Genomic DNA, 57,671 nt, shown 5'->3' with positions numbered 1-57,671 from the left:
AAATGGATTTTGTCTTTTTCTTTTTTGGAATTGTAAAATTAGGATGATTCAATTCCAATTCGTTTTGTTGCAAATAAAAAATTGCTGCAACTACGTGCTTACAAATAGGTCCCATATCATAAGGACAATCGCAATTATGGGCTACAATAGTATTGTTGCTAACCTCTAACTGAACGGTATATTCTTCTGTTCCTGAAACAATGGCTTCATATTCTCCGGTTGAAATTTCTGAAAAATCTGTTATTGCTCCTCCTTTAAAGTATGTCAATCCTCTTTTTAGGATTTTTTCATCAATAACTTGCTCAAATTCGTTTAATGGTATTTGCATATAAAAATGATTTTTATTAATACTTAGAAACGGGTTCTTTTTCTAAGTCGAAAATCATTGTCGATATATCTACCTGAAACCATTGTTTAAACATTTTGTAATTGCGTTTTTGAGGCCATTCCTTTTTATTGGTATGCCAAGCTTCTAATTCAAGCATAAATAATTTATCGAATTTCTTTTTAAGCCAACCTTCTACGTCTTCAATATCCTCACTAATTAAATACATATTTGTTTCTTTCATATCGTCTATTTCATCTGGATACAAATTAGAACACCAATCAAAAAAAGGTTGCAATGGTTTTAAAATAATCGCACTACGATTGATAAGGTTTTCTTCAAAATCTTCCTCCGAAAATTCTTCGTCCATAGTATTAAACATAGTAGAAAGGTAAGCATCTTCAGGTTGGGTGATTACTGATAAAACGTGATCCCTACTCGTTTCTTTCAATTCATAATCCACAATAAAATTGGAATATTCTTTGAATTTTTCAATTTTATAATCAATCATTCTACTTAACAGGTCAACATTGATGTCTTTTTCTCTTATAGAATTGATTGACGCATCACTTTCCCCCTCTGGCAACAAGGCTTTCATATTACCTAAATTCCAGGCATTTATGGCAAACTCCAAAATATCTTCCATATATTCTGAATCCTGAAATTCATTTGCAAATGGTTCTATAAATTGCTCTAATAACTGAGCATATTTTATTCCTTGGTTTTGGATTATGGTTTTGTTTTCAAATAAATTAATGATTTTATTTTTCATTTTTTTTCTGTTTAAAAAGCATTAAACTTATCGCTCATAGCGAGTTTTAGATTCCATTTTTTGGTGGTGTCTAAGGCACGTTCTAGTACAATTAATTTTTTGTCTGTATGGGTTTTAAAATGTTCTACGGTTTCGTCTGCAATAATTACATCCAAACAGATTAGCGTTTCTTTATCGCCCTGCCTGTCCGGCCGGCAGGCATCTGATGCTAAGTATATTTCATTTTTCTCAAATTCTTTTTGCTTTGTTAAGGTATGATTGAGTTTAAAACCGTTTTTGATGAGTATTTCGGTTGTTAATTCGTACAGATATTTGAACGAACACCGTCAATACAGGCATGGTCAAACGTGTTTTTGTCATTACCTTCAAAAACATTTACAACAGATTTGATTGCGGTTTCTTGATATTCTAATAGTTCTAATTTTAATTCCATCAATTTCCGCTTTTATTTTTGCTTATGCCTGTCTGTCCTTTTGATAGGTACTTCATTTTTTGCTCAGCTACCTTTAGTGCTTTGCTCCCAAGTTTTTCATCTTTTATTTCGTACAGCATTTTTTCGCTCAGGTATTGAATAATTAGATTGTCTTTGTCTAAATCCAATATTTCGGCAAGTTTTAGGATTTGTTCTTTTGTTGCTTTTCGTTCGCTTCTTTCTATTTTGCTGAGTATGGCTGTATCAATATAACGTGTCGCAAGAGCAACCCTTTTTCTTCTCTTTTTTCTCTAATAATTTCGCCTGTTGATTTGTTAGTTTTCATTTCTGAAATATCAATTGAGTAATTACACTTGACAGTTAATGTCAAATATATCCAGTGTTTTGGATATTCAATGATTTTTCTTTTCAAACTTATTAACAGGCTGCGAGCGGTGGGAAAAAATAACTCTTTTGGTTTTTTATGGATGGGGCGGGGCTAACCTTTCTACTTTGCTCAGGACAGGCTCTTTTAACATTAGTAAGCTGCAAGCCCGTCTACCGTGAGGTGAGGAGTGAAGGAAGCAGGACTACAATCCCGATAGCTTGGGACGCTACTGACGGACAGAATTAAACGAAGCGAATCTATGAACACAAACAAAATATCAAATCCGTTAATAAACAGAATATGAGGTATTTATGTATGGGTAAGCAGCCACATCAATGTAAAGCCCAAAAGAATACCAAAAGTGCATATATGTAGATGCGGCAGGGATCGAGAGAAACCACGCCTCTGGCGTGGCAGGAAAGATGCCATTACCTGGAGAGGTCTCTATAACTACGAGTCGGTAAAATAGAGAGGTCAGCACCTGCCCGACTGCGTCATTCAGGCGTGGATGTCATAGTAACCAAAAGAAACGTTAATAGTAAGTAAAACAGCTTGGCAAGCACTTAAACGCAAGCTCAAGTTCGCTACCAAGAAAACGCTGCCATTATCATTAGCGGAACGACTACAACGCTTAAAACTCATCTATAAAGGGTGGTTGAATAATCTTCGTTTAGGAAATATACAGACCAAACTTAAAAAGATGGATGAATGGCTACGAAACCGACTTCGCTACTGTATATGGCATGACTGGAAGAAACCAGAGCGCAAACGCAGGAACCTCATTAGATTGGGAATAAAACAGGGACAAGCCTTTGCTTGGAGTAGGACAAGAATGGGAGGATGGGCAGTAGCCCAAAGCCCTATTCTCGGGACTACCATTACCAAAAAATGTCTAAGAAAAAGAGGTTATGAAAGTTTGCTAGCGTATTACCTCCGTGTGAAGTTCTGAAATGACGAACCGCAGTCCGTTCCTAACTAGGGGCGGACCCGTCTACTCGATTGACGAATCCGGTTGATTTGCCGTCTATGGATAAAACGTTGAGTTAAGGGTAGGATATTTGGAAGTTGTGCTGTGATTGATTTGGTCAAGTGTGTAAATACGTAGGCGCAACTTGTTGCGTCTATACATGTGTTACCTACCATTTGACCAAAATAAATGAAATTATCGAAGTGTTATAGAAATACATTAATAATATTACAGTTTCAGAACTTTCATTCAAAATCAATGTTCTGTACAAATAGAATATAAAAAAGAAAGAAAATAGAATCGGTTATTGAAAATATATTATTAATTTCTAATTCGGGGAATGGGAGAAAATCCCTCGCCTTTAGGCGAAGACTTTAGTTTTGTTATTTTTGTGTTATGCACAAGTACAGAAAAACGTCTCATACCGTTTACGACATCAAATATCATTTGGTGTGGATAACGAAATATCGTAAAAAGATATTGACAGGAGAATTGGCAAGACGAGTCCGCGAGCTTATACGAGAGGTTTGCAAGGCTAATGATGTAGAAATTATAAAAGGACATGTTTCGGTGGATCATGTACATTTATTCGTGTCAGTTCCTCCACATATATCCGTAAGTAAATTGATGCAATATATAAAAGGGAAGAGTTCGTGAAAGGTCATGTCAGAGTTCAAAACAATATCAAAGATGTATTGGGGCAGGTATTTTTGGGCTTGAGGCTATTTTGTAGTGAGTTCAGGAGCGATAACCGATGAAATGATACTGGAATATATCGAGAAACAGGATATGGAGAATGAAGAAGGAGATTTTAAAATTACGAGTGAGTAGCTTTAGCCGCCTTGTAGGCGGAATCAAATCTACCAGCTTGAAGCTGGTAGTAGTTTAATTGAAAATGCATTTAAACATGGAGTTTCGGCAAGTAAGAAAAGTACCATTGAAATAAACATGACTACTAATGCAAAAACAGTTTTGTTTACTATTGAAAACGATAACTTTCCTAAAAAGACAGACGATAAAAGCGGTTCAGGAATCGGGCTTCCTAATATTGAAAAACGTTTGGAGTTATTATATCCCAATAAAAACAGTTTTAAAACGGTTGTAAAGGACAATCGGTTTGTGGCGCAATTAGAAATTGAAACCAGCTAGAAAATGAGCACTATAAAAATTACTTGTATTATTGTAGATGATGAGCCTATGGCGCTTAATTTAGTGGAAAGTTATGTTGAAAAAACGCCATTTCTTATTTTATAGAAAAAATGCAGTAGTGCTATTGAGGCGATGGAATTTATAAAGACAGAGCCTGTAGATTTACTCTTTTTAGACATACAGATGCCAGATTTAACCGGTATCGAATTTTCAAAAATGTTACCCAAAGAAACGCGTGTCATCTTCACGACAGCATTCGACCACTATGCTATAGATGGTTTTAAAGTAGAAGCCTTAGATTACTTATTAAAACCATTTGACTATGCCGAATTTTTGACGGCATCAAATAAAGCCCGCACGTGGTTTGAGATGGTAAAAGAAAAAAAGGAAACCGTCACTTCAGAACAAAAGGAATTTCTTTTTATAAAATCTGAATACAAGCAATTGCGGATTAAATTGGCAGATGTGCTCTATTTTGAAGGACTTAAAGACTATATAAAAATATGGTTAAAGGACAATCCAAAACCTATTCTAACCCTCATGAGCCTAAAATCTTTAGAAGAAGAACTTCCTCAAACAGCATTTATGCGTGTGCACCGTTTTTTTATTGTATCGCTTAAAAATATTGAAGTTATAGAGCGGAGTCAAATCATTATAAATAAACAACGCATTACGGTGTCAGAGCAGTACAAGCCAAAATTCTTGGAGTTTGTGAATTCTAATTCGCTTGACGAAGTGAAAAATATAGAATAATAAAATTTTTCTTTGTTAGCTTATTCATTAATCGTAATATTGAAATGAAGCAATGATTGCCTCGTGATTATTAATTTAGACTATGTATACAGATATGGAAAAGGAAATTGCTTTTTTTTTACAAAAGTCTTTGGACATCAGGCCAGAGTAGTTAGCTTACAACGATTGTTTGAAATTAAGTATAGTCATTTAATTCTGAACATCTTCCAAACCCCATTTGTCCAAACTTCTTAAAATAGGCTCAAGGGATTCCCTCTGGCACTTAATCCGTATTCCACTTTAGGAGGGACTACAGGAAAAACTTTTCTGGAAATAAGCCCATCTTTTTCTAACTCTCTGACAGTTTGGGTAAACATTTTATTTGAAATTCCCCGAATTTTCTTTTGTAATATTCCAGAACGCAAATCGTCTTCCAATAAATGAAATAAAATCAATGGTTTCCATTTTGTACCAATTAAATTCATGGTATAATTTAAAGGACAGCTATTTTCTTTATTCAAAATTATCGTTTTATAGTGTTGTTATACAGTGATTTACTGGTTTAGGTAACTATGGCACTTTTTGGTGAGTTATTGCCAATTAGGTAAATATAGAATAAATTTGTAATCTAAATAATAAGTTATGACAACAAATAAAAATTATCCCAAGTCCTTATTGATAATTGAAACGTTAAAAAGTGTTAATGTTTTGCCTATGTTGTACCTGCAATAAAAAAGGCAGTCACAAATTAATGTAACTGCCTGATTATCAAGTAGCGAGAAGGGGGTACGATCCCCTGACCTCCGGGTTATGAATCCGACGCTCTAACCAACTGAGCTACCTCGCCATAAAATTAAACTGTCAGGTAAAGTCAGAATTGAATCCGACGCTCCCCGCCCGAACGTACCTTTTCGGTGCGGGCTGGTAACCAACTGAGCCTGCCCGAATGAATTCGTTCAGGCGGGCTACCTCGCCATAAATTAAACTGTCAGGGAAAGTCAGAACTGAATCCGACGCTCCCCGCCCGAACGTACCTCCCGCCAGAATGACTTGTCGGGCTGGTGTCGGTACGGGCAGGTAACCAACTGAGCCTGCCCGAATAAATTCGTTCAGGCGGGCTACCTCGCCATAATTTGAGGCTGCAAAGATAAAAACAAATTCAATGTTCGCAAACATTAAGACAATTAAAAATCAGATAAAATAATTTTGCGTCATTTTGTTTTTATACTAAACAATTAATTATATATTGAGCGGGCTAACAAAAAACATCTATGGAAGAAAAAATTAAATTTGAATTGGAATTTCCCATTCATTCATCCCCCCAACTTTTATATCAATATATATCGACACCGTCAGGCTTATCCGAGTGGTTTGCTGACAATGTCAACTCGCGTGGAGAACTGTTTACCTTTATTTGGAATGACAGTGAGGAAAAGGCAAAATTATTGAGTAAAAAGAGTGGTGAGCGTGTAAAGTTCAGATGGCTCACTGATGACGAAGATAGTCAATCTTATTATTTTGAAATTAGAATACAAGTGGATGAAATCACAAAGGATGTTTCCCTTATTGTAACTGATTTTATTGATGAGGACGAAGTGGAAGAAGCAAAAATGCTTTGGGAAAATCAAATCTCCGATTTAAAACAGGTTTTAGGATCTGCTTAGGAAGACTCTTTTTTAATTGGTATATTTGTCTCGATTTTGTTAAAACTTCGAGACTTTTTTTATGGTTAATTTCAACGGCACACTCTACGATGCTTCATCCAATTTATTATCAATAGAAAATAGAGGCTACGCCTATGGCGATGCACTTTTTGAAACCCTTAAAGTGGTGCATGGAAAGGTGTTGTTCTGGGAGGATCATTATTTTAGGCTAATGGCGTCTATGCGCATCATGCGAATGGAAATCCCTATGAATTTTACCATGGAGTTTTTAGAGAATGAGATTTTGAAAACTATTGAGGCCAATCAACTCTCTAAAGCTAGCGCTAGGGTGCGTATTAATGTGCATCGCGTTGAGGGAGGCAAATACAGCCCTGTCTCTAATGATATTGAATACAACATAGTGTCAGAGCGTTTGGATGCCGATTTTTACAGCTTAAATGAGGCTTCGTACACTGTTGAACTCTTCAAGGATTTTTATGTGGCGCCAGGACTGCTGTCCACTTTAAAATCCAACAATAAAAGTATTAATGTATTGGGAAGCATCTTTGCAAAAGAAAATGATTTTGATAATTGTTTACTCCTAAATACTGAAAAAACGGTGGTGGAGGCACTTAACGGAAATCTGTTTTTGGTTAAGGATAGAGTGATTAAAACGCCGCCGTTATCTGAAGGTTGTATGAAAGGGATTATGAGAAAACAACTTATGGAACTTGTAGAAAAATTGGAAGGGTACACCTTAGAGGAAGCTGCAATTTCTCCGTTTGAACTTCAAAAAGCGGACGAGTTATTCATCACTAATGTCATTACGGGCATACAACCTATTACTAAATATAGGAAAAAGGAATTTACTACTGAGGTCTCAAAATTGTTGCTGGACAAGCTCAATACTAAAATAAGACTCTCTTAATTGTAACTTGGGTTTTCCGGTGCGTTGGACCAGATGCTATAGTCGCCGCCCAGTTCCAGCATTTTTTCTTTCCAGAAACTGTCATCTTTTTTTTCAATGATGGACTTTTTATAGATGTTTTCAGTAACAATCCACGAATTTGTTTCAAGCTCCTCTTCCAACTGAAAAGGTTCCCATCCTGAATATCCCAAAAAGAACCGAATGTCAGAGGCTTCAATTTTACCTTGATTGATGAGCGATAAAACCATGTCAAAATCTCCTCCCCAATAAATTCCTAATGAAATTTCGATACTTTCAGGTATCAGATCAGGAACTTTATGTATAAAATACAAGTTATCCTGTTCAACTGGGCCACCATTATACACTTTAAAGGCTACCAGCGTATCAGGAACCAGATCTTTCAAGGTGTATTCCAACGGTTTGTTCAATATAAATCCGATGGAACCTTCATTGGTATGGTCAGCTAATAAGACAACAGAACGATTAAAGGAAGTGTCGCCGATTATAGAAGGTTCGGCTATTAATAGATGTCCTTTTTTTGGTTTTATGGTAATCATAAATCATGATTTGAAAATAAATCTAAAACATATTTTCTAAAAATGCAATAAATTTGTTAAAAAAAACCAAAAAAAAGTCCACTCAAAAGAGCAGACTTTTCCCTATATCTGGTAACTTGTTAGTTTACAGCACCGCTCAAATCAGAACCAGCTTTAAACTTTACTACGTTTTTAGCTTTGATATTTATAGTTTTACCTGTTTGTGGGTTTCTTCCTTCTCTTGCTGATCTTTTAGAAACTGACCAAGATCCAAATCCTACTAAAGATACTCTATCACCTTTTTGTAAAGAACCTTCGATATCAGTTAATAAAGAATCCAATGCTTTTTTTGCTGCTGCTTTTGTAATTCCAGCGTTTTCAGCCATTCCATTGATTAAATCTGTTTTGTTCATAAAATTATAATTTTAATTATTAAATAATAGTTCGGTTAAACATTATGTCAAATCCTTCTACAAAATTATACGGATTATTCATTCACGCAAGTAATAGCAAGGGAAATCCAAATTAATGTTAATAACTTTAGTCAATTGTTAATAAAGTAGAGTAGGATTAACATGATTTTTACAATATCAGTGTACACAAGGGTTTACAGCATTTTGTCTCCTTCATTAAAACTATAACCGTTCAGAAGCGACTTTATTTCCATTTTTTTCTTTCCTGGCAATTGTATTTCTTTAATTAAGAGATAGCCATCTTTAGTAGCGACTTTTAAGTTGTTTTTGGTTGCAATAAGTGTTCCTACAGATTCTGATGGCTCTATTTTTTCTTTCTCAACTTCAAAGATCTTTACCATTAAGATGTCTGAATCTGTTTTAAGATGGCTCCACGCAGCTGGAAATGGATTGAGGCCTCTAATCTTGTTATAAATCTGATCTAAATTTTGGCTCCAATCAATTTGACAGTTGTCTTTATTGAGTTTGTAAGCCGTTTTAGGTTGTTCCACTTTTGGCTGGATGGTGGTTTTAACCTCGCCATTTTCAATAAGCTTCAAGGTTTCAATAACTAATTCACTTCCTATATTTTGAAGAGTATCGTGGAGTGTGCCTACGGTTTCATCGTCTTTAATGGCAACTTCTTTTTGTAAGATGATGGCACCGGTATCAATTCTATCGTCAATAAAAAAGGTGGTGACTCCTGTTTTTTCTTCACCATTAATAACCGCCCAATGAATAGGGGCAGCACCTCTATAATCAGGGAGAAGGGAGGCGTGTAAGTTAAAAGTGCCGTATTTTGGCATTTTCCACACGGCTTCAGGCAACATTCTAAAGGCTACCACAATGTGTACGTTGGCTTCTAACGATTTTAATTCTGTTAAAAACCCCTCATCTTTCAAATTAGTGGGCTGCAAGAGTCTTAAATCTTGAGACAGTGCATATTTTTTAACATCAGATTGGTGTAGTTTCTGGCCACGTCCCGCCGGTTTATCTGGCGCGGTAATGACCCCTACAATATCGTAATTGTATTCTACCAATAGTTTTAAGGTACCCACGGCAAACTCTGGGGTACCCATAAATACAATCCTTAAAGCGTTCTTTTTCATGTGTGTTTTATTTTATACGAATTGTTACTGGTGACCTCTAGAATATGATTTGAGAGCATCAATTTGAGGGTTTCTAAGATGTCTTTTTCTGAATATTCCAATTGCTCAACCAATGCTCTTGACGTGAGTGGTTGTGCTTCTAAAAGCAAAATAATTTTGTAGGATATGTTTTTTGATTTCGCGGGCTTCGTTTTTGTTGCTTTTGAAAGGCAGACGGTACAGATGCCACAGGGCGTGCTCTTTTTCTCCCCAAAATAATCCAAGAGTTGAATGCTTTTGCAAATGTCGTCATCAGAAATATAGTCAACTACGGCATCAATTTGACTCTCTTTTAAACCTTGTTGCTGCTCAATAATATTGGCAATTCTGTTAATTGTTTTGTCGTCTTCACGGGGTTGTAAGAAGGTCAATTCAGAATCAGTGTTGGAATGATGAAAATCAACAACCCCATCCCGTTCCAATTGCTGGAGTACACTTATTATTTTATCTTCAGGGAGCATCGCTTTTTCAGAGACTAAGGGGAGATTGATCTTCATGTTCTGATCAAAAATTCCGCCATAGGTCCTTAAAATAGCCTTTATAATAGGTTCAAAAGCCTTGTGGGTATTTAAATATCCAAATAAGGCCTGACTGCTGATTAAAAATTGAAGCTTGGTTTGGTAGTTAAACTGCTGCGATAAGCTGATGATGCTATTTCTATCTAATATTTGGACGGCATTGTAAGCGGTACTGGTTGGGAAACCGTAAGTCTTGCAAAACACATTAAAGTTAAACTGGTGCTGGGTTAAAAAGCCTTCGCCGTAAGAAATTTGAAAATAATTACATAATTTACGGTACACTTTCTTAATAAACTCTACTGAAGGCAAAGTGCTCAAAAATTGATGTTTTAATTGCTGCTCGTCCGTTGAGTTTTTTAAAATCACCGCAAAAGCTTTCTCTTCATTCCGTCCTGCGCGACCTGCCTCCTGATAGTAACTTTCCAAACTTTCTGGTAAATTTACGTGGATGACGGTCTTTACATCAGGCTTGTCAATGCCCATTCCGAAAGCTGTGGTGGCTACCATCACCGTTTTTTGGTTGTTGGTCCACTGCTCTAAATGATCAGTCTTTTCTTTGTTGCTAATGCCGCCATGATAATAGGTGGCTGAAATGCCCTTCGATTCTAAAAAGGAATGGAGTTCTAGCGTCGCCCGTCGGGTTCTGGTATAAATAATGGAGGGGCCGGGATATTTGTTTAAAATCTGACCAATTTTATAATGCTTGTCCTGCGTGTCTAAAACCATATACGCAATATTTGGTCTTTTAAACGAGGCCTGAAACACCTTTGGCGCCATAAAATCGAGTTCCGTCATGATTTCCTGCACCACTTTAGGCTTGGCTGTTGCTGTAAGCGCGATGACGTTGACAGAAGGATGCAATTGGCGTAAAATAGCAATGTTTTTATAGGCTGGCCGGAAATCATTACCCCACTGACTTATGCAGTGTGCTTCATCTACAGCAATCAGGTTAACTGGCATTTGCTGAATTCTGTCCTGAACCAAGGTTTGTTGTAAACGTTCAGGAGACAGGTATAGAAATTTATAATTGCCATAAATGCAGTTATCCAAAAGGGTGTCTAGCGTTTTATATGGAATACCGCTGGTAATGGCCATGGCTTTAATGCCCTTTGCCTTAAGCTGATCTACTTGATCTTTCATGAGGGCAATCAGGGGCGAAACGACAATACAAATGCCGTCTTTAATTAAGGCAGGTACCTGAAAGCAGATTGATTTGCCACCCCCAGTGGGTAGCAAGACAAATGTATCCTCATTGTTCATAACGGCATCAATGATCTCCTCTTGCAAGGGTCTGAAAGACGTATGATTCCAATAGCGTTCTAAAATAGTGATCGGGTGTGACATCACTATAAATTTAAGGATTCTATAATGAAATCAGTGCGTTTTGCTACAGTATCAAAAGGGATGTCTATTAAATTATAATTGAATTTTTTATAGGTTTTGAGAAGTTGCTCGTGGATGCGTTCAGCCTGTTCAAATGTTTCGTATCGGACACTGTCACATTTAAATATTTCTTTCCATGGCGCTAATATAAAAACCGCCTCATAGGTGTTGTTTTGGCAGACGTCGACAAAATCTTCCGGGTATGCACTGCCAAAGTAATCCATGTATGCCAAAACATCAGGTAAGCCCCGATCTAGAAAAACAGTGCTATTTGATTGATTATTCGCCTCCACAAACTGTTTGGCTCTGCCTTCTAAAAGCATCTGACTGAAGAGTAGTGGCTGGGTTAAAAATAGCTGGTCTACCCCACTTTTCCTGGCCTCAAGAGTAACTTGTCTCGAGATTTCATCAAAACAGATATGTCCTCTTTCTTTTAATTCGTCTATAATTGATGATTTTCCAGTTCCTGGGCCACCCGTAATAACAATCTTCTTAGTGTTCAATTTGGCAAGGTTTTGGTAACAAAAATCGTAATTTTAATAGGAATTAAAAAATGTAAAGTAAAATGTATCTTTACAGCTGAATTTGAATCATTATGAACACAGATAAAAATCAAGACGAATTTTACGATAAATTAAGGTCACAACTTTATGAAACGTCGAGTTGGCCTTCAGAATATCTTTATAAATTTATAGTTAAAACCGATGGGCAAAAAATAGAAAAAATAGAATCTATTTTTAACAATATGGGCGCCGTCATTAAAACAAATCCTTCAAAAAACGGCAATTATACCAGCGTGTCCATTAACGTGCAATTACCAACTCCTGAAGTTGTGATTGAAAAATATAAAGAAGTAGCCTCTAAGGTGGAGGGCGTCATCACGTTATAATAATGATGGTGACGTTTTTTACGTTGCCATTAGAGTAGTCTTCTGATTCGGTTAGATTGAATTTTTTTCTTTTATAGGTGGTAAACTTCCAGTAAATTCACGAACATTGCTGTGGTTTAGAGCTGAAACCATTTTATCTTTTAACGAAACTTTTAAACCACAATTAAAGTTTCTTTATTTTTTTTCGTATTTTGCAGGCTTGCACAACGTACTCCGCTGCAAAACAATTAATACTACACCATTTATATTTTGATAGACAATTTAGAATACAATACTGAGCGTGAACATTTGATCATTCCTGAATATGGAAGGCATCTACAAAAAATGATCAATTATGCCAAAGAGCGTCCGACATTAGAAGAACGCAATGAAGTTGCAAAAGCCATTATTTCTGTAATGGGCAATTTACAACCTCATTTAAGAGATGTACCTGACTTTCAGCACAAACTTTGGGATCAGCTATTTATTATGGCCGATTTTGATTTGGATGTAAATTCACCATACCCAAAACCGTTGAAAGAAGAGTTACAGGCACATCCTGAGCCGTTAGAATATCCACAGAATTTTCCGAAGTACCGTTTTTATGGCAATAATATCAAAACAATGATTGATGTTGCCAATACTTGGGAAGAAGGAGATTTAAAGGAAGCTTTGATTTATACCATTGCCAATCACATGAAAAAATGTTTCCTGAACTGGAACAAGGACACTGTTGAAGACGATGTTATTTTTAATCATTTGTATGAATTGTCAGGAGGTACAATCAATTTAAAGGAAGAAGATGAAGACTTGTCTGACGCTTCTACTTTAATGAGAAACAAGAAAAAGTACACCACTACAAGTAACAAGAAAGTACACAGTAAAAAAAGCAATACCAACCGCAACAGAAAACGCTACTAACCATACATGGCAACATTTATAATTGAAGGAGGTCATCAATTAAAAGGAAGTATCCAACCTCAAGGTGCAAAAAATGAAGCATTACAAATTTTATGTGCTGTTTTATTAACACCAGAAACTGTCACCATCCATAACATCCCAGACATTATTGATGTCAATAAACTGATTTCGCTTTTAGAAAAATTAGGGGTCAAGATCCATAAAATTGGTTCGGGCTCTTATACGTTTAAGGCAGATGAAGTGAATATGAAGTATCTCGAATCGCCTGAATTCAAAGAAGACGGCAAAGGATTACGAGGTTCCATCATGATTGTGGGGCCACTTTTGGCCCGTTTTGGTAAAGGGTATATCCCAAAACCAGGAGGTGATAAAATTGGACGTCGCAGATTGGATACGCACTTTGAAGGCTTTATCAATTTGGGTGCAAAATTTCGTTACAACCGTGAAGATCATTTTTATGGTGTAGAAGCGGATCGTTTAAAAGGGGCTTATATGCTTTTAGATGAGGCATCAGTAACCGGAACTGCCAATATAGTGATGGCTGCTGTGTTAGCAGAAGGCACCACCACTATTTATAACGCTGCCTGTGAGCCGTATTTACAGCAATTGTGTAAAATGCTCAATAGGATGGGCGCAAAAATAAGTGGGGTAGGATCGAATATGCTGCGTATTGAAGGAGTGGATTCCTTAGGAGGTACAGATCATAAAATGTTGCCCGATATGATTGAGATTGGAAGCTGGATCGGATTGGCAGCCATGACCAAAAGTGAATTGACCATTAAAAATGTCAGTTGGGACGATTTGGGACAAATTCCAGATGTTTTCAGAAAATTAGGCATTACCATTGAACGCAAAGGCGAGGATATTTACATTCCGGCACATAAAGAGGGTTACGAAATACAGAGTTATATTGATGGATCAATTTTAACGGTTGCTGATGCTCCTTGGCCAGGTTTTACGCCAGATTTGTTAAGTATAGTCTTGGTCATCGCCACGCAGGCCAGAGGTGCTGTGTTAGTGCACCAGAAAATGTTTGAGAGCCGATTGTTCTTTGTGGATAAGTTGATCGATATGGGCGCGAAAATCATTCTTTGCGATCCGCACCGTGCTACCGTCATTGGACATGATTTCAAATCGAGTTTAAAAGCTACAACAATGACGTCACCAGATATTAGAGCTGGGGTGTCCTTATTAATTGCCGCCTTGTCTGCAAAAGGATCCTCAACCATTCATAATATTGAACAGATTGATCGTGGGTATGAACGCATTGATGAGCGTTTAAGAGCGATTGGCGCGAAGATTACACGTGTGAATTGATATAGTCATAAAATACTATAGATAAAGAATGCCTCAACTCAACGAGGCATTTTTTATTTGAAATACTTTTTACTGATAGCCTTGTTAGTATTCCTGCCATTGTTGGTGTTTGCATGCCGTTGTTGGTGTTTTCCACCAACAACACAGAGACGTAAGCCAATGTCGTTGTCATGCCCTTGTTGGTGCTTTCCACCAACAACCCAACGTAATGAGCTGCAATAGTTATAATCATAATAAGGGTTTTCCTGCCATTGTTGGTGTTTTCCACCAACAATGTATTTAATGAGATCAGAAGATTTCCATGCCGTCGTTGGTGTTTTCCACCAACAACACAAAGACATAAGCCAATGCCGTTGTTGATGTTTTTATAAGCCGTTGTGGTTTTTTATATGCCATTCATGCCCTTGTTGGTGTTTTCCTCCAACAATTCAAAGACGCAAGTAACCGTAGTAATAACAATGAGGACTTAACTTAAAGCACGTTTATAAGTTTCCAAGCAGCGTTCCCGTGCTTCTTTATGGTCAACCATTGGTTCAGGATAACTCAACTCCTGAAACTCAGGTACCCATTTCTTGATGTATTTTAAATCTTTATCGAACTTCTCAATTTGGGTAGTGGGATTGAAAATGCGGAAATAAGGCGCAGCATCAACCCCACAGCCTGCAACCCATTGCCAATTGCCAACGTTGCTCGACATCTCATAATCGTGCAGTTTTTCGGCAAAATAGGCTTCACCCCAACGCCAATCAATGAGCAAATGTTTACACAAAAAACTACCCACGAGCATGCGGATGCGATTGTGCATAAATCCTGTGGCATTCAGTTGGCGCATCCCGGCATCCACTAGCGGATACCCCGTGTTGCCATCGCACCATTTTTTAAACTCAGCCTCGTTATTACGCCATTCAATTCGGTCATATTTGGGTTTAAAACTCTCCTCTACGGTATGCGGAAAATGCCATAAGATTTGCATAAAAAATTCACGCCAAATCAATTCTTGCCAAAATATCTCATTGTTTTCGGCCATTGCTTTCTTGATCATTTTACGAATACTGACGGTTCCAAAGCGTAAATGCGGACCCAAACGTGAGGTGCTATCTTGAGCCGGATAGTTTCTGGTTTTTTCGTACTCTTGAATGAGTGTTGGTGTCACGTCGTAGTCTGCAATCTTCTGGGATGACTTTTTAAAACCGAGATCAGACAAACTTAGATTGGGTAAGTGGGTATTTTTAAAAAGATTATTTAAATATGAGTTTGTATAAAAAATCTCCAAATCAATAGTGTTGAATTTTTCTTTCCAAACTTTCATATAAGGTGTATACACCATATACGGCGCGCCGTCTTTCTTGACAACTTCGTCTTTTTCAAAAATGACCTGATCTTTGTACGTCTTAAATTCAACGCCATGTCCTGAAAGATATTTCACTAGCTCCGAATCGCGTTTTTTTGCATAGGGTTCATAATCATGGTTTATGTACACGGCGGTAATGTTATAATCTTTCAACAGCTGTTTGTAGATATCCAATGGTTTGCCATGAAACAAGGCCAAACTACTTCCGTGCTTGTTTTGAAGCGTCTCGCGCATGGATTGGAGTGTGTCGTAAATAAAAGTAACCCTTGCATCATCTTCAGGAAGTTCGTCCAAGATTTCAGTATCAAAAATAAAAATTGGTAACACTGGGTGCTCCGATTTTAAGGCTTCGTAGAACCCGACATTGTCATCCAATCTTAAATCGCGACGAAACCAGAAAATTGTTATTGGTTTTTTCATTTTTATAATGCATTCTTCGTTTTGTAGACCCCAAATAATTCTTCTAACTTTTTGGTGCGGTAATTGAAAATCTCTTCCAATTTCGGCTTTACCAAAATAGGATGCACCATCTTTCCTAAAATTCCGAAGGGTAATTTATAATCGATAATATCTTCCATTTCTACGCCGCCATCAATGGCTTTAATAAAATGCTTGTGGTGCCATAAGGCATAAGGGCCAAAGCGTTGCTCATCTACAAAATATTCATTTTTGACACTGTGCGTGATTTCTGTAACCCATTTGGTTTTGATGCCCAATACAGGTGTGACGATGTATTGAATAATCTGACCAGCAAACATAGGTCTATCAGCCCCTGAAAGGATGTTGAAGCCCATATAATCCGGGGTAATAGTTTTTAAGTTTTTAGGATCGGATAAAAAATCCCAGGCGGTTTCAATACTAATGGGCAGCTTTTGTGTTTGATGAAGCGTGTAAATTTTCATTAAAAAGTGTTCATTCCTTAGTGAAAAGGGGTGGAATTTAATTATTGATTAAGATATAAAGGTTAAGAGATGTTGCAATAAAAATCCAAACCACATAGGGGAGGATGAGTAGGTTTTTAATTTTCATTACCCTGAAATAAGTGACTAGAAACACAGTAATTATAAAGGTCAATGCTATAATTATGAGTAACCCGACAGCGACAAGGTGCTGGTTGAAAAACACAAAATTCCAAGAGACATTGAGTATAAATTGAATAAAAAATAGGGTGATGACTTTGTTAGTGGGCTGCTTAAGATAGAGCAGTGCCATATAGAAGGAAAAACACAGCATAATGGTCATCCAAGCTGCTCCGAAAACCCAGTTTGGTGGTGTCCAAGGTGCTTGGTTCATTGACGTATACCACGCACTTGTTGGGGCATCTCCCATTAATAAGACACCAAGAGCTAAGGCGCTGAAATTAATAATAAAAAAAAGGAGGAATGGCTTTAAAAATTTCATGAATGCGAATTAGTTCAGATGTTTTATAATTTTGGAACTCCATGGTTCCGTAAGCGAATAAAAATAATCAATAAGCTGTCCTTCTTGATCAATCAGGTATTTCTGGAAGTTCCATTTCACTGAGGATCCTTTGATGCCGTTTTCTTCCTTTTGGGTCAACCATTGATACAGTGGATGCTGCTGCTTACCTTTTACATCAACCTTTTCCGTCATCAAAAATGTGACGCCGTAATTCAGCTCACAAAACGAGTGTATGTCATCAGCCTCTCCAGGTTCTTGATCTCCAAATTGATTACAAGGCACGCCGATAACCACTAATTGATCTTTATAGCGTTCATGTAAGGTTTGTAAATCTTTGTACTGCGGAGTGAAGCCACATTTAGAAGCCACATTCACTATCAAAATGTGTTTTCCTTTAAAAGTATTGAAATCAATGGGTTTGCCATTTAGGTTATTGATTTGTAAATCGTAAAATGATGCCAAATTAATTAGTTTTTAATCTTAGTGAGTTTTTCAGATCACGAACACTATTACTAGTATGCGATGATACATCGCAATAAATTTCGTAAAAAATCATATTATAAAAGGTGGTGAAGTAGCATAGCTACCCAAAGCAGCAGCCATCTTCACCACCGAACTATTTATATGGGCCAATTACAGCCTATGTTGACGTTATTGCACAAGTATATTGTGGGCATCTCAAATTAGAAATCTCCAAAAATTACAATTTACGCAACTAACGGCCTCCCGTTTAACCGTTTTTCAACTTTACGTTTTATAGCGGTCAAGCGCTTCATGATGTCCATAATCTGTTCATCTTTTTTACGTTTATAAATTTCGTTCAAGCCTAAAATTAATGTTTTAGCTTGTCTAGAAATCTCGATACGATCACTTGTTGAAAGTGATTTCATTTTACGTTGCTCAAATTCAAGTGCTTCATTAATAATATCCATAATCTTAATCTTTTAAATAATTTTGCAATTCGGCAATTTTTTCCGGTGTGCCAAATTTTCCACCGTAATATGAGGTAACTGTGGTTGAAGATTCATCTTTAATACCACGTGAAGCCACGCATAAATGTTTTGCGTCAATAATAACAGCAACATCTTCTGTTCCTAAAATATATTTCAATTCTTCTGCAATTTGATTGGTCAAACGCTCCTGAACTTGGGGACGCTGTGCATAATATCGAACAATTCGGTTCAACTTTGATAGACCAATTACTGTTCCTGAAGAAATATAAGCCACATGTGCTTTTCCAAAAATGGGTACGAAATGATGTTCACAATTGGAGTAAAGGGTGATGTTTTTCTCAACCAACATCTGGTTGTATTGGTATTTATTATCAAATAAGGTGATTTTGGGTTTGTTGGCCGGATTCAGACCTGAAAAAATCTCATCAACATACATCTTGGCGAGACGTTTTGGCGTACCTTTTAAGGAGTCGTCTGTGAGATCCAATCCTATCACATCCATAATTTCTTCAAACAATCCCGCAATACGATGCTTCTTTTCTTCATCTGAAAGTTTGAAGGCATCAGGTTTTAATGGGGTTTCTAAGCCTGTATATAAATGGTCGTCGCCTATATCTTCTAAGCTAAACCCATTTAATTTATGATCGATTTTGGGTGATGGTAATTCTTTTTCGGTAATCATTTATGGTCTTTTATAAGTGCTGTCTTTGAAAATTTAATTAACAAAGCAAAGCAACGTTTACATTTTAAAAGTAGCTGAGTGCACATACTATCACTCAGTAACCACTTCATGTTTTATTTTCGATTGTTATGGAAGCATGTTGTATTGCGTTGCATGCTTTACTTTTTCATCCAAAAGCTTATCGAAAAAAGCTTTATTTTCTTTAAAGGTTGTGTTCTGTTTAAAATGACTAAACTTTCCCTGCGCGTGAATGCTGCTACCATTAGTCTTATAAATAACCAATTGGTAATACGGAATCACCCAAGTAAAGTTTTTCAACCCTTTATTTATTCTAATTAATACCCCAAGCGGACGCAATTCCAAATTGGCATAATTAACATCATCAACCGTGTTGAGATACTGTTGCATATTTGGGCTAACAGCCTCAACCATCATGCGTTTAGAACCAATCCCTTTCATTTTAATGGACTGCACCAATCCAAAAGGTTTCCCAACTAAATTATTGATGAGTTTGGTGTGGTCTTTATTGGTATGGGTGGTATCCAAAATCATTTGACTAATATAGGAGATTTAAATCACTGTTTAAGTTTGTGGGTTAAAGATTAAACAATTTTTAACATTTGAAATGCTGTGTTTTAAAACCATTTGGTTTAGTAGGACAATAGAACCAATACTTACAGAATTTAGTAGTTATTTTAACTTCACGCCTTTTTTTCAGTATTAGGATCTAGAGATTTGACAAAACTAAAAATCATCTTCTAAGATAGAAGTCTCTAATTCGTCTAAGTGCCTACAACTTGATTGTCATTCACTTCAACTAGTTTATTGATCATACCTTTAAAGATAAACCCATGAAACGGCAATACACTGTACCAATATAAACGTCCCGCCAAACCGCGAGGTCTGAAGGTGGCGGTTTGTTTTAGCAGTCCATCTTCAATTTTGAATTCCAACCATGCTTCACCCGGAAGTTTCATTTCAGCATACAACAAAAGTTTTCGTTCCTCCCGATCACTGAAAATGACCCGCCAGAAATCTAAGGCATCTCCAGCATCTAATTTTGATACATGTGTTCTACCACGTCTCAGTCCAATCCCTCCGAACAACAAGTCCAGATAGCCTCTAATTTTCCACAAATAGGTGCCATAGTACCAACCTGTTGAACCGCCAATAGACCAAATTCTGTTAATAGTTTGGTCCATATCCACAATTTTACGCTCCTTATAATCGGTAAAACAGCCATAGGTTGGTACGTTGATATATTTATGAAGACTCTTTTGGAGACGACCACTGCTGACCATGGAATCTTTCCAACTGGACACAATACTGTTTTGTTCAATTTTTTCAAACGCTAATTCTACCGCTTCGGGATAGGTGATGGGCTGCACATCAAGAATGCTGTTGATGTCACTTTTATTGCCAATAATTTCAATTCCCATACTGTCTACCAAGGACGTGGCAAGTTTATAGGAGGTAGATGTTACAAAATAGAGCCAATAGGAGGACAGTTTTGGTGTCATTAAGGGTACAGTGAGGATGTGGCGCTTCAATTCTCTAATCTCCGCAAACTTTAACAACATTTCTTTGTAGGTCAGAATTTCAGGACCAAAAATGTCGAAAGATTTATTGTATAATTCTTCCCGTCCTTTTGCCTTGGATAGGAATGCCAAGACATCTCTAACCGCGAGAGGTTGCGTTTTAGTGTTCAGCCATTTTGGAGCAATCATCACCGGTAATTTTTCGACCAAATCTCTAATGATTTCAAAAGAGGAGCTCCCTGAACCTACAATGATGCCTGCCTTAAAAATGGTCAGTGCATAGCCTTCTGAAGACAATAAATCTTCAACATTTTTACGCGATTGTAAATGTTTAGAGAGATTTCTATCATTGGTAATGCCGCTTAGATAAATAACTTGCCTGACTTGTGTGGTAGAGAAATACTCTTCAAAATTTTCAGCACAGGTGGCTTCCAATTTCTCGAAATCTTTAGAGGTATTGGACATGGAATGTATTAAGTAATATGCCACATCAATATCTTTCGGGATGTTTTGAAGGGTTTCCGGTTTTAAAAAATCGGCTTCAACAATGGTGATGTTTGCATCCTCACGGTAGGTTTTATCTACTCGCAATTTATCACGTACCGCACATACCACTTCATGGCCTTCATTGATAAGTATAGGAATGATGCGCTTGCCGATATAGCCAGTAGACCCAGTAACGAGAATGTTCATATGAAATTTTATAATGTTGGTTTGGGCCGTCAGATGCAATTGAGACCAGAATGAGCTATTTAAAGGTAGTGAAATTATTGATATTGATGTCCTTTGCTTTTAGATCGAACATTAAATTATACAAACCAAAAAAGGTACGGTTCATATAAATAAAATGTTTGGACCCTCTATTGCCGTTCATTTTTCTAAGCTCGGTGTTTTTAGAATAGCGCTGGCCGAGTTCTGTTATTTTACCGAAAAACTCTCCATCGGAAAAATTGAATGTCTCGGTGTGGAACGGTTGGGTAAACAAGCTCAGCAATTCGTGAAACATTTCTGTGAAAAATGCTACCTCTTCTTTAGAATCGTCTTCGCGTAAAATCTCTAATTGATACAGTTTTTCTACAAAAAATACCTTGTTGGAGATATGTTCTGGTTTTGCCAATTCAAAATACGGCGCATAAAAATCGTCCGGAATAGTTTTCATACATCCAAAATCCAAAGCTATTAATTGGTGTTCCTTAGATACCAAAAAGTTTCCGGGATGTGGATCAGCATGTACTTTTTTGAGAACGTGAATTTGGTACATATAAAAGTCCCAAAGCGCTTGGCCTAACTTGTTGGCAGCCTCTTTATTGGTATTGTGCGACGAAAATTCAGAAAGATGTTCTCCTTCCATATAGTCCATGGTGATGATGCGCTCTGAAGACAATTCCTCATAATATTGGGGAAATTGCAGATGTGGAATATGGGCACAAGCTTCAGCAATTTCTTTACTCTGTTGCAGTTCCAAAATGTAATTGGTTTCCTCAATGAGCTTACCTTCAACTTCCTTAAAATATTTATCAGAATTCTTCCCTTTAATATTGAACATTTTCATGGCAATAGGTTTTACAAGGGCAAGATCAGATGAAATACTTTGGGCGACTCCCGGATATTGGATTTTCACAGCAAGTTTCTTCCCGTTTTTTTCTGCAATATGGACTTGGCCAATGCTTGCAGCGTTAACAGAAGTTGTGTTGAAGGAATCATAAAGCTCATTTGGTAATTTGCCAAAATAGGTTTTAAACGTTTTTAATACTAAGGCTGGCGATAAAGGTGGCACTGAAAATTGGGCCAAAGAGAATTTCTCAACATAGGCCTGTGGCATGAGGCTTTTTTCCATACTCAGCATTTGGGCAACTTTTAAGGCACTTCCTTTAAGTTGTTTTAAGCTGTCATAAATGTCCTCAGCATTATTTTCGTTGAGTTTTGATCGTGCTTCAATTTCAGTCTTCGTCAATTTATCTCCATAATATTTGAGGTAATTAACGCCAACTTTGGCACCTGTAGATACTAATTTAGAAGCACGCTGAATTTTTGATACTGGAATCTTATTTATGGTTTTCATTTAGGCATTTGTATTTTCTCCTTGAAAAGAAATTTCCCAAGGTCAATCACGCTTTTTAAGGGCGTTATATTGAGGACGTCAAAACTGGTGTTGACTGACTTTTCAATAAAAATATCGGTTTTTTCAAAAGAAGGAGAGCTGTCGTCCATCCAAAATTTTAGGGTTAGCAATAATTGGACCCAAGCCGATTCTTGCAGGGCGCGACGCTGCAATTTGTTGATGCGTTCTTCCTGGATATCTAAAGTTTCTATGTCTAAGGCATTGATATATTGTATAAAGCCTTTTTTAAGTTCGGACAACACTTTGAGCCCTTTTAGAGTATTTTGATGTTGCTTCAGTGCAAACAACACATAACTTCTGTTGGCCGTTAGGTTTTCAAAAAAGGTAAAATAGAAGCTTAACAATTTATTGCGGGCATCAAACAATTGATATTCCTCACTGGCATTCAATACAAGCACTGTATTGTCAAAAAATGCTTTAAATACTTGTTTTTCAATTGCTTCAAAGGAGCCAAAATGTTCGTAAAATTTGGACTCTTCAAAGTTGTTTGCTTTTACAAAACTATAAACCGAATGAGGTTGTGCGCCGTGTTCTAAAACATACTCCATATAATAGGAGATGATGTTTTGTTCTGAAATAGGATTCTTTTTTGCCATGATTTTAAATTATAGGTAAAGATACGTAATGTTTAACTTTTTATGATTTATATTAAACAAAGTTTAACAGCGGTTTATGATTTACGGGGTTTGATTTTAAAGTATTGAACTTCAGAAAGATAATATTTAGAGTATATTTTTTTTAAGTTTTCATTAACAATTGAGGGTTTTAAAAGCTGTAATTTTACATCATAGATCAAATAACCATCTAAAACATAGATTATTATGAAAAAAATCATGCTTTGTCTTGCTGTAATAGGGATGACCTTTTCGGCAAATGCACAAATTCAAACACCTCAACCTAGTCCTTTTTCTACAATAGAACAAAAGGTAGGTTTAACTGATGTCACTTTAGAATACTCGCGTCCTAATATGAGAGGTCGTGCCATTTTTGGAGATTTGGTTCCTTATGGCCAAGTATGGCGTTTGGGAGCGAATCAAAACACTAAAATTACCTTTAGTACCGATGTTACTGTAGGGGGCAAAACGTTAAAAGCGGGAACATATGCATTATATGTTACGCCAAATGACAAGTCGTGGGATGTAATGTTCTACACGGACTCAAACAACTGGGGAAATCCAGAAAAATGGGACGATTCTAAAGTTGCAGCTAAAGTAACTGCTGAAACCTATCAGTTGCCAATGGATATCGAAACGTTTACAATGTCATTTGATGATTTGACAAGTGGCGGTGCTACCCTTGGTATGATGTGGGCCAATGTATATGCTGGTGTTAAATTTGAAGTGCCAACGGATAAAATTGTCTCTTCTTCTATTGAGAAAGTGATGAACGGACCTGGCGCCGGTGATTATTACGCTGCCGCAGTGTATTATTTACAGGAAGGTAAGGACATGAAGAAGGCCAAAGAATGGGTTGATAAAGCTATTTCATTGACTCCCAATCCAGCCTTTTATCAGTTAAGACAACAATCTTTGATATATGCAAAAGCAGGCGACAAGAAAGGCGCTATTGAAATTGCTAAAAAATCATTGGCGGCATCTGAGGCTGCCGGTAACAAGGATTATGTTAAAATGAATCAAGATTCCCTAAAAGAATGGGGAGCAATGTAAAACAATAATTTCTTTTATTGTAGCCTCAAAATATTTTGTGAGGCTACTTTAAACCTGGCAGGTTTTTAAAACTTGTCAGGTTTTTTTTATTCGTATTTCAGATTGATCAGATGTCTCACATCATCTAAAATAAACATAAGGTTTCTACTGAAATTGTGGGTCATTATCGGGCTTTCAAGCTGATTGTTTCTTAACAGGTCATTAAAATGTTCCGTTTCGTAACTGTAACCGATAGTTTTATAATCAAAATTGTGAGTCGTTGATTTTCCTTTATGTGTGATGGTTACGGTAGACGGTTGATGAAATCTAGTATTGATTTTAATCGTGCCGTGCTCACAATAAAAGATCGCTTCTGTTGGCGTCTCTTCTAACAGCGTGCTTTTTAAGAAGGCCTTTACACCATTATTATAATTGAAAATAACATCGCAAGTGGCATCCACACCGTTGTCAAAAAATGTGGCTTTTGCTTCAATATCGACGGGTTGTCCTAAGGTGGATAGGGCTGCAAATATTGGATAGATGCCAATATCCAACAAACTTCCCCCACCGAGTGACTTTTTAAACACCCGAGATTCCATATCTATGGTGGGTTGAAAGCCAAAATCAGCTTCCAATTTATGGATAGCACCATACTTATTTGATTTCAATTCGTTTAACACAAATTGGTAGTGCGGTAAAAAGTACGTCCACAAGGCCTCCATGAACAGGACGTTGTTGATTTTTGCCGAAGCAATCATAGTTTCTACATCCTTTAGGTTCATGGCCAAAGGTTTTTCACACAACACCGCTTTTTTATGGTTCATACACATGATGGCATGTTCCTTATGATAACTGTGCGGCGTGGCAATGTAGACGGCATCTACATTAGGATCGGCAGCTAAATCTTCATAAGAATCGTATGCTTTTATAGCGTTGTACTGCTTGGCAAAAGAGTTTGCTTTTTCCTGGTGTCGTGATGCTACGGCATAGAGTTGGCAATTGTCAATAGTTTGAAGGTCCTTAACAAACTTATTGGCAATTTTACCAAGTCCGATAATTCCCCATTTTATAGTTTTCATGACATAGAATTTTTATAGATTAAATAACTAAAATAGGCCAATATGCTGACTAATAACAATAGAATTAACCTATTGTTATTGGTTGTTTTTTTAAAATCAATGAGCATGGCAATAATAATTGCTAAAAAGCATCCCACAAAATTCAACCATAAATACGGAAGATTGATGTAATTGTATTCATCTAAAAGGTACAAACTCAAAACAAGGGCTTGTGTAATGAGTGCGGAGATAAATACCGCATTCCCTTTGACGTGTTTGAAGAAAAAGGCCAGAAGAAAAATCCCCAAAATATTACCATAAAAAATGGATCCGATAATGTTGACCAATTGAATTAAATTATCAGCCAAGTACGCAGCAGATGCAAAAATAATGGCTAAAACGCCCCAAGTTAGAGTAAACCATTTTGAAGCTTTTAGATAATGATGTGGACTTTTATCTTGCGCATAGCTTCGCTTGTATAAATCCATAGTGGTAGTTGAGGACAACGCATTGAGTTCGCTCGCAGTACTCGACATGGCAGCACTTAAGATAACCGCCAATAACAACCCGATCAATCCACGCGGGAGGTTGTTTAGGATGAAGTGGATAAATACATAATCTTTATCATTGGTTTCTACAGAGAGCACACGTTCTTTATTGGCTTTACTAATCAATTCTTTGGCTGCGTTTCTATTGGCTCTATCGTCCTCATTATAAAGAGCGATTTGAGAAGCAAGGACTTCACTCTTTGTGTCTGCATATTGCATCATCACCGCTTTTTTATCTTCAAATATGTCATTTTGTTGCTTTTGCAGTTGGGTGTATGCATCTGCGTATGAAGAATTCATCACTGTTTCTGTGGCAGCAGGATTAAAATTAATGGGCGAGGTGTTAAATTGGTAAAACACGAAGACCATCACCCCAACCAAAAGGATAAAAAACTGCATCGGAACTTTTAACAGGCCGTTAAAAATCAAGCCCATTTGCATTTCCTTAACCGATTTTCCCGAAAGATACCGCTGTACCTGACTTTGATCTGTTCCAAAATAGGAGAGAGCTAAAAATGAACCCCCAATAATGCCACTCCAAAACGTGTAGCGGTTATCAAAATCAAATGAAAAATCGAGAATCTCCATTTTTCCACTTGCCCCAGCTATTTCTAAAGCTTTGGTAAAGGTGATGTTTTCTGGAAGGTAACTTACGATCAGAAAAAAGGCGATAAACATTCCTGTAAAAATAACAGCCATTTGCTGTTTTTGGGTGATGCTCACCGCTTTTGTACCTCCTGAAACCGTATAGATAATCACCAAAACGCCAATGATGATGATCAGCAAATTGAGATTCCAGCCCAATACAGCAGAGAGGATAATGGCAGGTGCATAGATGGTAATGCCGGCTGCCAAGCCACGTTGGACTAAAAATAAAATAGCGGTCAGACTCCTGGTTTTTAAATCGAATCGATTTTCAAGAAACTCATAAGCGGTGTACACTTGAAGTCGGTAATACAACGGAATAAACACCAAACAGATGATGATCATTGCAATGGGCAATCCGAAATAGAATTGCACAAATCCCATCCCGTCATGAAATGCCTGACCTGGCGTTGATAAAAACGTAATGGCGCTGGCTTGGGTGGCCATAACACTTAACCCAATGGTCCACCATTTGGCTTCGTTGCCACCTTTTAGGTAGTCTTCAACATTTTTGCTGCCGCGTGTTTTCCAAGTGCCATAAATAACAATGGTCAACAGCGTTCCGATAAGTACAATCCAATCTAATAATTGCATGTTAGAAGGATTTCATGATAAAATAAAACAAAACAATATAGAGCGCGTTGGCCACTAGGACTAAAGTGTACGATTTTTTCCAGCGCTCTTTTGGTGGGTGTTGTTTCATGTATAGATCTATTGTTTTAACTGTGTTTCTGTTTTTATGTTCTTTTTTCCAATAGAAAGCATATTTGCAAATAATCTAAAAGAGCCAGCAACACCTTCAGGAAATTCTCTAAAAAAACTTAAACCCGTATAAATATAATGTCCTTTTCCATATTTGGCCACTAATAAGCTGCCTTCTTTAGCCAATTCTCCTTTATCGTGCATAGACAATAGCGGTGTGAACTCTTCCGACCATTTATCTGGAAAATATAGTCCGCGCTCTTGGGTCCAGCCTTCAAAATCCATTTGGGTGATTTTGTTGGGATAGTTGAGCAGTTCATGTTGCGGATTTAAGAACTTCACTTCTGAATTTTCGTCCGTCACCCGATCTCGTGATAATTCTAACGGGTAAGGCGCTAAATCATCTACCACCAGGCCTCCACTGGTATTGTATTGTACAATTAAATTCCCGCCTTCATTTACAAATTCGAACAGTTGGGCTTGTTTAAATTTTAGAGCGTCTAAGGTATTATAAGCTCTAATCCCCACTACAATGGCATCAAACCGACTGAGATTTTCAGATGTAATGTCTTCGGGTTTTATAAGCACCACATTATAACCAATTTGTCTTAAGCTTTCAGGAACCACATCTCCGGCACCTTCAATATAGCCGATATTGTCGCCTTTTTTCTGAATGTCCAAGCGTACAATTTTGCTCTCGCTTGGTTCTGATATGATTTGAAATGGAATGTGATCGTAGTCCATTTCAATAAGATGTTTAGTAAACACTTCGTCGCCAATATGCACCATTGGAGTCAACAAGCCTTCACTTTGATTTTTGGGAGGGATAATCGTGAATATTAGGGTCTTTTTTTCGCCTTTATGTAAAAGAGCAACCTTTTGCTTTTCAGGATATACATTCCAACCCTTAGGATGGGCCAATTGTACAAAACCTTCTAAATTGTCACGATTGGCCTTCACGATAACTTGAATGTCTTTTTGTTGATCATCAGCAAAAATGATGACGGGTTCTGAAATATGCGCTGAAACTACAGGAATCACTTCAAACGGTTTGTAAATCTCTCCCTTTACAGTATCGTTGGTTTTGTAAATAACGGGTCTTACATAGGGAATTATCACACCATTAATTGAAACATTAAAAGTTGCGGTAACGCTTCTAGGTGTTTCTGGTAAGCCAATCAGGTTTTGGTCTGCTACATTATACATGCCTAAAGTCCCTTTGCTGTCCAACCAATACGGGGTAGAGTAGGGCGTGTTTTGAGCAATGTTCACCTCTGATTTAAACTGATGGGATACATTATTTTTTAAATCTCTAGCGTTTTTAATGGTGGTGCCATCTGACAATACTACAGATGCTAACTTAATGTGTTGCGGACTTCTGTTGATGGCTTCCAAACTTAATTTTACAGTGCTATTTGGTGTGGCGGTATTGGAGGCTGCTGCCACCTCAAGATATAAGCCCGCACAACCAGCAATAACGTTTTTAATGGCTTCAGATTTGACCTGTTTCCAATGCTTATCTTCTAACTTTTGAATCCGTTGATACGCTTCAACCAATTGCGGAATCGATGCTGATGGGTTGTTAAAATCATAATGTTCTTGAACACTTTTTAATAATTTACCGATAGGTTGTCCTCCTTTCACACGATTCCAACTGGTATCAATACCTTCAAAAATATTGGTTTGGTCTGTTGGTGAATCGCCTTTTATCAATTCTAAGTATTCAGTTTCACTCCCCCGAGATCCTGTGTTTCCAAAACCTTGAGATTGGTGTGAGCTTCTGCTCAACGCTGCAATTTCTGAATTGGACAAGCCTAGTGCAGGGTAGAAGTTACCGACTTCCAGTTCATAAAAGTATGTTTTATCTGCCGCATCAAATTTTTCCTGACTGCCATAAAACCACCATGACGGATTAAAAAACTCACGTTTTGGCTGCCAAACCTTTACATATTTAAGTTGGTCTGGATATTTTGTTGGGTCGGCCGCGGCATCAAAAGCTTCCATGCTCAGCATGGCAGAACTGGTATGGTGGCCGTGGGTTGAGCCTGAGCTACGGTGATCAAAACGATTGATAATGATATCTGGCTGAAATTTTCGAATGGCCCAAACCACATCGCTCAGCACGTCGTCTTTATTCCAAATAGCCAAGGTTTCATCAGGATGTTTAGAATACCCAAAATCATTGGCACGGGTAAAGAATTGCTCACCACCATCAATTTTACGAGCTGCTACCAATTCTTGGGTTCTGATAACGCCTAAAAGCTCTCGAAGTTCTGGTCCGATAAGGTTTTGTCCGCCATCGCCACGCGTTAACGAAAGATAGGCTGTTCTCGCCTTTACGCCATTAGACATATGCGAGATGAGTCGTGTATTTTCATCATCAGGATGTGCGGCAATGTACAATACAGACCCTAAAAAATTGAGTTTTTCTATCGCTTCATAGAGTTCTGAACTTGTAGGTTTTTTGGGTTGTTGGGCTTGTATCGAAAAACAATACATAAAGGTGATGAATGGCAATACATAAGATCTGAACATGTGTGGTGCATTAGCTTGAACTTCAAATATAAAAAAGAAGCATCGTAATTTTAGCTTTTAGTGCTTATTTAACTCAAATAATGACCCATAGAAGCCTTGAAGAACTGATTTTAAAATAGATTATAAAGGGCTTATAACCTTTGGATAAAAAATGAAATGCGCCTAAAACTTAAACCATATCGGTGTTGTCTTCAAATAATTCATCAATTGCATCTTTTTTAATTAAGGTGACTGCTCTTTGAAGCATTAAGTTATTGGGATACGTTACCAAGTCGCCATTTTCAATGCGTAAATGCAGTTGGAATGCTCTAATATCTTCAATAATGCCTTCAAGAGGAAAATCTTTATCGTGAATTTGTATTTTATCACCTACTTTATACGGAAATGAGAAAAACATAATGATGCCTGAAGTGATATTGCTAAGAATGGACCATATAGCGAACAGTCCGATACCAATTACTGCAAAAACAGATGAAAAAAGGAGTATTAAATCTTTGGCTTCCGTTCCAAAATTAAATGGAATAATCAATAGGGCAATAATGACTAGAGCGACACTAACATAGCGTTGCATTAAGTGAATTCGGGCAATATTAATCCCTTTTTTTCTTGAAACTTTACTGATAACCTTGTTTACGAAAAATCTTATTATCAGTAAAAAAATAAGGAGAAATCCCGTATAAATAAAACCTTGCTGATAGTTTAGAAAAAACATAGATTCTTTTAAATGTTAATTAACGGCAAAGATACGTAGAAAACGATTGAAACTAATCTAATCCAAGGCTTTCTCTTAAGCCAATATCTGCATTAGAATTTTTGTTCCAATAATCCGATTTGATGGATTTAATTCTGGTTGCTTTTGTAGTGAGTTCTTGGGCTTTATTACCTTGACCGCTGATAAAGGTCTCTTCCCAAGAAATGATGTCAAAAGGAGACTGCGGATTGAAGGTTATGCTGAAACTCCTGTTCAAATCTGGATAGGTAAGCGTATAAGTGTTTTGGGTCAATTCTGCGGAAGCGCTATAAGTCTTAAAAGGGATGTGTCTTAGTCTTAAAAACTCAAAAGAGGGGATGATGTCCACATTGCCAGTTGGCAAGCTCTTTGGATCGATGCGTAATTGTGTCCAAAGTTCATTTTCCAGAATGCTCTTATTTAGGCTGAACTCTTCATCGGCTTCGCCTTCAAAATAAGAATGCGAGCGCACTTCAAAATCTGAGCGGTTATTGAGTTGCATATACACTTGGCCGCACCATTCTTGCACAGAGCAGGAAATTTTTAAGGCATGTTGGTTGTTGGACACCGGATAAAACACACTCTGCATGATGCTATAAGGGTAGATGCCAGTGTTGAAATTTTTTGTTGCATTGAGTTTTAAAACGGAACTATTTTTTGAAGACGGTTGATCCGCCTTTACCTGTTCTGACTTCAAAAACGGTTCCGTAACAAACACTAACACAGCGGTACCTTTACGGATTTCACCATAACGTGCCTGCTCTAAAGCATAGGTGGTAATTTCAGCTTCTCCCTGATACCAATACGCTTTAAAATCTTCAGATAATGGCTCAGCTTTTCTTAATGTTTGAGGTGCTTTGTCTTCTTGTTTTTCAGTATGTTGTTGTGTGTTTTCTTCATTTTTACATGAGATAAAAATCAGACAAAAAGCAGTAACAAATAAGAGTGTAGTTGACAGTTTCATAGTGAACAGTTTTGATAAAAATACAATGTTAGATGGTGTTGACCATGTCATTTAACGTTTGATAAACAAGATGGGTGGGCAGGCCCATCACATTAAAATAAGACCCTTCAATTTTGGTAACGCCAATTTGGCCAATCCATTCCTGAATGCCATAAGCGCCAGCTTTGTCAAAAGGTTTGTAGGTGTTTATATAGTACATGATTTCTTCATCAGTCAAGTGTTTAAAGGTTACTTTAGTGACTGAATTTACCGTCATTTCAGTAGTGGTCGAGGTAAAGCAAACAGACGTGATAACATCGTGAGTGGTATTGCTCAAGGACTTTATAATCTCAAAAGCTTCAGCAGCGTCTTTTGGTTTGCCCAAAGCTTTTTTATGATGCCATACAATAGTATCACTCGTAATGAGGATATCCTGAGGATTGAGTTCTTTTTTATAGGGTAAGGCTTTTAGCTGAGCTAAATAATCGCTGATCTCAAAATGGTTCAAGCGTTGTGGGTACTCTTCTATAACCGGTTTTAAACGAATTTCAACATCCAACCCCAAATCTTTAAAGAACTGTTGTCGCCTTGGCGATTTTGAAGCCAAAATGATGTGGTAATCTTTGAGCGTGTCTTTGAGCATGTTTTTTAGTCTTCAGTGTTCAATATTTTCTAAAGGAGGTTAAAAGTTATAGAGTAAATTATTAATCGTGAATCGTCAATTGTCAATGGTAATTCGTAATTCGTGAATCGATTTCTGTTTAGCATTATTGCAAGAAAATTATTTCAAAACCATCGGATACAATACTAAAGACAACATTCCGAACAGCATCACTAATTTAAGCATTGTACTGATATGCCGGTACTCTTTTTTTGATTTTGCGCTAAACGTCCTAATGGCAATATAGATTAGCGGTGCAATTATAAAAATAAGAAAATAACCAATAAACAGTTCATATTTGAACAAATATGTGGCAACATAATATACAGAACCAAAAAGAGGCACTAGCGTAACCATAAAAGCAGCCTTAGAAGCTCTTGAGCGTCCGATGACGATGGGTAAAGTGTTCATACCTGCCTTGTGATCGCCATCTACATCTTCGAGATCCTTAATGATTTCTCTTGCCAAATTCATTAAAAATGCAAATAGGGCATAGTCCAGTAATATTTTAAAAAAAGTGAGTTGTGTCGCCTGATTTTGTGTTGTAATTACGGGAATCAATTCGAACACGCCCACAATTAAAATGCTCAGCGCTACCATTGTCGATATGATAATGTTGCCCAACAAAAGCGTGGGTTTTAAGTATGAGGCATACACATATAGCAATGCAGATATGATGACGAAAATGGCAAAAAAACCACTACGTCCTACCAAATTTGATAAATAAAAACCAATAAGAACGCCAATAATATTGAAAACGATAAATAAGATAAACGCTGTCTTTTCAGTAATTTTTGAACCTACAATGACTTTTGAAGGTCTATTGACGGCATCAGTTTCTATATCATAAATATCATTAATAATATTTCCGGCTGCTGCAATGCAAAGTGTTGAAAAGACCAGTAATCCAAAACCAAAACCATTGAGCGTGATAGTCAGATTGGTGGTTTCTAAGAACGGTTCAAAAAGCGCGTATTTTATGAGCAATTGCATAGTAGCAATCATCAATAAATTTTTCCAGCGGATTAAATTTAAAATATGCAAGGCATGGTTGTGTTGGTTATGTAACTATTAGGTTTCTAAAATGGAAAATTGGGGTTCAGTTATCAGTTATCAGTTGTCAGTTTTCAGTTGTCAGTCTTCAGTTGGCGGTTCTTATTCAAGTTAGCATATCTGAAATCAACAATCCTCATCCCTCATCCCTCATCCCTCATCCCTCAAACCTCAACCTAGATCAATCAAAAATCAGCAATCTTCAATCACAAATCAACAATGTACATCCCTCAAACCTCAACCCTCAACCCTCAAACCTCAAACCTAGATCAATCTTCAATCATACTTCGCACTAAAGTTCCCGTTCCATTTCCCTTGTACTTTTAAGACTTGTTCAATCACGTCTCTTACACAGCCTTGGCCGCCGTTTTTATGCGAAATGTATTTGGAAATAGCCTTAATTTCAGGCACTGCATCTTGCGGACAGGTAGGCAACCCGACACGGGTCATGACAGGATAGTCTGGAATATCGTCACCCATATACAGGACGTTTTCAGGTTTGATATGGTGAAGGTCCATATAGGCATCCATCTGCTCAATTTTGTTATGTGCGCCTAAATAAATATCGGTAATTCCTAAGCCTTGTAAGCGTTGGCGGACACCTTCATTACTGCCGCCAGAAATAATGCACACATTAAAGCCGGCTAATAAGGCGGTCTTCATGGCAAAGCCATCTTTTGTGTGCATGGTACGCAGCATTTCGCCAGTGGTAGTCAATGAAATTGTGCCGTCAGTCAGCACGCCATCAACGTCAAAAATAAAAGTGGTAATATGTTCTAGGTATTCTTTATAACTTTTTTCTTCCATGTGTTTTTTGGATACTTGCCGTTAGGAGTTCATAAATAGCTTTATGTTGCGCGCTTTCCAGCAGTTGTAAATGTTTTTTTATGGTTTTTTTATCGTTGCGTTTTGCAGGCCCTGTTTGTGCCATATAAGGAGAAATATCCTGTACTTTTTTGGCGGTTTCTAATATTAAAGGCTTTAAAATATCAAATTCTACACCTTTAGACTCGGTGATTTCGTGGGCCACACGATACAATTGATTGGTAAAATTATTGACAAATACAGCCGCTAAATGCAGTGCTCTGCGCTGATCAGTATTGACTTTATGAGTGGAACTACCTATTGTTTTTGCCAAGGATTTTAAAGTCTTGAGATCTGCTTTGTCCAACACCTCAAGACAGATAGGGACATTTTCAAAATTCAGGGTAGCAGCCTTGCTAAATGTTTGTAAAGGATAAAATACCCCACGTCGATTCTTTTTATCCAAATCATGAACATTGACAGATCCTGAGGTATGGACTACCAATCGGTTTTCAAAAGGCAATTTTGTAGATAAATTGGCAATGGCATCATCACTGACGGCAATAATGTAAACATCAGCTTTCTCCAACTGTGAGAGGTCGTCCGTTATCACAACCTTATTTTTATAAGACTGGATACTTTTGATGGATCTGTTATACCACTGTTTTACGTGTACCTGCTCTGTACCGTCAAAAGCGTTGAATAAATGAGCTGCAACATTGCCTGCTCCAAGAATAATTACTGAAATCATGCCGCTAAATTAATGAAGAATTAAGACATAGGAATTAAGAAATTACAATTTTCATGTGGATCATAGACTTCTTTGGTGATTACTGCACCACTATCTAAGATCTAATAACCTCTATAGGACTACTTTTCGGTCAATTATAGCCAAAGATTCTAGTTTTTCGAGCTTTTTTATGGCTCTGATCACCGTTTCTACCCGCAGACCCGTCAACTCTGAAATTTGTTGCCGCGTAAGTGGCACTTCAAAAGCTGTTTCAATTTTTGCATTGGTTTTAAGATGGTGCAACAGTGTTAAAATACGATGTTCAGGTGGGTATATAGACATTTCTCTAGCAATCTTTGCTTTGTAAATCATCCGTTTACAAATCATTTGCGTAAATGTCAAATGAATGTCCGGGTGAGATTTTAGAAGGTCAAAAAATGAAGTTTTAGAGAGCAGGTAAATTTCAGAGGCTACAAGAGTTTGTGCTGTAGCTGGATATTTAAAGGCACCAAATAACGGAGGTTCTCCAAATGAATTGTCCTTTTCAAAAAATCCCTGAACAAATTCTTTTCCGTCTTCTGTCAGGTTAAACATTTTTACATGCCCGGTTTTAATTTGGTAATAAAAATCAGCATGCTCTCCTTCATTAAAAATAGTGTGCTCTTTTGAATAGCTTTTTAAAGTAGCTCCAAAATGCTGAATGACCTGTTCCGGAATCATGATCTTATGATTTGAATCATAAAAATACGAAGAATGGTTTAGGAACTTTGTATGAACACTAAAAAAGAAAGCAAATGTCACTTTATAATAAAGGACTTCAGGATTTCACAGACCATCTCATATTATATATTCCATTGAGCATCATATTTCAAAGTTGTATAGGCTCTATTGCTACAATGTTAATTTTGATGACTAGCCAGTCAACGTTTCATTTTTTAGATTTGACCTTGGTGGTAACTTTTGCAATGGCTTATAACGGATCGTTGTATGCCCAATTGAAACCAAAGCTGATTTTTAATTTATTCATCGCAACCGTTTTGGTGCACATTACATTTATTATCATTAATTTGCTACGATTGGCATAAGTTAGAATGGAAAAAAAAGATATTGGAAGTAGGGAAGATGTGTTTTTACTCGTCTCAGAGTTTTATAAAAAAGTCAGACAAGATAAGGTCTTGGGGCCATTTTTTAACCGCATCATTAAAGATTGGGAGGCACATATTGAGCGCTTAACCACGTTTTGGGAAAGCAGTTTGTTTATGTCCCGAAAATTGGAGCAACGGTATCATGGCAATCCTTTAGAGGTGCACATTAAGGTTGATAAAGAAAATGATAATGCCATTACCCAAGAGCATTTTGGACTGTGGCTCAATTTGTGGTTTGAAACTTTAGACGAACTTTTTGAAGGTGAATATACTCAAAATGCAAAAAATAGGGCCCGGAAAATGGGAACGTTTATGTTTATGAACATATTTCAGGCGAGGCAGCAATAAGCCGCTGTGTGGCGGGGAATTTAGCAATATCAGCGGCATACTCCAGATAAAGTCATTGCGCTTCAATTTATGTGAGCTCATAAGAATATTGAAAGAGGATAGAGTAGCGTTATGATTACTTCTTTAAAGCAACCTTCCACCCATCTTAATTATCTCAACTTTAACATCTTTTAATTCCAAACCAATCAACAAAAATGGCTAAATTTGCACAGCTTAAAGGAAAGCCCAAAAAACCGTCCTTATACCATGCAAAAAAGACTAGCTAACATTCTTTTCTCCACCCGGTTAACAGCCATTTTATTTGTTGTTTTTGCCCTAGCAATGGCCATCGGAACCTTTTTAGACGCCAACGAAGAAACTTCTCCAACACCTTTTACACGACATTTAATTTACAATGCCTGGTGGTTTGAAGCCATTATGGGGATTTTTATGATCAATTTTATCGGCAATATGTTTCGTTACCGTTTACTCCGTTGGAAAAAATGGGCGACTTTAACCTTGCATTTATCCTTTGTCCTAATCATTTTTGGTGCATTTATTACCAGATATATTAGTTATGAAGGCATGATTGCTATAAGAGAGGGTGAAACCGAAAAACAATTCCTGTCTCAAAAAACCTATGTCACTGCTTATATTGATGGCGATTATATGGTAGATGGCATGGCCCAACGCAAGATTATTGAGCGTGAAGTCGATTTTTCATACCGTTTGAACAATAGCTTTAAGGCTGAAACCGACTATAACAACATTCCAGTTACTATAGAACTTGAAAAATATATTAAAGCGGCAGAAACAGATGTCATCCCTGACGAATCTGGAGAATCCTATCTGAAAATAGTTGAAGCGGGAGAAGGGCAACCCCACAATCACTTCTTGAAATCTGGAGAAGTTCAAAATTTACACAACGTCTTAATCGCTTTAGATAAGCCAACACCCGGAGCCATCAATATTATGAGTACCTCTGACGGGTTGACTATTGAATCACCCTATGAGGGCGAATACATGACCATGGCCACCCGCGCTACGGGTATTGTGGTAAAGGACAGTGTACAACCTTTAATTTTGCGGTCGCGTTACCAGATTGGTAATATGTCTATGGTATTCCCGAAACCGGTGATAAAAGGGGTTTTTGACGTGGTTAAAAAATCGGAAATGCTTAAGGGTGATGAAGATGGCGTAGTGATGAAAGTGACTGTTAATGGTGAAACAAAACGTGTCAATGTCTTGGGAGGCCCTTATAAAAACAACCCATTTGAGCAAGTAGAATTTGGAAATATTACAGTGGCTTTAAAATACGGTTCTAAATTGATTGAACTGCCTTTTGAAGTAAAACTTAATGATTTTATAGCCAAGAAGTTTCCAGGAACGGAAAAGAGTTATTCATCCTATGAGAGTAAAGTCACTGTGTTGGATAAGGAACAAGGCGATTTTGATTACCATATCTATATGAATAATATTTTGGACCATAGAGGCTATCGTTTTTTTCAGGCAAGTTTTGATCCAGACGAAAAAGGGACCATACTATCGGTAAACCATGATTTTTGGGGAACTTGGATCACCTACATTGGATACATTTTACTTTATATTGGGTTGATGGCAATTTGGTTTGACAAGAATACGCGTTTTGCCGACTTAAATAGGATGCTGGAAAAAGTTAAAAATCAAAAACGAAAGATGATTACTGTTCTCGTTTTGGCTTTTACCACCTTTGGGTTTTCACAAACGCATTCACCAGATGACGGTCATGACCATGGGCGTCCATCAAAAGCGCAAATTGATTCGGTATTAAGGGCTAATATTACTCCTAAAGAGCATGCTGATAAATTTGCACATCTGGTTGTACAGGATTATAGCGGACGTATGATGCCAATGGATACGTATGCTTCAGAGATTTTAAGAAAACTCAGCAAGCATGATTCCTATGAAGAATTTGATGCCAACCAGATCATGCTTTCCATTCAAGAAAGTCCACTGTTATGGTATAATGTTCCAATTATTTACTTAGCACCTAAAAAAGCAGACACTATTAGAAGCATTATTGGGGCGCCAATGGATAAAAAATACGTGGCTTTTATTGATTTCTTTACAGAAGATGGGACGTATAAATTGGAACCTTATCTTAATGAAGCTTACAGAGCCCAGATTCCAAATGGGTCTCAAAAAGAATTTAAAGAAGCAGATCAGCGGGTCAATTTATTGCACAATGCCCTAGAAGGTCGTGCCATGAAAATTTTCCCAGTGCCTAATGACGATAACAATAAATGGATTTCATCCAAAGAATTTAGGGAAGGGAATTATAGAGAAAAGATAGAAGATTCTCTTTTGGCTAATTTCATGAACAATGGCTTCAGTGCCTATTTATTGACACTTAATAAAGCGAAGCAGGATGGCGATTTTTCGAGAGCAGATGATGTACTGAACGGCATTAAAAAGACCCAAGAAAAATATGGGAGTGAAGTCATGCTTTCTGATCAGAAGGTGACCACTGAAATTGCGTATAACAAATATGATGTTTTTAAAAACCTGTTCAGTTGGTATATGTATGCCGGAACTTTGATGTTCATATTATTGATCATTCAAATATTTAATGGTAATAATAAATTTATCAATTGGGGTGTCAAAGTATTTGTGTTTATCATCTTAGGGTTGTTTTTATTGCATACCGCAGGGCTTGGTGTCCGTTGGTATCTTTCAGGACATGCGCCTTGGAGTGATGCTTATGAATCTATGATTTATGTGGCGTGGGCCACCATGTTCTTTGGATTGGCCTTTGGTAGAAAAAGTGACTTAACTATTGCCGCAACTGCGTTTGTGACGGCCATTATTTTGATGGTAGCCCATTGGAATTGGATGGACCCTGCAATTTCAACGCTACAGCCGGTTTTAGATAGCTATTGGTTAATGATACACGTGGCGGTAATTGTGATGAGTTACGGACCTTTCGCGCTTGGTATGATTCTAGGTACGGTGGTCTTGATATTGATGATTTGCACCACTGAGAAGAATAGAAGTAAAATGTTGCTCAGCATTAAAGAGCTCACTATTATTAATGAAATGGCACTCACCACAGGTTTGGTGTTATTAACCATCGGTAACTTCTTAGGAGGGATGTGGGCCAATGAAAGCTGGGGGCGTTATTGGGGTTGGGATCCTAAGGAAACTTGGGCACTGATCAGTATTATGGTATACGCCTTTGTAATCCATATGAGATTGGTTCCTGGACTTCGTGGTCGCTTCGGTTTTAACCTGGCGTCTATTATTGCATTTGCGAGTATTATGATGACCTATTTTGGGGTGAATTTCTATCTTTCAGGTCTACATGCTTATGCAAGTGGAGATCAAATTGTGAGCCTGAAATTTATAGCTATTACCGTTGGTATAGTAGCCGTATTGGCCATATTTGCTTACAGAAAGTACGCTATATATTATAAAAAATAAGAACTGAATACGATTATAATATGAGGCAGCCATAAACATTTTTTGTTTGTGGCTGTTCCAATTTTAATCATGAAAAAGAGTAAAATTGTTTAAAGTATAAATATTAAACCACATGAAATTTCTTAAAGAATTTAAAGAATTTGCCGTTAAAGGGAATATGATGGACATGGCCATTGGGATCATTATTGGCGCGTCTTTCAATAAAGTTATTGATGTCTTGGTGAAAAAGGTGCTGATGCCGCCCTTATCTCTAATGACTGATGGATTAAAATTTCAGGACAGGCGTTTTATTTTAAGAGATAAAACGACCGATGCCGCTGGACAGTTAATTTCTGATGAAGTGGCCATAGGGTATGGAGAGCTTTTTGAGACTTTTCTGGATTTTATGATTATTGGATTTACTGTTTTTATCCTTGTCAGATTTTTAAATAGTCTTAAAAATAAAGCTCAAGATCCTAAAGATAAAACTGTAAAAACCCCAAAGGATATCGAATTGCTTTCCCAGCTAAAAGAATTGATGGAAGAACAAAACAAATTGTTGGCACAACAGAAGGAGACTAGGTAAAAAAATTATTTTTGAGCCAGCTCTGTGTTAAGATGGGCTGAAATAATAGGATAGCCAATAGCTTTAAAATTAGTAACAACCAAATCGGCCAATTCATAATCCTGATCATGAGAATGTAGACTGTCATAGCCCACGCAAAAGATTCCTGCGTCTTTTGCTGCTCTAATTCCGTTTGTAGAGTCTTCAATCACGATGCATTCGTGACGCTTATGACCAGAGGCCAATGCTGCCTTTTCGAAAATCTCAGGATGAGGCTTGGAAGCTTTTAAATCGGCCCCACTCAATTTATCCACAAAATAGGGGTTTAAATCAAAGCGTTTAAAGATATTGTTGATATTATCCATAGAGGCAGAAGACGCCAAAACTAAGGTCAATCCGTTGTCATAATAATCTTTAATTAAGTCCAACACGCCTGGCAAAAGATCTAATTCGTCATCATTCTCAAATAAATATTTAAAATGATCTCGCTTAAGACCTATTAACGTTTGCGCACCCAATGACAATTTAAAATGGTCAACTAATATTTCGCAAATAGCTCTTGTGGATTGCCCCGTAAAGGACGTATATAAGGCTTCTGAAACGTTGATATTGACATCCTCAAACATGAGGTGATAGGCTTTGCGATGTAGAGGTTCAGTGTTTACGATAACACCATCCATATCAAATAATACGGCTTTCAGCATGTGGAGAGTAATTTATTAATAGCACTACGAATATAAGAGAAATGGACTTCAATCCCTAAAAATGATGTGAAGTTTTGATTATTTATGACATGGGGCTAAATTTTTGGAGATGAGCCATAATGTATTAAGAAGGACTTAATTGTTATTTATTTGAAAAACCAATGTTTTATGGGATGCATGTGTAACCATTTATTTGTAATTTTAAGCTTTACTAAATGTCAGAACTTATGTTAAAATCAAAATACGGATTAAATACTATTTGCACGCATGTTGGCGAAATTAAGGATGAACAGTTTAAAGGCGCAGTGTCTCCAATTTATATGTCTACATCTTATGAGTTTGAAGATGTGGATGTTAAACGCTATCCACGTTATTTCAATACCCCCAATCAAGAATTTACCTCTAAAAAAATCGCTGCTCTAGAGCATGCCGAAGCGGGTATGATTTTTGGAAGTGGAATGGCCGCCATTAGTACGGTTTTTTTGGCTTTTTTAAAGCAGGGCGATCATATAGTTGTTCAAAATACGCTTTATGGCGGCACCAGTAATTTTATTAGAGAAGAGTTTCCTAAATACGGTATCGATTTCACCTTTACTGACGGGTATGAAGTTTCAGACTTTGAAGCAGCGCTCCGTCCAAACACCAAAGTCATCCATATTGAAACACCATCTAATCCGCTATTGACGATTACGGATATTAAAGGGGTGGCTGATCTGGCGAAATCTAAAAACCTAATCACCACAATCGACAATACCTTTGCCAGCCCTGTAAATCAAAATCCAATAGATTTTGGGATAGATATTGTCATGCATTCTGCTACAAAATATTTGGGCGGACATTCTGATATTTTAGCGGGAGCGGTTGCGTGTAGTGATGCGCATATGAAGATCATCTGGAACGTTGCCAAAAACTTGGGTGGCAGTTTGAGTGACATGACCGTTTGGATGTTGGAGCGCAGTATGAAAACCTTGGCTTTACGTGTTAAGGCCCAAAACAAGAATGCTAAAAAGCTGGCAAAATTTTTAGAGACTCATGACGATGTCAAACATGTTTTTTATCCAGGGCTTAAAACGCATCCACAATATGCCTTGGCAAAATCGCAAATGAAAGGTTTTGGAGGCATGATGTCTTTTGAATTGGCTGACGGTTTAGATGCTTTGGTATTTCAAAAGGAATTGAAGTTGATCAAATCATCAATGAGTTTGGCAGGTGTTGAAAGTACAGTGCTGTCTCCGCATAAAACATCGCATTCATTGTTAACACAAGAAGAGCGTGATGCTATTGGAGTGAGTGATAATTTGATCCGTTTTTCAGTAGGTATTGAATCAAAAAATGATTTGATAGCTGATATTGAACAAGCCATCACCAAGGTCAAAAATACCAAACAATTAGCTTAGAATTAAAGTTGAAACATTACAAAAAATAGAACCCCACAAATTTGCACAAAAACTCTCTCCATAACAAGAAATACGATTTTGAATTACTCATCAAAAACCTTGAGGTCCTAAAACCTTATGTGTTTATAAATGATTATCAAACCAAAACCATAGATTTTTCAAACCCTGAGGCTGTAAAAGCATTAAATACGGCATTGTTAGCCACTCACTATAATATTAAATTTTGGGAGTTTCCAGACGAAAATTTATGTCCACCCATCCCCAGTCGGGCAGATTATATGCACCATTTGGCTGATGTTTTAAGGCGAAGTGGTTTAGAAACCAACGTTAATGTGTTGGATGTAGGAACGGGCGCAACCTGTATCTATGCTCTATTAGGGAATGCTATTTATCATTGGAATTTTGTGGGTACTGATATTGATAAAAAATCCCTTGAGATTGCCCAGAAAATAATCGATAAGAATAATCTAGAGGCTGCTATTGAGTTGCGATTGCAGAATGACTACCAACATATTTTAAAAGGAATTATCAAACCTACCGATAAATTTACTGCTGCGGTTTGCAATCCGCCGTTTTTTAAAAGTCAAGCAGATGCTTTTGAAGCCACCAAAACCAAACTGAAAGGTTTGGGCAAGGAAGGAGACAAAGTAGTGCGGAACTTCAGTGGCACGCCAACAGAGTTGTGTTATGCCGGCGGAGAGAAAGCCTTTTTGCACACCTATTTATACGAAAGTTCACAATATAAACAACAGTGTTTTTGGTATACAAGTTTGGTATCTAACGTCAACCACGTCGAATCGATGAGAGCATCCTTAAAAAAATTGGGCGCTACAGAGTTTCAGGTGGTGGATATGATTCAGGGTAACAAAGTGAGTAGGATAGTGGCTTGGAGTTTTTTAAGCGCACAAGAACAAAACGATTGGCATAAAAATTAAACATATGAAATTAGACATATTAGCAATTGGAGCGCACCCTGACGATGTGGAGTTGGGATGTGGTGCAACTATTGCCAAAGAAATCCATAATGGTAAAAAAGTGGGCATCATTGATCTTACACGAGGTGAGCTGGGCACGCGAGGAACAGCGGAGACTCGAAAATCAGAGGCTGAAGAAGGTGCCAAGATTTTGGGTGTTGCTGTTAGAGAAAATATGGGATTTGCCGATGGCTTTTTTATCAACGACAAAGATCACCAACTGCAACTTATCAAAATGATTAGAAAGTATCAACCTGAAATAGTTTTGTGCAATGCTATTGAGGACCGGCATATTGACCATGGCAAAGGCAGTCAGTTGGTAAGTGATGCTTGTTTTTTAAGCGGCCTGATGAAAATAGAAACGGAATTGGATGGCAGCATTCAATCGCAGTGGCGTCCAAAATTTGTGTATCATTATATCCAATGGAAAACTATTGAACCAGATGTAGTGGTAGATGTTTCCGGATTTATAGACAAAAAGATTGAAGCTGTACATGCCTATAAAACGCAATTCTTTGACCCTGAGAGCAAAGCACCACAAACGCCAATTAGCAGTAAAAACTTTACTGATAGCATTGATTACAGAGCTAGAGATTTAGGCCGATTGATAGGAACAGAACACGCTGAGGGGTTTACGGTGGAGCGTTACCCGGCCGTAAAAAGTTTATTCGATTTAGTGTAATTTTTTTTCAAAAAGACTTTGTAAACATTAGTAAATAATATACATTTGCACCTTCCTACCGGTATAGGTGGGAACGCATCTCAAGATGCGGCTACATGGTGGTTGTAGCTCAGTTGGTTAGAGCATCGGTTTGTGGTACCGAGGGTCGCCGGTTCGAGCCCGGTCTTCCACCCAAAACACAAGCCTTCAAAGTTATTTGAAGGCTTTTTTTGTATCAAATGTTTAATAAAAAATACAGGGCGAGAAGCCTGTGCTGAGCGTAGTCGAAGTGAGTGAGCCCGGTCTTCCACCCAGGATATAAGCCTTCAAAGCAATTTGGGGGCTTTTTTTGTATCCAATGTTTTATAAAAAATATAGGGCGAGAAGCCTGGGATCAAGAACAATTGTTGTGTTTATGGGATCAAGTCAAAAAGTTGTGGGATTTCTACGCCCTGTCATCCCATTGCAATTTGTCATTCCGACATTAGGAGGAATCCCATGACCGTGGAGGCTCTATGGTACAAAGATGATGTGATGTCTCATTACATTCGACATAACTAAAATGTTGAATGCCATTCCCTATCGACTTTATGGTTTTGTCATTCCGACGTCAGGAGGAATCCCATGATCATGGGTACTTTATGGTACAAAGATGATGTGATGTCTCATTACATTCGACATGACAAAAATGGGATCAAGTCAAAAAGTTGTAGGATTTCTACGCCCTGTCATCCCATTGCAATTTGTCATTCCGACGTCAGGAGGAATCCCATGATCGTGGGTACTTTATGGGACAAAGATGATGTGATATCTCATTACATTCGACATGACAAAAATGGGATCAAGTCAAAAAGTTGTGGGATTTCTACGCCCTGTCATCCCATTGCAATTTGTCATTCCGACGTTAGGAGGAATCCCATGACCGTGGAGGCTCTATGCTACAAAGATGTTGTGATGTCTCATTACATTCGACATAACTAAAATGTTGAATGCCATTCCCTATCGACTTTGTGGTTTTGTCATTCCGAGATCGTGGGTGCTCTATGGGACAAAGATGATTTGATATCTCATTACATTCGACATGACAAAAATGTTGAATGCCATTCCCTATCGACTTTATGGTTTTGTCATTCCGACGTTAGGAGGAATCCCATGACCGTGGGTACTCTATGGTACAAAGATGATGTGATATCTCATTACATTCGACATGACAAAAATGGGATCAAGTCAAAAAGTTGTGGGATTTCTACGCCCTGTCATCCCATTGCAATTTGTCATTCCGACGTCAGGAGGAATCCCATGATCGTGGGTACTTTATGGGACAAAGATGATGTGATGTCTCATTACATTCGACATGACAAAAATGGGATCAAGTCAAAAAGTTGCGGGATTTCTACGCCCTGTCATCCCATTGCAATTTGTCATTCCGACATTAGTAGGAATCCAATGATCGTGGGTACTTTATGGTACAAAGATGATGTGATGTCTCATTACATTCGACATGACAAAAATGGGATCAAGTCAAAAAGTTGTGGGATTTCTACGCCCTGTCATCCCATTGCAATTTGTTATTCCGACATTAGTAGGAATCCCATGATCGTGGAGGCTATATGGTACAAAGATGATGTGATGTCTCATTACATTCGACATAACTAAAATGTTGAATGCCATTCCCTATCGACTTTGTGGTTTTGTCATTCCGAGATCGTGGGTGCTCTATGGTACAAAGATGATGTGATATCTCATTACATTCGACATGACAAAAATGTTAATTAAAACAAATCATTCAACACCTTAGCCAGTCGGATGCCCGCAATTTGCATTTGCGTACGTGCTGTATCTAGATATTTATAAGAATACCCATAACTTAAATTTTCACCCACTTCAATAGAATTATAAATTTCTTTTGTAAGGTGTTGTGTTTCATTTACCCAATCCACAACATCGTCTTTTTGAAGATATTTTACTTGAGCTCTTGATAAATGATCGGCGTTTTCTGACAACTCACTATAACTCATCCCATAGGATTCAATCATCTGACTGTCCCACACTCTATGAAGGTTAGTGTCTTTATAAAACCATTTTAATTTAATATCATTGCCACCTTTGTCTTCCGCACGTCCTACATGCATTGGTTGGTGTAAGTCGCCAATGAGATGGATCAGCATTTTTAAATGGAATGCCTTGTCGTCATCTGAAGATGAATCATCTGTAATTATGCGTTTACAATAGGCTATTGCTGTAACTAAATCGCCTTCAGGATTTTTTTTTGAAGTTTCATAGGTGTCGTCAAAAGACATATTCACGTAGTGCCAAACATCATAGGCCTTAAAGCGCGGGTCTGCTTTTATATCATCACTATATGTGGATACAAAGGCCAAAGATTGGTTATTTAATAGTTTTTTAAGATGACGTTTGGTTTTATTACTCGTGTAATTATCTGCAATGGCGCCTACAACGCGATGCCCTGTAGCACCCCATTTTTTGGTAGAAAAACTCTGGGTGCTGAATACTAGTGCCACAGTTAATATTAGTAATGAAATTGGTTTCATAAAGTTTTGAGCGTGTTATTTTTTATTGCGTCTGTTGTAATTTTTGTCGCCTCTAGTTTTAGGCTTTTTATATTTCTTTACAATTTCTCGTCTATACGAACCTCCTAAGTTTTCTTTCTGGTTTTTTTCTTTTTTATCATGAAAAGCAGGCCCAGGAGCATCTTCATCACGTCGTTTCAGTGGGTTGTTCCGTTCTTTAAACTGTGGTCGCTCTTCTTCAAGAAGTTCTGTAGACATTTCAACACCTTCTGGAAGTTCTTTTAACGGAATCTCCATCTGCATCAGTTCCTCAATATTATTCACCAATTCCTGTTCAACTTCTGTAGAAAACATTAAGGCTTGACCTTCACGTTCGGCACGTCCTGTACGTCCAATACGGTGCATATAGTTTTCAGGGAAGTTAGGCGTGTCAAAATTGATCACATGACTGATATGGTCTATATCGAGTCCACGAGCCATCACATCTGTCGCAATCAGGATGCGGTTACTACCTTCTCTAAATTGTTCAATACTCCTGAGTCGGTAGTTTTGGGTTTTGTTGGAATGAATGACGCAGCTTTCATCGTGAAAGTGTTCCTCCACCTTATCAAACAGCAAATCGGCCATTTTTTTATAAGCCACAAAAATCAGCACCTTGTTATAGGTTTCTTTATCCGCCAATAGATGTTTCAATACATTCACTTTAGAGTAAAAGTTAGGCACATTATAACGCTCTTGACTGATATTTTCTAAAGGTGTTCCAGAAACGGCAATGGTTACTTTTTGAGGTTTGATAAAAAAATTGGTAATCAATTCATCCACATCATCCGTCATGGTGGCTGAAAACATAATGTTTTGTCTACGCTCCGGAAGAATGTCAAAAATATTAAGCAGTTGATGTCTAAATCCTAAATCGAGCATGACATCTACCTCGTCAATCACCATTTTTTGAATGGATTTCAATTGCAATACATGGCTAACCGCCAAATCGAACAAACGTCCTGGAGTGGCCACTACAATATCCAATCCTTGAGCCACGGCATATTTTTGCGTGTTGATATTCACACCCCCATACACACCAAGCACCCGCACATTGATGTATTTGGTAAGCTTTTCAATTTCATCCACCACCTGAACCACCAGCTCTCGGGTTGGTACCATAATAAGTACTCTAGGGTTTTCTTGTGTGGAAAACGGCAGATTTTTAAGAATTGGCAACATATAGGCATATGTTTTACCTGTACCTGTTTGCGCAATGCCCACCATGTCTTTACCTGAAGCCACCACATTAAAGGCTTGTTCCTGAATTGGTGTAGGCGTAGTGAACCCTAAATCGTCCAGGGCGTTGTATAATGGGGTGTTTAAGTTCAGGTTTTTAAAGCTCAAGGTGTCTGGTTTTATGTGTTTAAGATGTTGTAAAAAGTCAATGGTATACTGTTAAAAATAATTTGCTCCTTACAAGCGGCAAAGTTAAAGCTAATAATCAACTTATGCTAAATGCGCTTTATGTATTTCAATGGTGTATGAAGCGCTGTAAGTCTTGTGGTTATCAAGAGCCACAATACCTTCTTTGTCTTGTAAAATTTGATTGCTGTTTTCAGAATCGGCAACCCCTTGCCAAGGTTCTATACACACGAAATTTGCTTTTGATTTTGCCCAAATCCCTAAAAACGGGAAATCTGTAAAGCTTAAAGTTAAAATTTCTCCATGCGTTTTGCTGTTCAAGGTGATTTTATCCGATTTGAGATCTTTAAAAACCAGCGCATCTTGGTCAAAAATATGCTCGTGTAAAGCAATGGACTTTGGTGATTTGAACACCGGTTCCGTTTGTAAATTTAAGAGTCCATTACTCATGTTAATGAGATGGGTCAACGAGTGTTCTGCTTTTTCGAATTCTAGAGAATAATCACTATAAACTTCATTAGGATACAACGGACATTTAAATGCGGGATGTCCACCAACTGAGAAATACATAATTTTTTGGCCTGTATTTTTGACGGTGTAAGTGACCGTAATTTGATTGTCCACTAATTTATAGCTCACTAAATATTCAAAATGGAACGGATAATTTTTGAGTGTTGCTTCAGAAGATGTCAATTTTAATGCAAGATGCTGATCACTCTGGTTTTCCACTGTAAAATTAGGGTTGCGTCTTACAAAACCATGCTTAGGCAACGTGTAGTTCTTATATTCAAAGGTGAACGTATCTTCTTTTAAAGCACCAACAATCGGAAATAAATTGGGTGCGTGTCCTGCCCAAATTTCAGGATTACCATCCCACATAAATTCTAAATGCTTCTGCACTGCAGAAATTTTTTGTAATTCGGCGCCGCTAGGATGAATGGCGAGCTCTAAAAGGGCATTCTTTAGGATAAACATGATCTTTAATTTTTTAACTAAAGTACAAACTTCTTAATAAGTTTGCAGAATGTGATTAACTTTACTTCGCAAAATTGAGCCTTGAGAACACGACACACTTTTACAATAACGAATCCAGATTTTAAAGCACAACTGTTACAGTGGAGCCAGCAATTTGAGGAAGTGGTTTGGTTAGATTCCAATAGTCATCAGCAACACTACAGTACCTACGATACCGTGTTGGCGGTAGATGCATTTACCTGTATTTCTACAGATTGCCAACAGGCTTTTGATCAGTTGCAAGAGTACCAGACCATCACTAAGGATTGGATTTTTGGTTACTTTACCTACGATCTCAAAAACGATATTGAACACCTCAAATCTGAACATGTTGACGGTTTAGACTTTCCGGAACTGTTCTTTTTTCAACCCAAAAAACTTTTTTTAATCACAGGTGATGTTGTTGAAATGCAGTACCTAAAGATGGTCGATGATGAATTGGAATCAGATCTAAAAGACATTGCTGCCTATAAACTGGACCAAGAAGGAACACCATTAACACCTGTCAATATTCAGATGCGGTTGACTAAGGAACAGTATCTTGAGAAAGTCAATACTATGTTGGCACATATTCATAGAGGGGATATTTATGAAGCCAATTTTTGTCACGAATTTTATGCTGAAAAAACCGAAATTGATCCGTTGGAAACTTATATAAAACTCAACACCATTTCAAAAGCGCCCTTTGCTGCGTATTTTAAGAATCATCAACACTATGTGTTGTGTGCCTCTCCGGAACGGTATCTGACAAAAATAAATCAAAAAGTGATTTCGCAGCCCATAAAAGGGACCGCTACGCGTTCTACCGATACACTCATCGATGAAAACTTGAAAAACGAGCTCCAAAACAATCCAAAGGAGCGTAGTGAAAACATCATGATTGTTGATTTGGTGCGTAACGATTTAGCTCATACCGCTAAAAAAGGAAGCGTCACCGTTGAAGAATTGTGTGCCGTTTATACGTTTGAACAAGTGCATCAGATGATATCGACCATAACTTCGGAAGTTGATGCGAACATCCCCCCAGTCCAGATTGTGAAAACCACGTTTCCTATGGGGAGCATGACCGGAGCGCCTAAAATTTCAGCGATGCAAATTATTGAAAATCTTGAAGCAACCAAGCGCGGGCTTTATTCTGGAAGCATCGGTTATTTTACTCCTGCAGGTGATTTTGATTTTAATGTGATCATCAGAAGTATCCTCTATAATGCAGAGAATAGATATGTATCCTATTCAGTAGGTAGCGCGATTACTTCAAAAAGCGATCCTCTAAAAGAGTTTGAAGAATGCCTGATTAAGGCAAAAGCGATGAAGGAAGTGCTTGAAAATTAATTATATTTAGAGCCAGACGCGGTAGGGAAAATGCGAAGCGTTGCCATTCTAATTTTTAATGTTTTAACAAAAAAAGACATGCGAGACACTTTTAAGAAACACTTGGAGAGTAATTTGAATATGCTTCAGGACAGCCGCTTATTGCTGGCCATTTCTGGTGGTTTGGATAGTGTGGTCTTGGCGCATTTATGCCATCAATTAAACTTAAAAGTTTCGTTGGCGCATTGTAATTTCAATTTGAGAGCAGCGGAGAGTGATGCTGACGAAGATTTTGTGTTACAGTTGGCTGATGATTTGGATATGGAAGTGTTTATAGAGAGTTTTGAAACGGAAAACTACGCTAAAGAGGAGGGACTGTCCATACAAATGGCTGCTCGCGAATTGCGTTATACATGGTTTCAGGAACTCGCAGAGCAATTGAAATTCGACTATATCCTTACGGCACATCATGCGGATGATAATCTTGAAACGTTTTTAATAAACTTAACCAGGGGGACTGGTTTGGAAGGCTTAACCGGAATTCCTGAAGTAACGGGTAAAATTGTAAGGCCGTTATTGCCTTTTTCTAGAGAAGCGTTAAAAGTGTATGCCATTGACCAAAACATCGCGTGGCAGGAAGACAGTAGTAATGCGTCTACCAAGTACTTGAGGAATAAATTGCGCCATGATATCATTCCGATATTAAAACAGATGAATTCGCAATTGCTTCAGAATTTTCAAACCACCATCTCAAATTTACAGGACAGTCAAGATCTTATTGACGATAGTGTGGTGAGAATCCAGAAAAAATTGACCACCGCTGAGGATGATCAAATTAAGCTGGATGTTCTTAAATTAAAACAGCTGTCCAATCCGAAGGCGTATCTTTACCAACTTTTAAAGGATTTTAATTTTACGGCGTGGAATGACGTTGTGAATTTATTGGATGCCCAATCTGGGAAACAGGTATTTTCTTCAACCCATAGATTGTTAAAAGACCGCGAGTTTTTATTGCTGAGTGAAATTGCTTCTGAAACTGATCAAGCCCCTATTGCCATTCAAAAATCCGATCAAGAAGTAGTCGTACCTTTTGGAACCTTGCGTTTTGAACACGTTACTGCAATTATGGATACAGGAAACACCACAATATATGTTGATGCTGAAAAACTGGTTTTCCCATTGATCTTAAGAAAATGGCAGGAAGGTGATGTGTTTTATCCTCTGGGAATGAAAGGGAAGAAGAAGAAGTTGAGCAAATATTTTAAGGATGAAAAATTATCCTTAATTGAAAAAGAACACATATGGATTCTGGTTTCCGATGATGAAGTGGTTTGGGTGGTAGGGAAACGTGCAGATGATCGATTTAAAGTAACCGAGAATACCACTAAAATTTTAAAAATAGACCTACAGTAAATGAAGTTACAAGGACAAATAGTCGACATCCAAAATAAACGAATTTTTAAAGGCGAAGTCTCCATCAAAAATGGAAAGATTTCAAACATTGCCGAAAAGGGGCATGATGTTGAACATTACATTATGCCAGGTTTTGTGGATGCGCATATTCATATTGAAAGTTCGATGTTGGTGCCGAGTGAATTTGCCCGTTTGGCAGTAACGCACGGTACGGTAGCCACTGTTTCAGATCCGCATGAAATTGCGAATGTACTCGGCGTAGCAGGTGTTGAGTTTATGATTGAGAATGGTAAAAAAGTCCCATTCAAATTTAATTTTGGAGCGCCTTCTTGCGTTCCCGCTACAGATTTTGAATCGGCAGGCGCCATTATCAATGCTGATGGCATCAAAAAACTTCTTGAAAATCCGGACATCAAATATTTGGCGGAGATGATGAATTATCCCGGTGTTTTGTTCGATGATCCTGAAGTGATGAAAAAAATCGCTTGGGCAAAACAGTATAATAAACCTGTAGATGGCCATGCGCCAGGTGTTGTGGGTGATGCTATTACGAAATATATCAATGCGGGAATTACTACAGATCATGAATGTTTTACTTATGAGGAAGCCCTGGAAAAGCTTCAAAAGGGCATGAAAATATTAATCAGAGAAGGAAGTGCCGCCAAAAATTTTGAGGCTCTTATCGATTTATTGCCTGAGCATTTTGAAAACATGATGTTTTGCAGTGATGATAAGCATCCTGACGATTTAGTAGTGCATCATATCAACAATCTGTGTGCAAGAGCGGTTGCAAAAGGGATGGACATTTTTAAGGTTTTACAGGTGGCATGCCTCAATCCTATAAAACATTATGGATTGGATGTTGGTGCTTTAAAAGTTGGAGACGCGGCAGATATGATTGTCGTCCAAGATTTAAAGGTATTTAAAACCTTACAGACCTATATTGATGGGGCGTTGGTTTTTGATCAAGGCAAATCGTTGATTAAAAAAGTGGACTTTAAAAATCTTAATAATTTCAATACGTCTAAAAAGAATGTCAGCGATTTTAGATTTCCATCTACATCTAAGCACATTCGTGTAATTGAAGCTTTGGAAGGGCAATTGGTCACTAAGGAACTTGTTGATGAAAGTTTGATTGAAAATGGGAACCTCGTTTCTAATGTAAAAACGGATATTTTAAAAATGACCGTTGTAAATCGGTATCAAGATCAGCCGCCAGCCATCGCTTTTATAAAGAATTTCGGATTGAAACAAGGTGCTATTGCCAGTTCTGTTGGTCATGATTCACACAATATTATTGCCGTTGGTGTTTCAGATGAAATGATCTGTAAAGCGGTCAATGTATTGATTGAAACCAAAGGCGGTATTTGTGCTGTGTCTGATGCTGAAGAACAACTTTTATCATTACCGGTAGCCGGAATCATGAGCGATCGAGATGGAGAAACCGTGGGAAAAGATTATGCCGATTTAGACAGAATGGCCAAAGCATTGGGAAGTACGTTGAATGCCCCGTACATGACCTTATCGTTTATGGCACTTTTAGTCATTCCGGCATTGAAACTCAGCGATAAAGGCCTCTTCAACGGAAAAGAGTTTAAATTTACGAGCTTAACCGTTGAATAATGTTTTTTATAATTTTGCTCTATATTTCTCAATCAACAATCTAAACAATACTTATAAATGCCCGTTATAGAATCCACATTTAAAGCCCCTTTTTTATTCCGAAAAGGGTTTATTGCCACAGTTTATTCGGGATTATTTAGAACAGTCGATTTAGATCAAACACGCGATCGTTTGGAATTGGCAGACGGCGATTTTATTGACTTGGATTGGAGCTACGCAGAACAAAAATCAGAGAAGGTAATCATCTTACTCCACGGATTGGAAGGCAATGGCCAACGTCCTTATCTTACGGGTACGGCAAAACTGTTCAACCAAAATGGCATAGACGCCATCAGTGTCAATTTTAGAGGCTGTAGTGGCGAGCCAAACCGAAAATACTATGCCTACCATTCTGGCGCCACTGAAGATTTGCACGCTATTGTGATGCACGCTATTAACGATAAACACTATGCAGAGATTTATATTTATGGCATCAGCTTGGGGGGTAATTTGGCCTTAAAATACTTAGGGGAACGCGATGTGCCTTCTCAAGTGAAAGCATGTATTGGCATATCGGTACCCTGTAGTTTGCAACATTCGGCTAAGCAGCTGCACAGTTTAAAGAACAGATTATTTCACGACCGGTTTAAAAAGAAATTAGTCAACAGTCTAAAAGAGAAACAAAATAACTTCCCCGAGAAATTATCAGACGAGGTCTTAAATTCTATCAACACCCTAACAGAATTTGATGAAGTGTACACCTCAAAAGCCCACGGATTCAAAAACGCATTAGACTACTATGAACAAAGCAGCTGTTTACAGTTTTTACCCACTATTAAAGTGCCTAGTTTAATCATTAACGCGCTCAACGACTCATTTTTAACCCCCGAATGTTTTCCTGTAAAAGCCGCCAAAAACAATTCTAATCTCTATTTAGAAATGCCAAAACACGGCGGGCATGTAGGATTCGTGCAACGTGGCGGATTTTATTATACCGAGAAACGTGCTTTGGAGTTTGTTAAGGAACATTCAAAGTAATGACCCGCGCAAAGCCACGACGTTAGGATAGATTACATAATAAGATGGTCTAGCAATCTGTCACAAAATTGGAATGATCGCGTCGCGTAAATTAGTGAAATTCGTGTCTGTAAAATATCATCGTTTCAAAGCCTCCGGGAACCCTTCCACCGTCAAATCCCAGAGCAGGGGCAACATAAAATACACAAACAACGTGAGAATGACAATTGAAATAACATTCATCACAATCCCTTTCCTCACCATATCGGGAATTCTTAAATACCCCGAGCCAAAAACCACCGCATTTGGGGGCGTCGCCACGGGGAGCATGAAGGCACAGGAGGCAGCTACTGCCGCTCCAACCATCAAAATAAAAGGATGAATATCAACAATGACGGCCATAGGGGCCAAAACAGGCAACAACATTGCTGTGGTGGCTGTATTGGAGGTGATTTCTGTTAAAAAGTTGATTGCGGCAATCAGCAAGAGAATAAGAATAATTGTCGATAAACCGGCAAATGTCGTCATTTGGTTACCAATCCATACAGCTAATCCGCTAGATTCAAATCCGCTGGCAATAGCCAAACCACCTCCAAATAGTAGAATAACACCCCATGGCAATTTTACGGCATCTTCCCAAGTCATCAGTTTTTGTTTTTTATCTTTTGAAGGAATCAGGAACAGGACAATTGCAAAAATTAGAGCAATGATGGTGTCGTCTAATTTTGGAATTAATTTGTCAAATAAGAGGGAACGGGTAATCCAAAAGAAGGCCGTTGTTCCAAAAACAATGGCCACCAATTTTTCTTCATAACTGATCTTACCGAGTAATTTCAACAATCGTTTGATTTCTGTTTTGCCTCCTGGAAATTCCTTCTGATCAAAATTGAAGGCGTAAGAGGTCAAATATTTCCAACAAATAAAAAGTAGAACCACTGAAATGGGCAATCCAAACATAAACCATTGTAAAAAGGTGATTTCATAATCATAAATATTTGAGACCACCCCAACCAGAATTAAGTTTGGAGGTGTACCAATCAATGTGGCAATTCCGCCAATGGAAGCACTGTAGGCGATGGCCAGCATCAAGGCCTTACCAAATAAATTGGTTTCATTTTCAACTGTATTTGGATTGTCTTTCAGCTGTGTAATAATGGCAATGCCAATAGGTAGCATCATCACTGCCGTGGCGGTATTGGAAATCCACATACTTAAAAAAGCGGTGGCCACCATAAAACCCATGATGATTTTCTTAATATCAGAGCCAATAAAATTGATGATGTTTAAGGCAATGCGTTTGTGTAGGCTCCATTTTTCAATGGCAATGGCGATGATAAATCCGCCGATATATAGAAAAATATACTTATGGCCGAAGGATTCCGTAGTGGTGCCAAGATCCAAGCCGCCAGATAAGGGGAAAAGTACAATAGGCAATAATGCAGTAACCGCAATAGGAATCGCTTCCGTAATCCACCAAATGGACACCCATGCCGTGGAGGCTAAAATGGCTCGTGCCTCTGTGGAAAGGCCTTCTGGTTTGAAAAATAATAGAATTAAGATAAAAGCTAGTGGTCCTAATAGAAAACCGATGCGTTTAATGTTGCTCATAAAATCTGGTTGATGCAACTAAGATATGCTTTTTAGAACTTTGTTTAAAAAAATTAAAAGGATCTTTGCTGATGCATTAAATTCATCATTCTTGGGGTATTCACGCCTTTGTTGGTGTTTTCCACCAACAACCATATTAATTAGTTACGAAGCCGCTGTTGGTGTTTCCACCACCAACTATATTAAAGCGTTGTTGATGTTTTCCGTTTTTGGTATTTTCATTAACGTAATAAACCTATACCATTGTTGGCTTTTTCAACCAACAATTTCTCAATATGGTATCTGTCCTAAAAACATACTATTTTTAAAAATAGTAGTATATTATTTCTATCCCAATTTTCTGTTTTGTATTTAGAAGCTTTCTTCCTACATTTAACCAAATCAATACCTTATGCTCAAAAAAGTTTTCGGAAGTGCCGTTTTTGGTGTGGAGGCCACAACAATAACTGTTGAGGTCAATGTAGATAACGGTGTGGGGTATCATCTTGTTGGACTTCCAGATAATGCGATTAAGGAAAGTAACTTCCGTATTGCAGCAGCCCTTCAAAATAATGGCTATAAAATTCCGGGAAAGAAGATTATTATTAATATGTCGCCCGCCGATTTACGTAAGGAAGGCTCCAGTTATGATCTGACTTTGGCTATTGGGATTTTGGCCGCCACGGGACAAATTCAAGCTGAAAATTTAGAGGATTATCTGATTATGGGCGAATTATCTTTAGATGGTAATTTACAACCTATCAAAGGATCATTGCCAATCGCCATTAAGGCCCAAGAGGAAGGTTACAAAGGATTTATTCTACCCATACAAAACGCAAAAGAAGCGGCTATTGTATCAGATTTGGAAGTGTATGGCGTTGAAAACATTAAACAGGTGATTGAGTTTTTTGACAAAAATGAGCCTATTGAGCGCACGATAATCAATGTGCAAGAAGAATTTTACAAAAACTTAGATTTTCCAGAATTTGATTTTTCTGACGTTAAAGGTCAAGAATCTATCAAGCGATGTATGGAAATTGCGGCGGCAGGCGGACATAATATTATTTTGATCGGACCCCCTGGAGCCGGGAAAACAATGTTGGCAAAACGCTTACCGAGCATTTTACCACCCATGACCATGCGGGAAGCCTTAGAAACGACCAAGATCCATTCCGTAGCTGGGCGCGTCAAGGACAATACAGGATTGATGTCTCAACGGCCGTTTAGAAGCCCACATCATACCATATCAAATGTTGCCTTAGTTGGTGGTGGTAGCTACCCTCAACCTGGAGAAATTTCACTGTCTCATAATGGGGTGTTGTTTTTAGACGAATTACCAGAGTTTAAACGCGATGTTTTGGAAGTGATGCGCCAACCTTTGGAAGACAGAGAGGTCACCATTTCCCGAGCGAAATTTACAGTGACTTATCCATCATCATTTATGTTGGTGGCAAGTATGAATCCAAGTCCGGGTGGGTATTTCAACGATCCCAATGCACCAGTGACCTCGTCTCCTGCTGAAATGCAGCGCTACCTGAGCAAAATTTCAGGTCCGCTTTTAGACCGTATAGACATTCACATTGAAGTAACTCCTGTGCCTTTTGAAAAATTATCCGACGAACGCAAAGGCGAAGCATCTATAGAGATCAGAAAGCGTGTCACCTCAGCTAGAGAGCGCCAAACCGAACGCTTTCAAGACAGCCAAAATGTGCATTACAATGCGCAAATGAATACCAAGCAAATCCGCCAATATTGTATTTTGGATGACGCTTCCAAAAACCTTTTAAAAACAGCCATGGAACGTTTAAATCTTTCTGCCCGAGCTTATGATCGCATTTTAAAAGTCTCAAGAACTATTGCCGATTTAGAAGGCGTAACAGAAGTAAAAGGATCTCATATTAGTGAAGCCATTCAATATAGAAGCTTAGATAGAGATGGTTGGTTGGGTTAATCTTGTTCTTTATCGGACAATAATGATAAAGAATTAAGATCGCTGCGC

General features: G+C 37.8%; 57 protein-coding genes, 2 tRNA genes and 2 pseudogenes (1 of these 61 running past the window's edge). 23 read left to right on the top strand and 38 right to left on the bottom strand.

Features of this window, described 5'->3' with window-relative positions; translation table 11 throughout:
* The 5 genes from JEM65_RS05075 to JEM65_RS22325 form a co-directional block, all read right to left on the bottom strand.
* On the bottom strand, positions 1–328 hold the beginning of the coding sequence (locus JEM65_RS05075; RefSeq protein ID WP_199597730.1) for an SWIM zinc finger family protein. It extends 1,355 nt beyond the left edge of the window; the window shows 328 of its 1,683 coding nt (coding positions 1–328); the start codon lies at positions 326–328; its stop codon lies beyond the left edge, outside the window.
* A gap of 16 nt (positions 329–344) precedes the next feature.
* Positions 345–1,097 carry a hypothetical protein gene (locus JEM65_RS05070; RefSeq protein WP_199597723.1) on the bottom strand — a complete coding sequence of 251 codons (753 nt, stop codon included), beginning with the start codon at positions 1,095–1,097 and terminating at the stop codon, positions 345–347.
* An 11-nt stretch (positions 1,098–1,108) separates the two neighbouring features.
* On the bottom strand, positions 1,109–1,252 hold the full coding sequence (locus JEM65_RS05065; protein WP_199597721.1) for a hypothetical protein: 144 nt from the start codon (positions 1,250–1,252) through the stop codon (positions 1,109–1,111).
* A 140-nt stretch (positions 1,253–1,392) separates the two neighbouring features.
* Complete coding sequence (locus JEM65_RS05060; protein WP_199597719.1) at positions 1,393–1,533, bottom strand: hypothetical protein; 141 nt, start codon at positions 1,531–1,533, stop codon at positions 1,393–1,395.
* Positions 1,530–1,697, bottom strand: a complete 168-nt coding sequence (locus tag JEM65_RS22325; protein ID WP_233530527.1) for a hypothetical protein — start codon at positions 1,695–1,697, stop codon at positions 1,530–1,532. Before JEM65_RS22325 ends, JEM65_RS05060 begins: the two co-directional genes overlap by 4 nt.
* Positions 1,698–2,432: 735 nt before the next feature.
* Here JEM65_RS22325 and JEM65_RS05050 point away from each other — a divergent pair.
* The 4 genes and pseudogenes from JEM65_RS05050 (at position 2,433) to JEM65_RS05035 (ending at position 4,766) form a co-directional block, all read left to right on the top strand.
* The gene (locus tag JEM65_RS05050) at positions 2,433–2,846 is read left to right on the top strand and encodes a group II intron maturase-specific domain-containing protein (protein ID WP_307810543.1); all 414 of its coding nucleotides are present in this window, start codon (positions 2,433–2,435) and stop codon (positions 2,844–2,846) included.
* A gap of 414 nt (positions 2,847–3,260) precedes the next feature.
* Positions 3,261–3,695 (top strand): annotated as a pseudogene (gene tnpA / locus JEM65_RS05045) (IS200/IS605 family transposase).
* A 117-nt stretch (positions 3,696–3,812) separates the two neighbouring features.
* Positions 3,813–4,013 carry a hypothetical protein gene (locus JEM65_RS05040; RefSeq protein WP_439953500.1) on the top strand — a complete coding sequence of 67 codons (201 nt, stop codon included), beginning with the start codon at positions 3,813–3,815 and terminating at the stop codon, positions 4,011–4,013.
* Between the two features lie 123 nt (positions 4,014–4,136).
* The gene (locus tag JEM65_RS05035) at positions 4,137–4,766 is read left to right on the top strand and encodes a LytR/AlgR family response regulator transcription factor (RefSeq protein WP_439953501.1); all 630 of its coding nucleotides are present in this window, start codon (positions 4,137–4,139) and stop codon (positions 4,764–4,766) included.
* A 189-nt stretch (positions 4,767–4,955) separates the two neighbouring features.
* Here JEM65_RS05035 and JEM65_RS05030 read toward each other — a convergent pair.
* Both JEM65_RS05030 and JEM65_RS05025 read right to left on the bottom strand, forming a co-directional pair.
* Positions 4,956–5,230, bottom strand: a pseudogene (locus JEM65_RS05030) (winged helix-turn-helix transcriptional regulator).
* 288 nt (positions 5,231–5,518) lie between these two features.
* Positions 5,519–5,592, bottom strand: a tRNA-Met gene (locus JEM65_RS05025).
* Between the two features lie 424 nt (positions 5,593–6,016).
* Between JEM65_RS05025 and JEM65_RS05020 the strand changes: the two genes are divergently transcribed.
* Positions 6,017–6,409, top strand: coding sequence for an START-like domain-containing protein (locus tag JEM65_RS05020; RefSeq protein WP_199597717.1), 393 nt, complete (start codon positions 6,017–6,019; stop codon positions 6,407–6,409).
* A 61-nt stretch (positions 6,410–6,470) separates the two neighbouring features.
* Entirely contained in the window at positions 6,471–7,316 is an 846-nt protein-coding gene (locus JEM65_RS05015) for an aminotransferase class IV (protein WP_199597715.1), read from the top strand.
* Here the strand turns inward: JEM65_RS05015 and JEM65_RS05010 are convergent.
* The 5 genes from JEM65_RS05010 to JEM65_RS04990 all read right to left on the bottom strand — a co-directional run bounded on the left by JEM65_RS05010 (position 7,313) and on the right by JEM65_RS04990 (position 11,856).
* Positions 7,313–7,873 carry a YqgE/AlgH family protein gene (locus JEM65_RS05010; RefSeq protein ID WP_199597713.1) on the bottom strand — a complete coding sequence of 187 codons (561 nt, stop codon included), beginning with the start codon at positions 7,871–7,873 and terminating at the stop codon, positions 7,313–7,315. The genes JEM65_RS05015 and JEM65_RS05010 overlap by 4 nt on opposite strands.
* A gap of 119 nt (positions 7,874–7,992) precedes the next feature.
* Complete coding sequence (locus JEM65_RS05005; protein WP_199597711.1) at positions 7,993–8,265, bottom strand: HU family DNA-binding protein; 273 nt, start codon at positions 8,263–8,265, stop codon at positions 7,993–7,995.
* 194 nt (positions 8,266–8,459) lie between these two features.
* Positions 8,460–9,413 carry a methionyl-tRNA formyltransferase gene (gene fmt / locus JEM65_RS05000; protein ID WP_199597709.1) on the bottom strand — a complete coding sequence of 318 codons (954 nt, stop codon included), beginning with the start codon at positions 9,411–9,413 and terminating at the stop codon, positions 8,460–8,462.
* The gene (locus JEM65_RS04995) at positions 9,410–11,314 is read right to left on the bottom strand and encodes a RecQ family ATP-dependent DNA helicase (RefSeq protein ID WP_199597707.1); all 1,905 of its coding nucleotides are present in this window, start codon (positions 11,312–11,314) and stop codon (positions 9,410–9,412) included. The genes fmt and JEM65_RS04995 overlap by 4 nt, the downstream gene beginning before the upstream one ends.
* A gap of 2 nt (positions 11,315–11,316) precedes the next feature.
* Positions 11,317–11,856, bottom strand: coding sequence for an AAA family ATPase (locus JEM65_RS04990; protein ID WP_199597705.1), 540 nt, complete (start codon positions 11,854–11,856; stop codon positions 11,317–11,319).
* Between the two features lie 92 nt (positions 11,857–11,948).
* On the opposite strand from JEM65_RS04990, the gene JEM65_RS04985 reads away from it, so the two are divergent.
* The 3 genes from JEM65_RS04985 to murA all read left to right on the top strand — a co-directional run bounded on the left by JEM65_RS04985 (position 11,949) and on the right by murA (position 14,459).
* Positions 11,949–12,242: a DUF493 family protein gene (locus tag JEM65_RS04985; protein ID WP_199597703.1), complete on the top strand. Its 294-nt coding sequence runs from the start codon at positions 11,949–11,951 to the stop codon at positions 12,240–12,242.
* Positions 12,243–12,491: 249 nt separating this feature from the next.
* Entirely contained in the window at positions 12,492–13,142 is a 651-nt protein-coding gene (locus JEM65_RS04980) for a DUF4290 domain-containing protein (protein WP_199597701.1), read from the top strand.
* A 6-nt stretch (positions 13,143–13,148) separates the two neighbouring features.
* Positions 13,149–14,459: a UDP-N-acetylglucosamine 1-carboxyvinyltransferase gene (murA, locus tag JEM65_RS04975; RefSeq protein ID WP_199597699.1), complete on the top strand. Its 1,311-nt coding sequence runs from the start codon at positions 13,149–13,151 to the stop codon at positions 14,457–14,459.
* Positions 14,460–14,512: 53 nt separating this feature from the next.
* Here the strand turns inward: murA and JEM65_RS04970 are convergent, their stop codons facing one another.
* The 11 genes from JEM65_RS04970 to JEM65_RS04920 form a co-directional block, all read right to left on the bottom strand.
* A complete protein-coding gene (locus JEM65_RS04970) occupies positions 14,513–14,800 on the bottom strand; it encodes a hypothetical protein (RefSeq protein WP_199597690.1) in 288 nt (95 codons plus the stop codon).
* A 125-nt stretch (positions 14,801–14,925) separates the two neighbouring features.
* The gene (locus JEM65_RS04965) at positions 14,926–16,230 is read right to left on the bottom strand and encodes a cryptochrome/photolyase family protein (RefSeq protein WP_199597688.1); all 1,305 of its coding nucleotides are present in this window, start codon (positions 16,228–16,230) and stop codon (positions 14,926–14,928) included.
* 2 nt (positions 16,231–16,232) lie between these two features.
* Positions 16,233–16,712, bottom strand: a complete 480-nt coding sequence (locus tag JEM65_RS04960) for an SRPBCC family protein (protein WP_199597686.1) — start codon at positions 16,710–16,712, stop codon at positions 16,233–16,235.
* A gap of 37 nt (positions 16,713–16,749) precedes the next feature.
* Positions 16,750–17,211, bottom strand: coding sequence for a TspO/MBR family protein (locus tag JEM65_RS04955; RefSeq protein WP_199597684.1), 462 nt, complete (start codon positions 17,209–17,211; stop codon positions 16,750–16,752).
* Between the two features lie 9 nt (positions 17,212–17,220).
* Positions 17,221–17,694 (bottom strand): glutathione peroxidase, encoded by a 474-nt coding sequence (locus JEM65_RS04950; protein ID WP_199597683.1) that lies wholly within the window; start codon positions 17,692–17,694, stop codon positions 17,221–17,223.
* Between the two features lie 245 nt (positions 17,695–17,939).
* A complete protein-coding gene (locus tag JEM65_RS04945) occupies positions 17,940–18,164 on the bottom strand; it encodes a hypothetical protein (protein WP_199597682.1) in 225 nt (74 codons plus the stop codon).
* Positions 18,165–18,168: 4 nt separating this feature from the next.
* A complete protein-coding gene (gene folE / locus JEM65_RS04940; RefSeq protein ID WP_199597681.1) occupies positions 18,169–18,867 on the bottom strand; it encodes a GTP cyclohydrolase I FolE in 699 nt (232 codons plus the stop codon).
* A 126-nt stretch (positions 18,868–18,993) separates the two neighbouring features.
* A complete protein-coding gene (locus JEM65_RS04935) occupies positions 18,994–19,419 on the bottom strand; it encodes a hypothetical protein (protein ID WP_199597680.1) in 426 nt (141 codons plus the stop codon).
* A 230-nt stretch (positions 19,420–19,649) separates the two neighbouring features.
* Entirely contained in the window at positions 19,650–21,098 is a 1,449-nt protein-coding gene (locus JEM65_RS04930; protein ID WP_199597679.1) for an SDR family oxidoreductase, read from the bottom strand.
* 55 nt (positions 21,099–21,153) lie between these two features.
* Positions 21,154–22,467, bottom strand: coding sequence for an ABC1 kinase family protein (locus JEM65_RS04925; RefSeq protein ID WP_199597677.1), 1,314 nt, complete (start codon positions 22,465–22,467; stop codon positions 21,154–21,156).
* Positions 22,464–23,123, bottom strand: a complete 660-nt coding sequence (locus tag JEM65_RS04920) for a TetR family transcriptional regulator C-terminal domain-containing protein (protein ID WP_199597675.1) — start codon at positions 23,121–23,123, stop codon at positions 22,464–22,466. The genes JEM65_RS04925 and JEM65_RS04920 overlap by 4 nt, the downstream gene beginning before the upstream one ends.
* A 225-nt stretch (positions 23,124–23,348) precedes the next feature.
* Here JEM65_RS04920 and JEM65_RS04915 point away from each other — a divergent pair, with 225 nt between their 5' ends.
* Positions 23,349–24,194 carry a DUF2911 domain-containing protein gene (locus tag JEM65_RS04915; RefSeq protein WP_199597673.1) on the top strand — a complete coding sequence of 282 codons (846 nt, stop codon included), beginning with the start codon at positions 23,349–23,351 and terminating at the stop codon, positions 24,192–24,194.
* Positions 24,195–24,280: 86 nt separating this feature from the next.
* On the opposite strand, the gene JEM65_RS04910 is transcribed toward JEM65_RS04915, so the two are convergent.
* The 10 genes from JEM65_RS04910 to JEM65_RS04865 form a co-directional block, all read right to left on the bottom strand.
* Positions 24,281–25,252: a Gfo/Idh/MocA family protein gene (locus JEM65_RS04910; RefSeq protein WP_199597670.1), complete on the bottom strand. Its 972-nt coding sequence runs from the start codon at positions 25,250–25,252 to the stop codon at positions 24,281–24,283.
* Complete coding sequence (locus JEM65_RS04905; RefSeq protein ID WP_199597668.1) at positions 25,249–27,018, bottom strand: sodium:solute symporter; 1,770 nt, start codon at positions 27,016–27,018, stop codon at positions 25,249–25,251. The genes JEM65_RS04910 and JEM65_RS04905 overlap by 4 nt, the downstream gene beginning before the upstream one ends.
* A gap of 117 nt (positions 27,019–27,135) precedes the next feature.
* Complete coding sequence (locus JEM65_RS04900) at positions 27,136–29,661, bottom strand: PIG-L family deacetylase (protein WP_199597666.1); 2,526 nt, start codon at positions 29,659–29,661, stop codon at positions 27,136–27,138.
* A 169-nt stretch (positions 29,662–29,830) separates the two neighbouring features.
* Positions 29,831–30,373: a mechanosensitive ion channel domain-containing protein gene (locus tag JEM65_RS04895; RefSeq protein WP_199597664.1), complete on the bottom strand. Its 543-nt coding sequence runs from the start codon at positions 30,371–30,373 to the stop codon at positions 29,831–29,833.
* Between the two features lie 52 nt (positions 30,374–30,425).
* The gene (locus JEM65_RS04890) at positions 30,426–31,355 is read right to left on the bottom strand and encodes a septum formation inhibitor Maf (protein WP_199597661.1); all 930 of its coding nucleotides are present in this window, start codon (positions 31,353–31,355) and stop codon (positions 30,426–30,428) included.
* A 28-nt stretch (positions 31,356–31,383) separates the two neighbouring features.
* Positions 31,384–31,977, bottom strand: coding sequence for a Maf-like protein (locus tag JEM65_RS04885; protein ID WP_199597659.1), 594 nt, complete (start codon positions 31,975–31,977; stop codon positions 31,384–31,386).
* A gap of 138 nt (positions 31,978–32,115) precedes the next feature.
* Entirely contained in the window at positions 32,116–33,039 is a 924-nt protein-coding gene (locus JEM65_RS04880; RefSeq protein WP_199597657.1) for a geranylgeranylglycerol-phosphate geranylgeranyltransferase, read from the bottom strand.
* 285 nt (positions 33,040–33,324) lie between these two features.
* The gene (locus JEM65_RS04875; protein ID WP_199597655.1) at positions 33,325–33,855 is read right to left on the bottom strand and encodes a KdsC family phosphatase; all 531 of its coding nucleotides are present in this window, start codon (positions 33,853–33,855) and stop codon (positions 33,325–33,327) included.
* On the bottom strand, positions 33,836–34,603 hold the full coding sequence (locus tag JEM65_RS04870) for a Rossmann-like and DUF2520 domain-containing protein (protein ID WP_199597653.1): 768 nt from the start codon (positions 34,601–34,603) through the stop codon (positions 33,836–33,838). Before JEM65_RS04870 ends, JEM65_RS04875 begins: the two co-directional genes overlap by 20 nt.
* A 111-nt stretch (positions 34,604–34,714) precedes the next feature.
* Complete coding sequence (locus JEM65_RS04865) at positions 34,715–35,302, bottom strand: Crp/Fnr family transcriptional regulator (protein WP_199597651.1); 588 nt, start codon at positions 35,300–35,302, stop codon at positions 34,715–34,717.
* Positions 35,303–35,376: 74 nt separating this feature from the next.
* Between JEM65_RS04865 and JEM65_RS04860 the strand changes: the two genes are divergently transcribed.
* The 4 genes from JEM65_RS04860 (at position 35,377) to mscL (ending at position 40,078) form a co-directional block, all read left to right on the top strand.
* On the top strand, positions 35,377–35,667 hold the full coding sequence (locus tag JEM65_RS04860) for a hypothetical protein (protein WP_199597649.1): 291 nt from the start codon (positions 35,377–35,379) through the stop codon (positions 35,665–35,667).
* A gap of 6 nt (positions 35,668–35,673) precedes the next feature.
* Positions 35,674–36,075: a group III truncated hemoglobin gene (locus JEM65_RS04855; RefSeq protein WP_199597647.1), complete on the top strand. Its 402-nt coding sequence runs from the start codon at positions 35,674–35,676 to the stop codon at positions 36,073–36,075.
* A 246-nt stretch (positions 36,076–36,321) separates the two neighbouring features.
* A complete protein-coding gene (gene ccsA, locus JEM65_RS04850; RefSeq protein WP_199597645.1) occupies positions 36,322–39,513 on the top strand; it encodes a cytochrome c biogenesis protein CcsA in 3,192 nt (1,063 codons plus the stop codon).
* Positions 39,514–39,625: 112 nt separating this feature from the next.
* The gene (gene mscL / locus JEM65_RS04845; protein ID WP_199597636.1) at positions 39,626–40,078 is read left to right on the top strand and encodes a large conductance mechanosensitive channel protein MscL; all 453 of its coding nucleotides are present in this window, start codon (positions 39,626–39,628) and stop codon (positions 40,076–40,078) included.
* 5 nt (positions 40,079–40,083) lie between these two features.
* On the opposite strand, the gene JEM65_RS04840 is transcribed toward mscL, so the two are convergent.
* Positions 40,084–40,761, bottom strand: a complete 678-nt coding sequence (locus tag JEM65_RS04840) for an HAD family hydrolase (protein WP_199597629.1) — start codon at positions 40,759–40,761, stop codon at positions 40,084–40,086.
* A 227-nt stretch (positions 40,762–40,988) separates the two neighbouring features.
* On the opposite strand from JEM65_RS04840, the gene JEM65_RS04835 reads away from it, so the two are divergent.
* The 4 genes from JEM65_RS04835 to JEM65_RS04820 all read left to right on the top strand — a co-directional run bounded on the left by JEM65_RS04835 (position 40,989) and on the right by JEM65_RS04820 (position 43,987).
* Complete coding sequence (locus JEM65_RS04835) at positions 40,989–42,158, top strand: trans-sulfuration enzyme family protein (RefSeq protein WP_199597772.1); 1,170 nt, start codon at positions 40,989–40,991, stop codon at positions 42,156–42,158.
* Positions 42,159–42,199: 41 nt separating this feature from the next.
* Positions 42,200–43,093, top strand: a complete 894-nt coding sequence (gene rlmF, locus JEM65_RS04830; RefSeq protein WP_199597627.1) for a 23S rRNA (adenine(1618)-N(6))-methyltransferase RlmF — start codon at positions 42,200–42,202, stop codon at positions 43,091–43,093.
* 4 nt (positions 43,094–43,097) lie between these two features.
* The gene (gene bshB1 / locus JEM65_RS04825; RefSeq protein ID WP_199597625.1) at positions 43,098–43,814 is read left to right on the top strand and encodes a bacillithiol biosynthesis deacetylase BshB1; all 717 of its coding nucleotides are present in this window, start codon (positions 43,098–43,100) and stop codon (positions 43,812–43,814) included.
* A gap of 97 nt (positions 43,815–43,911) precedes the next feature.
* Positions 43,912–43,987 (top strand) — tRNA-His (locus JEM65_RS04820).
* Between the two features lie 1,578 nt (positions 43,988–45,565).
* Here the strand turns inward: JEM65_RS04820 and JEM65_RS04815 are convergent.
* From JEM65_RS04815 to JEM65_RS04805, 3 genes are all read right to left on the bottom strand, one after another.
* Positions 45,566–46,345, bottom strand: a complete 780-nt coding sequence (locus JEM65_RS04815; protein ID WP_199597618.1) for a S1/P1 nuclease — start codon at positions 46,343–46,345, stop codon at positions 45,566–45,568.
* Between the two features lie 15 nt (positions 46,346–46,360).
* The gene (locus JEM65_RS04810) at positions 46,361–47,710 is read right to left on the bottom strand and encodes a DEAD/DEAH box helicase (protein WP_199597616.1); all 1,350 of its coding nucleotides are present in this window, start codon (positions 47,708–47,710) and stop codon (positions 46,361–46,363) included.
* Between the two features lie 102 nt (positions 47,711–47,812).
* Positions 47,813–48,703: an aldose 1-epimerase family protein gene (locus JEM65_RS04805; protein WP_199597608.1), complete on the bottom strand. Its 891-nt coding sequence runs from the start codon at positions 48,701–48,703 to the stop codon at positions 47,813–47,815.
* A gap of 81 nt (positions 48,704–48,784) precedes the next feature.
* On the opposite strand from JEM65_RS04805, the gene JEM65_RS04800 reads away from it, so the two are divergent.
* The 4 genes from JEM65_RS04800 to JEM65_RS04785 all read left to right on the top strand — a co-directional run bounded on the left by JEM65_RS04800 (position 48,785) and on the right by JEM65_RS04785 (position 54,106).
* Entirely contained in the window at positions 48,785–50,074 is a 1,290-nt protein-coding gene (locus JEM65_RS04800) for an anthranilate synthase component I family protein (protein WP_199597606.1), read from the top strand.
* Positions 50,075–50,152: 78 nt separating this feature from the next.
* Positions 50,153–51,466, top strand: coding sequence for a tRNA lysidine(34) synthetase TilS (gene tilS / locus JEM65_RS04795; RefSeq protein WP_199597604.1), 1,314 nt, complete (start codon positions 50,153–50,155; stop codon positions 51,464–51,466).
* Entirely contained in the window at positions 51,467–53,089 is a 1,623-nt protein-coding gene (ade, locus tag JEM65_RS04790; RefSeq protein WP_199597596.1) for an adenine deaminase, read from the top strand.
* Positions 53,090–53,146: 57 nt separating this feature from the next.
* Entirely contained in the window at positions 53,147–54,106 is a 960-nt protein-coding gene (locus JEM65_RS04785) for a YheT family hydrolase (RefSeq protein ID WP_199597584.1), read from the top strand.
* A gap of 117 nt (positions 54,107–54,223) precedes the next feature.
* Here JEM65_RS04785 and JEM65_RS04780 read toward each other — a convergent pair whose 3' ends face one another.
* On the bottom strand, positions 54,224–55,693 hold the full coding sequence (locus JEM65_RS04780) for an SLC13 family permease (protein ID WP_199597578.1): 1,470 nt from the start codon (positions 55,691–55,693) through the stop codon (positions 54,224–54,226).
* 391 nt (positions 55,694–56,084) lie between these two features.
* On the opposite strand from JEM65_RS04780, the gene JEM65_RS04775 reads away from it, so the two are divergent.
* A complete protein-coding gene (locus JEM65_RS04775; protein ID WP_199597568.1) occupies positions 56,085–57,623 on the top strand; it encodes a YifB family Mg chelatase-like AAA ATPase in 1,539 nt (512 codons plus the stop codon).
* The last annotated feature ends 48 nt before the right edge of the window (positions 57,624–57,671 follow it).

Origin of the sequence: Gelidibacter salicanalis, from assembly GCF_016469035.1 — a bacterium.
GTDB lineage: Bacteria > Bacteroidota > Bacteroidia > Flavobacteriales > Flavobacteriaceae > Gelidibacter > Gelidibacter salicanalis_A.
This window is presented reverse-complemented; position numbering and strand designations above follow the sequence as displayed.

Excerpts from the sequence above, each read along its gene's own strand:
- JEM65_RS05070 (WP_199597723.1), bottom strand. The coding sequence starts at position 1,097 with ATGAAAAATAAAATCATTAATTTATTTGAAAACAAAACCATAATCCAA.
- JEM65_RS05040 (WP_439953500.1), top strand. The coding sequence starts at position 3,813 with ATGACTACTAATGCAAAAACAGTTTTGTTTACTATTGAAAACGATAAC.
- JEM65_RS05020 (WP_199597717.1), top strand. The coding sequence starts at position 6,017 with ATGGAAGAAAAAATTAAATTTGAATTGGAATTTCCCATTCATTCATCC.
- JEM65_RS05015 (WP_199597715.1), top strand. The coding sequence starts at position 6,471 with ATGGTTAATTTCAACGGCACACTCTACGATGCTTCATCCAATTTATTA.
- JEM65_RS05010 (WP_199597713.1), bottom strand. The coding sequence starts at position 7,873 with ATGATTACCATAAAACCAAAAAAAGGACATCTATTAATAGCCGAACCT.
- JEM65_RS05005 (WP_199597711.1), bottom strand. The coding sequence starts at position 8,265 with ATGAACAAAACAGATTTAATCAATGGAATGGCTGAAAACGCTGGAATT.
- fmt (WP_199597709.1), bottom strand. The coding sequence starts at position 9,413 with ATGAAAAAGAACGCTTTAAGGATTGTATTTATGGGTACCCCAGAGTTT.
- JEM65_RS04995 (WP_199597707.1), bottom strand. The coding sequence starts at position 11,314 with ATGTCACACCCGATCACTATTTTAGAACGCTATTGGAATCATACGTCT.
- JEM65_RS04985 (WP_199597703.1), top strand. The coding sequence starts at position 11,949 with ATGAACACAGATAAAAATCAAGACGAATTTTACGATAAATTAAGGTCA.
- murA (WP_199597699.1), top strand. The coding sequence starts at position 13,149 with ATGGCAACATTTATAATTGAAGGAGGTCATCAATTAAAAGGAAGTATC.
- JEM65_RS04970 (WP_199597690.1), bottom strand. The coding sequence starts at position 14,800 with ATGTCTTTGTGTTGTTGGTGGAAAACACCAACGACGGCATGGAAATCT.
- JEM65_RS04965 (WP_199597688.1), bottom strand. The coding sequence starts at position 16,230 with ATGAAAAAACCAATAACAATTTTCTGGTTTCGTCGCGATTTAAGATTG.
- JEM65_RS04960 (WP_199597686.1), bottom strand. The coding sequence starts at position 16,712 with ATGAAAATTTACACGCTTCATCAAACACAAAAGCTGCCCATTAGTATT.
- JEM65_RS04955 (WP_199597684.1), bottom strand. The coding sequence starts at position 17,211 with ATGAAATTTTTAAAGCCATTCCTCCTTTTTTTTATTATTAATTTCAGC.
- JEM65_RS04945 (WP_199597682.1), bottom strand. The coding sequence starts at position 18,164 with ATGGATATTATTAATGAAGCACTTGAATTTGAGCAACGTAAAATGAAA.
- folE (WP_199597681.1), bottom strand. The coding sequence starts at position 18,867 with ATGATTACCGAAAAAGAATTACCATCACCCAAAATCGATCATAAATTA.
- JEM65_RS04935 (WP_199597680.1), bottom strand. The coding sequence starts at position 19,419 with ATGATTTTGGATACCACCCATACCAATAAAGACCACACCAAACTCATC.
- JEM65_RS04930 (WP_199597679.1), bottom strand. The coding sequence starts at position 21,098 with ATGAACATTCTCGTTACTGGGTCTACTGGCTATATCGGCAAGCGCATC.
- JEM65_RS04925 (WP_199597677.1), bottom strand. The coding sequence starts at position 22,467 with ATGAAAACCATAAATAAGATTCCAGTATCAAAAATTCAGCGTGCTTCT.
- JEM65_RS04920 (WP_199597675.1), bottom strand. The coding sequence starts at position 23,123 with ATGGCAAAAAAGAATCCTATTTCAGAACAAAACATCATCTCCTATTAT.
- JEM65_RS04915 (WP_199597673.1), top strand. The coding sequence starts at position 23,349 with ATGAAAAAAATCATGCTTTGTCTTGCTGTAATAGGGATGACCTTTTCG.
- JEM65_RS04910 (WP_199597670.1), bottom strand. The coding sequence starts at position 25,252 with ATGAAAACTATAAAATGGGGAATTATCGGACTTGGTAAAATTGCCAAT.
- JEM65_RS04905 (WP_199597668.1), bottom strand. The coding sequence starts at position 27,018 with ATGCAATTATTAGATTGGATTGTACTTATCGGAACGCTGTTGACCATT.
- JEM65_RS04900 (WP_199597666.1), bottom strand. The coding sequence starts at position 29,661 with ATGTTCAGATCTTATGTATTGCCATTCATCACCTTTATGTATTGTTTT.
- JEM65_RS04895 (WP_199597664.1), bottom strand. The coding sequence starts at position 30,373 with ATGTTTTTTCTAAACTATCAGCAAGGTTTTATTTATACGGGATTTCTC.
- JEM65_RS04890 (WP_199597661.1), bottom strand. The coding sequence starts at position 31,355 with ATGAAACTGTCAACTACACTCTTATTTGTTACTGCTTTTTGTCTGATT.
- JEM65_RS04885 (WP_199597659.1), bottom strand. The coding sequence starts at position 31,977 with ATGCTCAAAGACACGCTCAAAGATTACCACATCATTTTGGCTTCAAAA.
- JEM65_RS04875 (WP_199597655.1), bottom strand. The coding sequence starts at position 33,855 with ATGGAAGAAAAAAGTTATAAAGAATACCTAGAACATATTACCACTTTT.
- JEM65_RS04870 (WP_199597653.1), bottom strand. The coding sequence starts at position 34,603 with ATGATTTCAGTAATTATTCTTGGAGCAGGCAATGTTGCAGCTCATTTA.
- JEM65_RS04865 (WP_199597651.1), bottom strand. The coding sequence starts at position 35,302 with ATGATTCCGGAACAGGTCATTCAGCATTTTGGAGCTACTTTAAAAAGC.
- JEM65_RS04860 (WP_199597649.1), top strand. The coding sequence starts at position 35,377 with ATGTCACTTTATAATAAAGGACTTCAGGATTTCACAGACCATCTCATA.
- JEM65_RS04855 (WP_199597647.1), top strand. The coding sequence starts at position 35,674 with ATGGAAAAAAAAGATATTGGAAGTAGGGAAGATGTGTTTTTACTCGTC.
- ccsA (WP_199597645.1), top strand. The coding sequence starts at position 36,322 with ATGCAAAAAAGACTAGCTAACATTCTTTTCTCCACCCGGTTAACAGCC.
- mscL (WP_199597636.1), top strand. The coding sequence starts at position 39,626 with ATGAAATTTCTTAAAGAATTTAAAGAATTTGCCGTTAAAGGGAATATG.
- JEM65_RS04840 (WP_199597629.1), bottom strand. The coding sequence starts at position 40,761 with ATGCTGAAAGCCGTATTATTTGATATGGATGGTGTTATCGTAAACACT.
- JEM65_RS04835 (WP_199597772.1), top strand. The coding sequence starts at position 40,989 with ATGTTAAAATCAAAATACGGATTAAATACTATTTGCACGCATGTTGGC.
- bshB1 (WP_199597625.1), top strand. The coding sequence starts at position 43,098 with ATGAAATTAGACATATTAGCAATTGGAGCGCACCCTGACGATGTGGAG.
- JEM65_RS04815 (WP_199597618.1), bottom strand. The coding sequence starts at position 46,345 with ATGAAACCAATTTCATTACTAATATTAACTGTGGCACTAGTATTCAGC.
- JEM65_RS04805 (WP_199597608.1), bottom strand. The coding sequence starts at position 48,703 with ATGTTTATCCTAAAGAATGCCCTTTTAGAGCTCGCCATTCATCCTAGC.
- tilS (WP_199597604.1), top strand. The coding sequence starts at position 50,153 with ATGCGAGACACTTTTAAGAAACACTTGGAGAGTAATTTGAATATGCTT.
- ade (WP_199597596.1), top strand. The coding sequence starts at position 51,467 with ATGAAGTTACAAGGACAAATAGTCGACATCCAAAATAAACGAATTTTT.
- JEM65_RS04785 (WP_199597584.1), top strand. The coding sequence starts at position 53,147 with ATGCCCGTTATAGAATCCACATTTAAAGCCCCTTTTTTATTCCGAAAA.
- JEM65_RS04780 (WP_199597578.1), bottom strand. The coding sequence starts at position 55,693 with ATGAGCAACATTAAACGCATCGGTTTTCTATTAGGACCACTAGCTTTT.
- JEM65_RS04775 (WP_199597568.1), top strand. The coding sequence starts at position 56,085 with ATGCTCAAAAAAGTTTTCGGAAGTGCCGTTTTTGGTGTGGAGGCCACA.